The 57,671-nt window shown below is 44.2% G+C and carries 59 protein-coding genes and 1 tRNA gene (2 of these 60 running past the window's edge); 26 read left to right on the top strand and 34 right to left on the bottom strand.

Going from position 1 to position 57,671, the window contains the following annotated elements:
- From BB427_RS12040 to ruvX, 6 genes are all read left to right on the top strand, one after another.
- Window positions 1–250: the 3' end of a DUF350 domain-containing protein gene (locus tag BB427_RS12040; protein WP_069020918.1), read on the top strand. Its footprint begins 644 nt before the window's first position; the window shows 250 of its 894 coding nt (coding positions 645–894); its start codon lies off the left edge, out of view; its stop codon occupies window positions 248–250.
- 11 nt (window positions 251–261) lie between these two features.
- Window positions 262–759: a hypothetical protein gene (locus tag BB427_RS12035; RefSeq protein ID WP_039494456.1), complete on the top strand. Its 498-nt coding sequence runs from the start codon at window positions 262–264 to the stop codon at window positions 757–759.
- A 62-nt stretch (window positions 760–821) separates the two neighbouring features.
- The gene (gene rsmE / locus BB427_RS12030) at window positions 822–1,556 is read left to right on the top strand and encodes a 16S rRNA (uracil(1498)-N(3))-methyltransferase (protein WP_010379040.1); all 735 of its coding nucleotides are present in this window, start codon (window positions 822–824) and stop codon (window positions 1,554–1,556) included.
- A 57-nt stretch (window positions 1,557–1,613) separates the two neighbouring features.
- The gene (gene gshB / locus BB427_RS12025; protein WP_010379037.1) at window positions 1,614–2,573 is read left to right on the top strand and encodes a glutathione synthase; all 960 of its coding nucleotides are present in this window, start codon (window positions 1,614–1,616) and stop codon (window positions 2,571–2,573) included.
- Window positions 2,574–2,592: 19 nt separating this feature from the next.
- Entirely contained in the window at window positions 2,593–3,150 is a 558-nt protein-coding gene (locus tag BB427_RS12020) for a YqgE/AlgH family protein (protein ID WP_010379034.1), read from the top strand.
- A 42-nt stretch (window positions 3,151–3,192) separates the two neighbouring features.
- Entirely contained in the window at window positions 3,193–3,642 is a 450-nt protein-coding gene (gene ruvX / locus BB427_RS12015; RefSeq protein ID WP_017217006.1) for a Holliday junction resolvase RuvX, read from the top strand.
- 304 nt (window positions 3,643–3,946) lie between these two features.
- Here ruvX and BB427_RS12010 read toward each other — a convergent pair whose 3' ends face one another.
- Genes BB427_RS12010 through BB427_RS12000 form a run of 3 tightly spaced genes read right to left on the bottom strand, consistent with a single transcriptional unit; the run spans window position 3,947 to window position 6,991 of the window.
- Window positions 3,947–4,831, bottom strand: a complete 885-nt coding sequence (locus tag BB427_RS12010) for a hypothetical protein (RefSeq protein WP_069020917.1) — start codon at window positions 4,829–4,831, stop codon at window positions 3,947–3,949.
- Window positions 4,809–5,930 carry a PilT/PilU family type 4a pilus ATPase gene (locus BB427_RS12005; protein ID WP_010607713.1) on the bottom strand — a complete coding sequence of 374 codons (1,122 nt, stop codon included), beginning with the start codon at window positions 5,928–5,930 and terminating at the stop codon, window positions 4,809–4,811. The genes BB427_RS12010 and BB427_RS12005 overlap by 23 nt, the downstream gene beginning before the upstream one ends.
- A gap of 14 nt (window positions 5,931–5,944) precedes the next feature.
- A complete protein-coding gene (locus tag BB427_RS12000) occupies window positions 5,945–6,991 on the bottom strand; it encodes a type IV pilus twitching motility protein PilT (RefSeq protein ID WP_069020916.1) in 1,047 nt (348 codons plus the stop codon).
- Window positions 6,992–7,021: 30 nt separating this feature from the next.
- On the opposite strand from BB427_RS12000, the gene BB427_RS11995 reads away from it, so the two are divergent.
- From BB427_RS11995 to BB427_RS11965, 7 genes are all read left to right on the top strand, one after another.
- Entirely contained in the window at window positions 7,022–7,705 is a 684-nt protein-coding gene (locus BB427_RS11995) for a YggS family pyridoxal phosphate-dependent enzyme (RefSeq protein ID WP_045989162.1), read from the top strand.
- Window positions 7,706–7,718: 13 nt separating this feature from the next.
- Window positions 7,719–8,540 carry a pyrroline-5-carboxylate reductase gene (gene proC / locus BB427_RS11990; protein ID WP_039494449.1) on the top strand — a complete coding sequence of 274 codons (822 nt, stop codon included), beginning with the start codon at window positions 7,719–7,721 and terminating at the stop codon, window positions 8,538–8,540.
- Window positions 8,541–8,549: 9 nt separating this feature from the next.
- Window positions 8,550–9,083: a YggT family protein gene (locus BB427_RS11985; RefSeq protein ID WP_069020915.1), complete on the top strand. Its 534-nt coding sequence runs from the start codon at window positions 8,550–8,552 to the stop codon at window positions 9,081–9,083.
- 10 nt (window positions 9,084–9,093) lie between these two features.
- Window positions 9,094–9,528, top strand: coding sequence for a DUF4426 domain-containing protein (locus BB427_RS11980; RefSeq protein WP_069020914.1), 435 nt, complete (start codon window positions 9,094–9,096; stop codon window positions 9,526–9,528).
- 7 nt (window positions 9,529–9,535) lie between these two features.
- On the top strand, window positions 9,536–10,129 hold the full coding sequence (locus tag BB427_RS11975; protein WP_069020913.1) for an XTP/dITP diphosphatase: 594 nt from the start codon (window positions 9,536–9,538) through the stop codon (window positions 10,127–10,129).
- A complete protein-coding gene (hemW, locus tag BB427_RS11970; RefSeq protein ID WP_069020912.1) occupies window positions 10,126–11,262 on the top strand; it encodes a radical SAM family heme chaperone HemW in 1,137 nt (378 codons plus the stop codon). The genes BB427_RS11975 and hemW overlap by 4 nt, the downstream gene beginning before the upstream one ends.
- Window positions 11,263–11,341: 79 nt before the next feature.
- Window positions 11,342–13,174, top strand: a complete 1,833-nt coding sequence (locus tag BB427_RS11965) for a DUF885 domain-containing protein (RefSeq protein ID WP_069020911.1) — start codon at window positions 11,342–11,344, stop codon at window positions 13,172–13,174.
- A gap of 401 nt (window positions 13,175–13,575) precedes the next feature.
- Here the strand turns inward: BB427_RS11965 and BB427_RS11960 are convergent, their stop codons facing one another.
- The 4 genes from BB427_RS11960 to BB427_RS11950 form a co-directional block, all read right to left on the bottom strand.
- Complete coding sequence (locus BB427_RS11960) at window positions 13,576–15,378, bottom strand: sensor histidine kinase (RefSeq protein WP_069020910.1); 1,803 nt, start codon at window positions 15,376–15,378, stop codon at window positions 13,576–13,578.
- A gap of 44 nt (window positions 15,379–15,422) precedes the next feature.
- Window positions 15,423–16,814: a diguanylate cyclase domain-containing protein gene (locus BB427_RS11955; RefSeq protein WP_069020909.1), complete on the bottom strand. Its 1,392-nt coding sequence runs from the start codon at window positions 16,812–16,814 to the stop codon at window positions 15,423–15,425.
- Between the two features lie 313 nt (window positions 16,815–17,127).
- Window positions 17,128–17,259 (bottom strand): hypothetical protein, encoded by a 132-nt coding sequence (locus tag BB427_RS24800; RefSeq protein ID WP_260491979.1) that lies wholly within the window; start codon window positions 17,257–17,259, stop codon window positions 17,128–17,130.
- 37 nt (window positions 17,260–17,296) lie between these two features.
- A tRNA-Leu gene (locus BB427_RS11950) sits at window positions 17,297–17,381 on the bottom strand.
- Window positions 17,382–17,698: 317 nt separating this feature from the next.
- Between BB427_RS11950 and BB427_RS11945 the strand changes: the two genes are divergently transcribed.
- Window positions 17,699–18,196, top strand: coding sequence for an RDD family protein (locus tag BB427_RS11945; protein WP_069020908.1), 498 nt, complete (start codon window positions 17,699–17,701; stop codon window positions 18,194–18,196).
- A gap of 93 nt (window positions 18,197–18,289) precedes the next feature.
- Here the strand turns inward: BB427_RS11945 and lptG are convergent, their stop codons facing one another.
- Window positions 18,290–19,357 (bottom strand): LPS export ABC transporter permease LptG, encoded by a 1,068-nt coding sequence (gene lptG / locus BB427_RS11940; RefSeq protein ID WP_017217017.1) that lies wholly within the window; start codon window positions 19,355–19,357, stop codon window positions 18,290–18,292.
- Window positions 19,354–20,466, bottom strand: a complete 1,113-nt coding sequence (gene lptF, locus BB427_RS11935) for an LPS export ABC transporter permease LptF (protein WP_045988567.1) — start codon at window positions 20,464–20,466, stop codon at window positions 19,354–19,356. Before lptF ends, lptG begins: the two co-directional genes overlap by 4 nt.
- Before the next feature lie 196 nt (window positions 20,467–20,662).
- Between lptF and pepA the strand changes: the two genes are divergently transcribed.
- From pepA to BB427_RS11920, 3 genes are all read left to right on the top strand, one after another.
- Window positions 20,663–22,174 carry a leucyl aminopeptidase gene (gene pepA, locus BB427_RS11930; protein ID WP_010377415.1) on the top strand — a complete coding sequence of 504 codons (1,512 nt, stop codon included), beginning with the start codon at window positions 20,663–20,665 and terminating at the stop codon, window positions 22,172–22,174.
- Window positions 22,175–22,967: 793 nt separating this feature from the next.
- Entirely contained in the window at window positions 22,968–23,414 is a 447-nt protein-coding gene (locus BB427_RS11925; RefSeq protein WP_010377414.1) for a DNA polymerase III subunit chi, read from the top strand.
- A gap of 20 nt (window positions 23,415–23,434) precedes the next feature.
- Entirely contained in the window at window positions 23,435–26,284 is a 2,850-nt protein-coding gene (locus BB427_RS11920; protein ID WP_069020907.1) for a valine--tRNA ligase, read from the top strand.
- Window positions 26,285–26,372: 88 nt separating this feature from the next.
- Here BB427_RS11920 and rpoS read toward each other — a convergent pair whose 3' ends face one another.
- The 10 genes from rpoS to BB427_RS11870 all read right to left on the bottom strand — a co-directional run bounded on the left by rpoS (window position 26,373) and on the right by BB427_RS11870 (window position 33,497).
- Window positions 26,373–27,353 carry an RNA polymerase sigma factor RpoS gene (gene rpoS / locus BB427_RS11915; RefSeq protein WP_017217021.1) on the bottom strand — a complete coding sequence of 327 codons (981 nt, stop codon included), beginning with the start codon at window positions 27,351–27,353 and terminating at the stop codon, window positions 26,373–26,375.
- Between the two features lie 63 nt (window positions 27,354–27,416).
- Window positions 27,417–28,238, bottom strand: coding sequence for a peptidoglycan DD-metalloendopeptidase family protein (locus BB427_RS11910; protein ID WP_069020906.1), 822 nt, complete (start codon window positions 28,236–28,238; stop codon window positions 27,417–27,419).
- A 124-nt stretch (window positions 28,239–28,362) separates the two neighbouring features.
- A complete protein-coding gene (locus BB427_RS11905) occupies window positions 28,363–29,001 on the bottom strand; it encodes a protein-L-isoaspartate(D-aspartate) O-methyltransferase (RefSeq protein ID WP_039494434.1) in 639 nt (212 codons plus the stop codon).
- Window positions 29,002–29,010: 9 nt separating this feature from the next.
- Window positions 29,011–29,751: a 5'/3'-nucleotidase SurE gene (gene surE, locus BB427_RS11900; protein WP_010377409.1), complete on the bottom strand. Its 741-nt coding sequence runs from the start codon at window positions 29,749–29,751 to the stop codon at window positions 29,011–29,013.
- 35 nt (window positions 29,752–29,786) lie between these two features.
- Window positions 29,787–30,824, bottom strand: a complete 1,038-nt coding sequence (truD, locus tag BB427_RS11895; RefSeq protein WP_010377408.1) for a tRNA pseudouridine(13) synthase TruD — start codon at window positions 30,822–30,824, stop codon at window positions 29,787–29,789.
- Window positions 30,821–31,297 (bottom strand): 2-C-methyl-D-erythritol 2,4-cyclodiphosphate synthase, encoded by a 477-nt coding sequence (gene ispF, locus BB427_RS11890; RefSeq protein ID WP_069020905.1) that lies wholly within the window; start codon window positions 31,295–31,297, stop codon window positions 30,821–30,823. Before ispF ends, truD begins: the two co-directional genes overlap by 4 nt.
- On the bottom strand, window positions 31,290–31,988 hold the full coding sequence (ispD, locus tag BB427_RS11885; protein WP_069020904.1) for a 2-C-methyl-D-erythritol 4-phosphate cytidylyltransferase: 699 nt from the start codon (window positions 31,986–31,988) through the stop codon (window positions 31,290–31,292). Before ispD ends, ispF begins: the two co-directional genes overlap by 8 nt.
- A complete protein-coding gene (gene ftsB, locus BB427_RS11880; protein WP_010377404.1) occupies window positions 31,972–32,265 on the bottom strand; it encodes a cell division protein FtsB in 294 nt (97 codons plus the stop codon). The genes ispD and ftsB overlap by 17 nt, the downstream gene beginning before the upstream one ends.
- Window positions 32,266–32,297: 32 nt before the next feature.
- On the bottom strand, window positions 32,298–32,942 hold the full coding sequence (locus tag BB427_RS11875) for a hypothetical protein (RefSeq protein ID WP_175401277.1): 645 nt from the start codon (window positions 32,940–32,942) through the stop codon (window positions 32,298–32,300).
- Between the two features lie 84 nt (window positions 32,943–33,026).
- The gene (locus tag BB427_RS11870) at window positions 33,027–33,497 is read right to left on the bottom strand and encodes a DUF2947 domain-containing protein (RefSeq protein WP_045962078.1); all 471 of its coding nucleotides are present in this window, start codon (window positions 33,495–33,497) and stop codon (window positions 33,027–33,029) included.
- 84 nt (window positions 33,498–33,581) lie between these two features.
- Here BB427_RS11870 and BB427_RS11865 point away from each other — a divergent pair, with 84 nt between their 5' ends.
- Genes BB427_RS11865 through BB427_RS11855 form a run of 3 tightly spaced genes read left to right on the top strand, consistent with a single transcriptional unit; the run spans window position 33,582 to window position 35,885 of the window.
- Window positions 33,582–33,818 (top strand): DUF1653 domain-containing protein, encoded by a 237-nt coding sequence (locus BB427_RS11865; protein ID WP_010377401.1) that lies wholly within the window; start codon window positions 33,582–33,584, stop codon window positions 33,816–33,818.
- 43 nt (window positions 33,819–33,861) lie between these two features.
- Window positions 33,862–34,698, top strand: a complete 837-nt coding sequence (locus BB427_RS11860) for an AAA family ATPase (protein WP_069020903.1) — start codon at window positions 33,862–33,864, stop codon at window positions 34,696–34,698.
- A gap of 2 nt (window positions 34,699–34,700) precedes the next feature.
- A complete protein-coding gene (locus BB427_RS11855) occupies window positions 34,701–35,885 on the top strand; it encodes a vWA domain-containing protein (RefSeq protein ID WP_069020902.1) in 1,185 nt (394 codons plus the stop codon).
- A 47-nt stretch (window positions 35,886–35,932) separates the two neighbouring features.
- On the opposite strand, the gene BB427_RS11850 is transcribed toward BB427_RS11855, so the two are convergent.
- Complete coding sequence (locus tag BB427_RS11850; RefSeq protein WP_010377395.1) at window positions 35,933–36,586, bottom strand: response regulator transcription factor; 654 nt, start codon at window positions 36,584–36,586, stop codon at window positions 35,933–35,935.
- An 86-nt stretch (window positions 36,587–36,672) separates the two neighbouring features.
- Window positions 36,673–38,613, bottom strand: coding sequence for an acetate--CoA ligase (gene acs, locus BB427_RS11845; RefSeq protein WP_017217030.1), 1,941 nt, complete (start codon window positions 38,611–38,613; stop codon window positions 36,673–36,675).
- Window positions 38,614–38,932: 319 nt separating this feature from the next.
- Here acs and BB427_RS11840 point away from each other — a divergent pair, with 319 nt between their 5' ends.
- Complete coding sequence (locus tag BB427_RS11840; RefSeq protein ID WP_069020901.1) at window positions 38,933–40,093, top strand: DcaP family trimeric outer membrane transporter; 1,161 nt, start codon at window positions 38,933–38,935, stop codon at window positions 40,091–40,093.
- A gap of 64 nt (window positions 40,094–40,157) precedes the next feature.
- On the opposite strand, the gene BB427_RS24475 is transcribed toward BB427_RS11840, so the two are convergent.
- The 10 genes from BB427_RS24475 to BB427_RS11795 all read right to left on the bottom strand — a co-directional run bounded on the left by BB427_RS24475 (window position 40,158) and on the right by BB427_RS11795 (window position 50,691).
- Entirely contained in the window at window positions 40,158–40,313 is a 156-nt protein-coding gene (locus BB427_RS24475) for a hypothetical protein (protein ID WP_175401276.1), read from the bottom strand.
- Window positions 40,314–40,728: 415 nt separating this feature from the next.
- Window positions 40,729–41,607, bottom strand: coding sequence for a protease modulator HflC (gene hflC / locus BB427_RS11835; protein ID WP_069020900.1), 879 nt, complete (start codon window positions 41,605–41,607; stop codon window positions 40,729–40,731).
- A 5-nt stretch (window positions 41,608–41,612) separates the two neighbouring features.
- Window positions 41,613–42,788 (bottom strand): FtsH protease activity modulator HflK, encoded by a 1,176-nt coding sequence (gene hflK, locus BB427_RS11830; protein ID WP_039494418.1) that lies wholly within the window; start codon window positions 42,786–42,788, stop codon window positions 41,613–41,615.
- Between the two features lie 92 nt (window positions 42,789–42,880).
- Window positions 42,881–44,170, bottom strand: a complete 1,290-nt coding sequence (gene hflX, locus BB427_RS11825; protein WP_010605651.1) for a ribosome rescue GTPase HflX — start codon at window positions 44,168–44,170, stop codon at window positions 42,881–42,883.
- Between the two features lie 24 nt (window positions 44,171–44,194).
- Complete coding sequence (hfq, locus tag BB427_RS11820; protein WP_010377383.1) at window positions 44,195–44,458, bottom strand: RNA chaperone Hfq; 264 nt, start codon at window positions 44,456–44,458, stop codon at window positions 44,195–44,197.
- A gap of 76 nt (window positions 44,459–44,534) precedes the next feature.
- Complete coding sequence (gene miaA, locus BB427_RS11815; protein ID WP_017217035.1) at window positions 44,535–45,425, bottom strand: tRNA (adenosine(37)-N6)-dimethylallyltransferase MiaA; 891 nt, start codon at window positions 45,423–45,425, stop codon at window positions 44,535–44,537.
- A 106-nt stretch (window positions 45,426–45,531) separates the two neighbouring features.
- Window positions 45,532–47,397 carry a DNA mismatch repair endonuclease MutL gene (gene mutL, locus BB427_RS11810; RefSeq protein WP_254663622.1) on the bottom strand — a complete coding sequence of 622 codons (1,866 nt, stop codon included), beginning with the start codon at window positions 47,395–47,397 and terminating at the stop codon, window positions 45,532–45,534.
- A gap of 3 nt (window positions 47,398–47,400) precedes the next feature.
- Window positions 47,401–48,744, bottom strand: a complete 1,344-nt coding sequence (locus tag BB427_RS11805) for an N-acetylmuramoyl-L-alanine amidase (protein WP_069020898.1) — start codon at window positions 48,742–48,744, stop codon at window positions 47,401–47,403.
- Window positions 48,737–49,210: a tRNA (adenosine(37)-N6)-threonylcarbamoyltransferase complex ATPase subunit type 1 TsaE gene (tsaE, locus tag BB427_RS11800; RefSeq protein WP_069020897.1), complete on the bottom strand. Its 474-nt coding sequence runs from the start codon at window positions 49,208–49,210 to the stop codon at window positions 48,737–48,739. The genes BB427_RS11805 and tsaE overlap by 8 nt, the downstream gene beginning before the upstream one ends.
- Entirely contained in the window at window positions 49,207–50,691 is a 1,485-nt protein-coding gene (locus BB427_RS11795; RefSeq protein WP_069020896.1) for a bifunctional ADP-dependent NAD(P)H-hydrate dehydratase/NAD(P)H-hydrate epimerase, read from the bottom strand. Before BB427_RS11795 ends, tsaE begins: the two co-directional genes overlap by 4 nt.
- Before the next feature lie 11 nt (window positions 50,692–50,702).
- Here BB427_RS11795 and queG point away from each other — a divergent pair, with 11 nt between their 5' ends.
- Window positions 50,703–51,836 (top strand): tRNA epoxyqueuosine(34) reductase QueG, encoded by a 1,134-nt coding sequence (queG, locus tag BB427_RS11790; RefSeq protein WP_069020895.1) that lies wholly within the window; start codon window positions 50,703–50,705, stop codon window positions 51,834–51,836.
- Between the two features lie 143 nt (window positions 51,837–51,979).
- Here queG and BB427_RS11785 read toward each other — a convergent pair whose 3' ends face one another.
- The 3 genes from BB427_RS11785 to BB427_RS11775 form a co-directional block, all read right to left on the bottom strand.
- A complete protein-coding gene (locus tag BB427_RS11785) occupies window positions 51,980–53,113 on the bottom strand; it encodes a response regulator (protein WP_045988582.1) in 1,134 nt (377 codons plus the stop codon).
- 157 nt (window positions 53,114–53,270) lie between these two features.
- Window positions 53,271–55,238, bottom strand: coding sequence for a sensor histidine kinase (locus BB427_RS11780; RefSeq protein WP_069020894.1), 1,968 nt, complete (start codon window positions 55,236–55,238; stop codon window positions 53,271–53,273).
- Window positions 55,239–55,390: 152 nt separating this feature from the next.
- On the bottom strand, window positions 55,391–55,879 hold the full coding sequence (locus tag BB427_RS11775; RefSeq protein ID WP_069020893.1) for a GNAT family N-acetyltransferase: 489 nt from the start codon (window positions 55,877–55,879) through the stop codon (window positions 55,391–55,393).
- Window positions 55,880–55,946: 67 nt separating this feature from the next.
- On the opposite strand from BB427_RS11775, the gene BB427_RS11770 reads away from it, so the two are divergent.
- The 4 genes from BB427_RS11770 to BB427_RS11755 all read left to right on the top strand — a co-directional run.
- A complete protein-coding gene (locus tag BB427_RS11770; protein WP_026000907.1) occupies window positions 55,947–56,498 on the top strand; it encodes a glutathione peroxidase in 552 nt (183 codons plus the stop codon).
- 64 nt (window positions 56,499–56,562) lie between these two features.
- Window positions 56,563–56,844: a peptidylprolyl isomerase gene (locus tag BB427_RS11765; protein ID WP_010377362.1), complete on the top strand. Its 282-nt coding sequence runs from the start codon at window positions 56,563–56,565 to the stop codon at window positions 56,842–56,844.
- A 99-nt stretch (window positions 56,845–56,943) separates the two neighbouring features.
- Window positions 56,944–57,522, top strand: a complete 579-nt coding sequence (locus BB427_RS11760; RefSeq protein ID WP_017217044.1) for a glutathione S-transferase family protein — start codon at window positions 56,944–56,946, stop codon at window positions 57,520–57,522.
- 11 nt (window positions 57,523–57,533) lie between these two features.
- A protein-coding gene (locus BB427_RS11755; protein ID WP_010605663.1) for a DUF2750 domain-containing protein crosses the window boundary here: on the top strand, window positions 57,534–57,671 show its 5' portion. 219 nt of this gene lie beyond the right edge of the window; 138 of the gene's 357 nt are visible here — the first part of the coding sequence; it begins with the start codon at window positions 57,534–57,536; its stop codon lies beyond the right edge, outside the window.

Raw genomic sequence — 57,671 nt, 5'->3', positions numbered from 1 at the left:
GTATGCGGGACTGCACAGCGCTCCCTACCATGGTGCAAAAGTGGTAGAAAACTTGTTTTCGGTTGTCATGCATTGCGGTGTAATGTGGCTTTTTCTTTACATTGGTAGCTACATATTACTGCATTTATCCTTACCTAAGGTCAATATTGGCCTAGAGGTAGACCACCAAGATAACGTTGGTATCGCATGTTTGGAGTTTGCGGTTTTCTGCTCCATAGGCTATTTACTTATTAACTTGTTTTCGGTGTAACGCAATACTGCATGAATGCTTTAAGTGATGGATTTTTACTGGTAGATAGCAATTGGGATTTTAGCCAAGAACTCGTCGAGCATTTGCAAAACGTGCGCTCTAGCCAAGCCAGTAATATTATTATCGCAGGTGACAACACCAAACAAATGCTCAAGATGATGTTTAAAGAGCAAATAAAAGACTACTGTTATTGTGACTTTGACAATGAAATCAGCGTCTCTGAACTTGCCAGCTATTTGCATCGTCACCATAACATTCATGCCGTGCTGCTCTATTCTCTGGACTATCATTTAGCCACCGAAGAGCAGCGCTTTATTTTTGATTCTCTTCACCCCCACCGGTTTTTAATAGAACAATCCCCGCAAGGTTTTCAGATCACTAAACTGCACTCACAAGCATTAATCAATCACTTATCTTGTCATCCGGATACCGCTGGCCTCCCCGACCCTGACTTGATGCTTGCCAAGCTCACCGGGTTACTATGCGGTAAAGCTAAAGTGGCAGGATGATGTAGACTAACCGTGCGCGAGCGCTTACCATTGCCACAAAACAGCAACTGAATAATCGAATTATGCGTATTCCACATATTTATCAAGACTCGCCTTTGGCCATTGGTGTGCCAGTTACTTTGGATGATGACGCCGCAGGACATATAGGCCGAGTGCTTAGAATGACAACCAAAGATAAAGTCAGCCTGTTCAACGGACAAGGCGGCGAGTACCTATGTCAATTAAGTGAAGTTGGGAAAAAGAAAGTTGTTGCTGTACCTGAATCATTTGAAGACAAAAATGTAGAATCTCCACTAGCCATACATCTTGGGCAAGGGATTTCTCGCGGTGATAAAATGGACTTCACAATTCAAAAGTCGGTAGAGCTGGGCGTGAGCGAAATCACCCCTTTGTTTACCACACGCTGCGGCGTTAAATTAAGTGGTGAGCGTCTAGCAAAAAAACACCAGCAATGGCAAAAGATAGCAATTGCCGCGGCCGAGCAATCTGGACGTAATACCATCACTGTTATTCACCCGCCGATGGAGTTGTCTGAGTGGCTTGCACAGCAAAGCGACGAGTTAAAAATCACACTACATCCTCGCGCCGAACATTCAATAAAAACACTGCCATATACCCAGTCTGGGATCCGCTTTTTAGTGGGCCCTGAAGGCGGCTTTACCGATGAAGAGCTAGACGCCACCGCTCAACAACGGTTTGTGGATGTCCGTTTAGGCCCACGTGTACTACGTACAGAAACCGCAGCGCTAACGGTACTGAGCGCACTACAGCTGCAATTTGGCGATTTAGCACTTTAAATACACAGAGCAACCCCCATATCATGGGTAAACTCAGCAAGCGCAATGGGAGCGTCTATGACGATTAAATTAGGGATCATTTCCGATCCAATCAGTGGCTTTAACATTAAAAAAGACACCGGGTTTGCCATGATGCTGGCGGCACAACAGCGCGGCTATGAATTGTATTACATGGAAATGAATGACCTTTTCTTGTACCAAGGCGTTGCCAAAGCGACCGCAGCAAAAGCGCAGGTATTTGACGATACTTCCCATTGGTATGAACTAGCTGAGAAACAAGAAATCGATTTGGGCGACCTTGACGTTATTTTAATGCGTAAAGATCCGCCTTTTGACACTGAATATATTTACGCCACTTATATTCTTGAGCGCGCTGAACTTGCGGGATCGCTTGTGGTAAATAAACCACAAAGCCTGCGCGACGCCAATGAAAAGCTCTTTACTGCGTGGTTTAGCGAACATACTCCAGATACTTTGGTTACGCGTAATCAATCACAAATTCGCGAGTTTTTAGCTAAACATGGCGATATCATTCTCAAGCCTTTAGATGGGATGGGCGGCGCGTCTATTTTTAGAGTAAAACAAGATGATGCAAATATTGGCGTGATCTGCGAAACACTTACCGAGCATGGTTCTCGCTATGCGATGGCGCAAAACTATATCCCAGCCATTAAAGACGGTGATAAGCGCGTGTTAGTGGTAGATGGTGAAGTGATGCCATACTGCTTGGCTCGCATTCCACAAGGCGGGGAAACTCGTGGTAATCTCGCGGCAGGTGGCCGTGGTGAAGCAAGACCTATTAGCGAATCGGACCGGAAAATTGCCGAAGCCATTGCCCCAACGTTGAAGGCAAAGGGCCTGATATTCGTTGGCCTAGATATCATTGGCGATAAACTTACCGAAATCAATGTGACCGCACCAACTTGCGTGAAAGAAATTGAAGCGGCGTATGACATTTCAATTATGGATAAGTTTTATGATGCGATCGAGCGAAAACTCGACCATACTAAAAACTAACCATTAAGGGGGTCTGGTTATGAAATCACTCGCTAATCACTTTTTAGTGGCAATGCCCAGCATGGACGACCCTTTTTTCAATCATACGGTAACCTATCTTTGTGAACACAGCGAAGATGGTGCGATGGGGTTGGTGGTAAACCACCCTATCGATATCACCGTGGGCGAATTGCTTGATCAAATTGATATCGATAACGACAAATCTAGCCAAGCGGCTAAGGTAAATATCTACGCCGGTGGGCCTGTTCACACCGACAGAGGTTTTGTACTACATACGCCAAAGTTTGGTTACGCCTCAAGCCAAGAGCTTAGCTCCGAAATTATGATCACCACATCAAAAGATGTTTTAGCCTCTTTAACGTCATCACACTCTCCCGAAGGTTTTATCATCACCTTGGGCTATGCTGGATGGGTAAGTGGTCAACTAGAGAAAGAACTAAAAGAAAACACTTGGTTAGTCGTCGAGGCAGACCCCGAAATCATATTTAATACGCCACCCGAAAAGCGTTGGGAAAAAGCAGTACAAATGCTTGGTATCGACGTTGCACAATTAAGCTCGCAAGCGGGTCATGCGTAACTAGCCTGTCATTTTGAGCTTAGGTTAATAAACGAAGTATTCATGGAAAACAAAAAAGAGAAAGTGCCTAAAGGTAAACGTAGCGTCATCGGGTTTGACTTTGGCACTAAAAGTATCGGCTTGGCTATCGGCCAAGAAATCACTGCAACCGCATCAAGTTTAGGTGCTGTAAAGGCAAATGATGGTATTCCAAATTGGGATGACATCGCCGTATTTATTAACGAATGGCAACCTGATTTATTAGTGGTTGGTCTACCGCTGAATATGGATGGTACCAATCAAGATTTAACATTCAGGGCAAAAAAGTTTGCCAACCGCCTGCATAACCACTTCCGGTTGCCGGTAGAAACACAAGATGAGCGCTTGACGACAGCTGACGCCAGAGCACGCTTATTTGAACAAGGTGGCTATAAGAACCTCGCAAAAGGTAAGGTAGACGGCATGTCCGCTTGTATTATTCTCGAAAGCTACTTTGAAGCAATGTGGGAATAGCCTGACTAACTCTTGGGCCTGTTGAGCTTTATTTTCCACCAAGTGAATTGATATTTATACACGGCGTAGTCGGTGTAGCGATAACACACTAAAAATATCAATCTAGCGCCGACCTTTAATATCAAAAATTCAGTACTGATATTAAAGGTACGGCTAACTGTAAAAGTCCATCATATTTAACGGACTCTCAACGCTTTCAATCACCAGCAGTAAGGCAACTCTTATTCCTCTAAACACTATGGTGAAATCGCCGTTTTTGTACAGCTAGCAAAGCAACTCTAGCCGCGAGTAGGCGTATAAATGACTAGCGAAGCTCCTGTGCAGGGTTTACGACTTGGTACTTATTCAAATCAGGTATTAACCCTGCTTGCTGATACGCGCTAGTGATCCGGCCTTGCTCACGTAGTATTGCAAGGCCTTTTTGTAATGCAGCAAACGCTCGTTCACCTTCTGGGTGAAGCCGAGACACCGCAAAATGTCTGCTGTCGTTTAACAGCACGACTAGATGCTCATTAGCAATGAGCTCAACATCTTCCAAAACAAAGCGATTATCTAGCTTCGGCATAAGCGGCATCAACATAAAGTCGACCCAACCTTTGCTCACCATACGCGCTTGTGACATCCAATCTGGTTCAGCATGAAGCTGTTTAAGCGGAAGTGACTCCAAGGTTTGCCAATCAGTCTGCCACTTAGGGTTCGATACCGAAGTTAGCTGGGTGAGCCCTTGCTCCGCTTGTAGCTGCTTTACTTTTTGATTATCTATCCCGTGATAAATACCAGCAAAATACTGACCTTTTTGAATAACCGGCTCACTGATAAAAAGCAGCCGACCTTTATTTTCAAGGTCTGCTTTCCAATAACTATCAAAGTGAAGTAGTTGTTCCCCTTTTTCAAGCAAATTGGATTCACGAAAACTGACAAAGCCTGGCGTAAAAATAAATGCTTTGTCGAAGCCACCTTTTTGCAAGGCTTGCTGTGCTATCACCATATCGACAACATCACGGCGTAAATACTGGCCACTAAAATCGGTAATTTTTGTGACGTCGCGTTCACCAACAAAACGTTGATAATCTGCTAGGACATCATCTCTAATAAAAACATTAAGTGCTTCGCTGGCATTAAGTACACCAGCAAAGCTCAGCACAAAAGCGAATAGGTAGCTGCGTTTAGTTCTTCGAATCCAACCCATCTACCGTAACCCCTTGTAGGAAGCCCGCACCTTTTTGTTCATTATTTTGCAGCTTGATCATCAAGCGCAGATCGTTTGGCGAGTCAGCATGATGTAGTGCGTCGGCATAGTTGATCCGCTGCTGCTTATAAAGCTCAAACAACGCTTGATCAAAGGTTTGCATGCCCATGTCTTTCGATTTTGCCATTGCCTCTTTAATCGAGCCAATATCGCCTTTTTTAATAAGCTCGGCAACGAGTGGGGAGTTCAGTAACACTTCAATGGCCGCCTCTCGACCTTCGCCTTTTGAAGAAGGCACTAGTTGTTGCGCCACAATAGCGCGCAAGTTCAGCGCCAAATCGTACTTCAATTTATCGTGCTTTTCTTTGGGGACTAAGTGCATGATACGGTCGATGGCTTGGTTAGCATTATTGGCATGTAAAGTTGCAACGCATAAATGCCCCGTTTCAGCAAAACTCAGTGCATACTCCATGGTTTCTTGCGAGCGAATTTCACCAATTAAAATAACATCTGGCGCTTGGCGTAATGAACTTTTTAAGGCAGATTCAAAACTGTCAGTATCAATGCCCACTTCACGCTGAGTAATGATGCTTTTTTGGTGTTGATGCACAAATTCGATGGGATCTTCAATGGTCAAAATATGGCCACGTTGGTTACGATTGCGATAACCGAGCAGTGCAGCAAGCGAGGTTGACTTACCCGTGCCCGTACCGCCCACAAATAACACCAAGCCACGTTTGGACATGATCACATCGGTCAGTACCGACGGCAAACCTAGCTCATTAACATCTGGAATAGCGGTAACGATACGGCGAATAACCATGCCCGCACAATCCCGTTGCCAAAATGCTGAAACACGAAAACGCCCGATATCATTGGCAATCGCAAAGTTGCACTCTTTAGTGTTAAAGAATTCTTGCTTTTGCTTATCGCTCATAATCGAGGTAACAAGATTCAGTGACTGCTCGGCATCTAAGCTTTCTTCACTTAAGGCTCTAAGTTCGCCATCGATTTTGGCGCTCACCGCAAGCCCAGCCGAAACGAATAAGTCGGATGCTTGCTGATTAGCCATCGTTTGCAAAAACGGTTCTATATTCATCGCTACACCACTACCTAATAGCCGCTATTAAACTGATTTTTATCGTGCGCTTTTGCACGCGCATCTTGCTGTGTGATCAAACCACGGTTTAATAAATTTGTAAGACATTGATCCATGGTCTGCATACCGTGCATTGCACCGGTTTGAATTGCCGAATACATCTGTGCAATCTTATCTTCACGAATAAGGTTACGAATAGCGGGGATCCCGAGCATGATTTCATGCGCTGCTATTCGCCCGCCGCCAACTTTTTTCACCAACGTTTGTGAAATCACCGCTTGTAGCGACTCTGACAGCATAGAACGCACCATGTCTTTTTCTTCACCTGGGAACACGTCCACAATACGGTCGATGGTTTTTGGTGCTGAGGTAGTATGCAAAGTACCAAATACTAAGTGACCTGTTTCCGCGGCAGTTAGCGCTAAACGAATGGTCTCAAGATCACGTAATTCACCAACTAAAATAACGTCAGGATCTTCACGGAGTGCACTTCTCAGCGCCGCGTTAAAGCTGTGCGTGTCTCTATGTACTTCACGTTGGTTAATAAGGCTTTGCTTGTTGTTGTGAACAAATTCTATCGGGTCTTCGATGGTTAAAATATGGTGATGTTTGTTGTTATTAATATAATCCACCATCGCAGCCAGCGTGGTTGATTTACCAGAACCTGTCGGGCCGGTTACCAATACTAAGCCACGTGGGTTGTCGGAAATTTTGGTAAAAATGTCTGGTGCCCCCAAATCATCTAAACTCAGCACTTGATTTGGAATGGTACGGAACACCGCAGCTGGACCACGATTTGAATTAAAGGCGTTAACACGAAAACGCGCCAGATTTGGCACTTCGAACGAGAAATCTACCTCAAGGTTTTGCTCATAGTCACGACGTTGATTATCATTCATAATATCGTAGATGAGGCTGCTGACGTCTTTTACTTCTAACGGCGGAATATTCACCCGACGTACGTCCCCGTCAACGCGGATCATAGGGGAAACACCTGAAGAAAGGTGTAAGTCAGATGCTTTGTGTTGAACACTAAAAGCCAATAATTCTGTAATATCCATTTATAACTCCACAATGAGCACTAGTACTATATGGTTACAATAGCAGAACGCTTAGATAACGCCTACGGCAGGATAGAAAAAGCCAAGCAAAACTGTCAATTCAGCGAAACAGTACAATTACTCGCGGTTTCTAAAACCAAACCTATCGCAGATATTGAGGCTGCGATTGCGGCAGGTCAAACCCAATTCGGTGAATCTTACGTACAAGAAGCGGTTGATAAAGTTACCTATTTTAAGCAAAACAAAGCGCTTGAATGGCACTTTATTGGTCCAATCCAGTCCAATAAATCAAGATTAGTCGCCGAAAACTTCCATTGGGTACAAAGCGTGGATAGAGAGAAAATCGCACGCAGGCTAAATGAGCAAAGACCAACAAACTTAAAGCCACTCAAGGTGCTATTGCAGGTCAATATTAGCGGTGATGACAACAAATCAGGTTGTCATCCCAATGAGGTTGATACGCTGGCGCAGTTTATTAATGACTGTCGTCAATTGGAGCTTCGTGGCTTAATGACTATCACAGAGCAAACCGATGATAAACAAAAGCAATTACAATATTTCCAGCAAATGCGCGCTTGCTTTGATAGACTAAAGGACCAATATCAACAGCTAGATACCTTATCGATGGGAATGAGTGGCGATTTAGACACTGCGATTGCAGCAGGTTCCACTATGGTTCGCATTGGTACTGATATTTTTGGCAAACGACAGTGAGGTGAATAACACAATGTCAAACAAGACAATTGCATTTATTGGAACGGGAAATATGAGCTATGCCATTATCGGTGGCATGATCAAAAGTGGCTTTGACGCGCAGTCTATTATTGCCACCAACCGCAATGCAGAGAAACTTGCCAAAGTCGCAGAGCAATTATCGGTAAGAACAACACAAGATAATCTAGAAGCAGTCGCCGCGGCTGACGTCATTGTCTTGTCTGTAAAACCACAGATGATGGCCGAGCTGTGTCAGACCTTTCAAGATGCAGATATTGATATTAGCAATAAACTGTTTATCTCTGTCGCCGCCGGAATTACCGTTGCACGACTGAGAGAAATGCTCGGCCAACCGGTCAAAATGGTGCGCTGTATGCCTAACACGCCATCGTTGCTCGGACGTGGTGTGTCTGGCTTGTATGGCGTAGATATCAGCGATGAAGAAAAAGACTATGTTGAGCAAGTATTTTCATCCACGGGGATTGCCCTGTGGCTTGATGAAGAGTCGAAAATCAACGACGTTATTGCGGTAACGGGTTCGTCTCCAGCGTATTTCTTCTTATTTATGGAAGCCATTGAAGAAAAGGCCAAAGCCCTAGGTTTCAGTCCTGAGGAAGCCAGAAAGCTTGTGCAGCAAACTGCGCTAGGCGCAGCTGAAATGGCATTATCACAACCAGAAATTAGCATCGCTCAGCTACGCGCTAACGTCACCTCTAAAGGTGGCACAACCCACGCAGCCGTTGAGCACTTAAAAGCACAACAATTACCAAAAACCGTAGCGGACGCGATGGATGCATGTATCGCGCGCGCAGAAGCAATGGAAAAAGAAATCTAAAGGTGACCAATGAATGCCATGCAATTTTTAATCGGGATCGTATTTGATCTATTTTTAATGGTCGTATTACTACGATTCTGGTTGCAGCTTGTCAAAGCGGACTTTTATAACCCGCTAAGTCAAGCGGTTGTTAAAGCAACCTCTTTTGCCGTGAACCCACTGAGAAAAATCATTCCGGGTGTAGGCGGTTTAGATCTTGCCTCTTTGGTGCTGGCATTCATTATTGGTTTTGCCAAAATGGCGACGCTGATGGCGTTATTCGGTGGTTACTTTGACGCTTTAGGCGCGCTGATTGGTGGTGCTATTACCGTAGTTAAAGAAGCATTTAGTCTGGTGTTCTGGATCCTTATTATTCGTGCCATTTTAAGTTGGGTAGCGCAAGGCTACAATCCAGTTGCCGCCGTGTTCGAGCAATTAACAGAGCCGATGCTAAGACCTATTCGTAAGGTTATCCCACCACTAGGCGGACTGGACTTATCTATTTTAGTCCTAATTATCGGCATGCAATTTTTGCAGATCCTAATGATGGATTTACTGAGATAGGAGCATCCAAATGAAATCATTTATTATTGCGTTAATGATGCTGCTTGCACCAATCGCATTCGCTCAAGATGAACAAGGCGGCCAATTTAAAGACTTAGGTCCTTGGGAAGTGCATTATATCGCCTTCCCATCCACCTTTGTTCAGCCCACCATTGCAAAAGCGTATGGCTTAATTCGTAGCGGTAACAAAGCGATTGTAAATATCTCGGTCTTGGCCGACAAGCCAGGAAAGCCCGCAGTTAAGGCACGCGTTGCAGGTAGCGCCAAAAACTTACTTGGTAAAACCGTACAGCTAGAGTTTAAAGAAGTCGTGGAAGGTGAGGCAATATACTATCTTGCCCAATTAGATTACGACGATGAAGATATTTTTCGTTTCGACATTGAGATCAGTGAAGGTAAGCAAAGCCGCAAACTCACGTTCTCACAAAAGTTTTATGTAGAGTAGAGAAAATATGTCAAATAAAGTGGTACTTGCCACGGGCAACCAAGGTAAAGTCAAAGAGCTTAGCGCGATGCTAAATCAGTATGACATTGAGGTATTACCGCAAAGTGATTTCAACGTGTCAGAGGTTGCAGAAACCGGCACGACCTTTGTGGAAAACGCCATTATCAAGGCTCGTCATGCAGCTAAGATTTCTGGCTTGCCTGCCATTGCCGATGACTCAGGCCTTGAGGTAGACGCGTTAAACGGCGCACCTGGAGTATATTCAGCGCGTTATGCTGGCGCAAACGCCGACGACCAAAAAAATATTGATCACTTACTCGCAGCGCTTGGTGAACAAACTGAGCGCAGCGCCCGTTTTTGGTGTGTTCTAGTTTATATGCGCCACGCTGACGACCCAACGCCGATTATTTGTCAGGCAAGTTGGGAAGGTGAAATCACCACAACGCAACAAGGCCGAGAAGGGTTTGGTTACGACCCAATCTTTAAGGTACAAGGTTTAGACTGCACATCAGCAGAGCTAACCAAGGAAGAAAAAAACGCAATCAGCCATAGAGGACAGGCACTTAAACAACTCGTCAGTCACTTTCAAGGCCTCGCGTGAAACTACCTCCATTAAGTCTTTATGTGCACGTACCTTGGTGCGTGCAAAAGTGCCCTTACTGTGATTTCAACAGCCATGGTAAAAAGGGCGATATTCCTGAAACGGAATATATTCAACATTTGCTCCACGATATCAAAGCCGATCTTCACTATGTTCAAGGCCGTAAACTCAGTAGTATTTTTATTGGCGGTGGCACCCCCAGCCTGCTTTCAGGTGAAGCGTACCGCTATTTACTCAGTGAAATTGAGGCGCTAATTGGTTTTGAGGATGACATTGAAGTCACTTTAGAAGCGAATCCAGGCACAGTTGAGACCGATCGTTTTAAACATTATGTCGCGGCTGGCATCAATCGTATTTCGATAGGTGTGCAAAGCTTACAACAGGAAAAGCTTACTCAACTTGGTCGTATTCATGGCGAGCAAGAAGCGCTCAATGCCGCTCAAGAAGCGCATCAAGCAGGATTAAATAGCTTTAATCTTGATTTGATGCATGGTCTTCCCAATCAATCGGTTAGCGATGCCTTAAGTGATTTAGAAAAAGCCATTGCGATGGCACCGCCACACCTTTCTTGGTATCAATTAACCATTGAGCCAAATACGCAGTTTGCCTCTAAGCCTCCGGTTTTACCTGAGGATGAAACACTGTGGGACATCCAAGAACAAGGTCAGGCATTACTTGCAGAGCACGGCTACCAGCAATATGAGATCTCAGGCTATGCCAAAGCGGGATTTCAATGTCGACATAACTTGAATTATTGGCAATTTGGCGATTATCTCGGGATCGGCTGTGGTGCACATGGCAAAATCACTTTGCCTGAGCAGCAACAGATCTTAAGAACCGTAAAGGTAAAACACCCTCGCGGCTATATGGATCTGAGTAAACCCTATTTGTATGAGCAATGGCATGTTGCAAACGATGACAGACCATTTGAGTTTTTTATGAATGTATTCCGTTTAAAAACTGCTGCATCAAAACAACAGTTTATTGACTACACTGGTCTTGAACTTAGCGCTATTGCAACGCAAATTGCTGAGGCCGTAGATAAGGGTTTGATTGAGGAAACCAACGATTCATGGCTAGTTACAAATAAAGGCCACCGATACCTCAACGATCTGCTAGAGTTATTTGTTTAATATAGAAATTATGCGGGTGATATTCACTGCAACCCGCATGAAAACCGCCATTCGGCAACATATAATAAAAGGGTATAAAATGCGTAAATTAACCATTTTAGCAGCAGCGGTAAGCGTCGCGCTTTTTGCTGGCTGTCAACAAACCACACACTCTCCAGCACCTGCTCCAAAAGCTGAACAACAAGTCGTAAAAAGTGAAGTAGAAAAGGCAAACGCACTTTTTGAAGCGTCGTTTACCCGTGGCGTAATGCGTAGCCCAGTTTACCAAACTTATATGGGTATCAAACAAGACTACGACAAGTGGGATGACGGCAGCGAAGCGCGCCAACTTGAAGATCTTGAACTGACGAAACAAGACTTAGCTGCGCTTAATGCAATTGATCGCAGTAAGCTAGATGCCAATACGCAAGTGAGCTACGACTTATTCAAGCAAGGTCTTGAAAACACCATTGCTGATTTTAAATGGCGTTATCACTCATATCCGGTAAATCAGATGTATGGTACACACTCAATGGTGCCTGCATTTTTAATCAACCAGCATCAAATTACCGATGTGAAAGATGCCAAAGCCTATATCTCACGTTTAAACGGTGTACCGGCTGTATTTGATCAGCTCATCATTGACTTAAAAGCGCGTGCGGACAAAGGTATTATTGCACCGAAATTCGTTTTCCCTCACGTCATTGAATCAAGTGAAAATATCATCAAAGGTGCACCATTTGCTGCGGGTGACGACTCAACGTTACTGGCTGACTTCAAACGCAAAGTAGCAACACTTGAAATCAGTGAAGACGAGAAATCAGCGCTGGTAAAAGAAGCAACAGACGCGCTAACAACAGCAGTAAAGCCTGCTTATAACAAGTTGATTGGTTACCTACATAAACTTGAGAAAAAAGCAGACAATCGTGATGGTGCATGGAAGTTCCCTAACGGCGAAAAGTTTTATAATAACGCCCTAGCACGTACGACAACCACAGCATTAAGCGCTGAAGAAATTCACGAAATCGGTTTATCTGAAGTGGCGCGTATTCATGACGAAATGCGAGCAATCAAAGAGAAAGTGGGCTTCAAAGGCGATTTAAAAGCCTTTATGGAGTTCATGAAAACCGACAAACAGTTTTACCTTCCAAATACAGAAGCTGGTAAGGCACAATATTTAGCCGAAGCCAAAGCGATGATCGATAATATGAAGTCACGCTTGGATGAGCTGTTTATCGTTAAGCCAAAAGCGGACATGATAGTAAAACGCGTAGAGGCATTCCGCGAAAAATCAGCCGGTAAAGCTTTCTACCAGCAACCTGCGCCTGATGGCTCACGTCCTGGTGTTTACTATGCCAACCTTTACGACATGGAAGCGATGCCGACTTACCAAATGGAAGCCTTGGCTTATCACGAAGGTATTCCGGGTCACCACATGCAGATAGCGATTGCTCAAGAGCTAGAAGATATGCCTAAATTCCGTAAGTTTGGTGGCTACACTGCATACATCGAAGGTTGGGGTTTATATTCTGAGCTTGTACCAAAAGAAATGGGGTTATACGAAGACCCTTATTCAGATTTTGGTCGCTTAGCGATGGAATTATGGCGTGCGTGCCGCTTAGTGGTAGATACGGGGATCCACGCAATGAAGTGGACACGTCAAGAAGGTATTGATTACTACGTAAATAATACACCTAATGCTAAGTCAGACGCAGTGAAGATGGTAGAGCGCCATATTGTTATGCCTTCACAAGCTACAGCGTATAAAGTGGGGATGTTGAAGATCTTAGAACTTCGTGAAGCCGCTAAGAAAGAACTAGGCGATAAGTTTGATATTCGTGAGTTCCACGACGTCGTACTGAAAAATGGCCCAGTTCCACTAAACGTGCTTGAATCATTTGTTGATGAGTGGGTAGCGAGCAAAAAAGGCTAATACCTACTGCCAATGAACCGAATAAAAGCCAGCATGCTCAGTCACGCTGGCTTTTTTACTTTATTTACCTTACATAAGCTGTATTCAGATAAGCAAATCGGTCTAAGAAATAACGGCCGCTAGAGAGCGAGTTGTTATTCCATGCTGAGATTACTTAACCTGAGGTTTGGATAAGGAATGAGCTAACTAATTGCTTTTAAACTCATATTAAATTATTTCCTTATCTAGCCAGAGAGTTTTGGGGATAACCCCGCTCTCGCGTCCTGCTACCGCCCTGGTACCTACATCCTGTAGGCAAGACGAATTTATGCACCAATAGCTAGCTATTGGAAGTGAATTCAACGCAGTTAGCACAAAAACTGGCTGCTAGAAAGGCGTTAATTATCCGAAGCTCAGGTTACTTACTCTTCTGTAAAATTAAACTCTGTTCCGGTTAAAATAATATGCAAGCAGGCACCACCATGCGCAGGGCTTTGCATTTTGATTTCGCCCTTCAACTTTTGTGTTACTAAGTTATACACAATACTCAAGCCAAGCCCTGTCCCCCCCGAAAAACGCTTTGAAGTGACGAAAGGCTCAAAAATAGCAGGCAATAGCTCTTTATCTATTCCCGCGCCGTCATCTTTAAAATAAAAATGGATATAATCATTAATTAACACGGTAGATACCACAATATTTAGCTTTTGCCCGTCAATCTTGGCGTGCTTGATGCAATTGTTAATACTGTACCCAACAACTTGGCTAAACACCGATGGGTAACTGATTAAAGTTAAGTTTTCGGGGATTTCGAGTTCAATGGCATAGTCTTCTTGGTTTAATTCTGATTGGTAACAATCAAAGACATTTTTAACTAAATGCTTAAGGTTGAACGTGCTCTTTTCTTCAAACTCTCGATTCACTGCCACAAGCTTAAAATCATCTACCAGCGAGGCTGTGCGGTGGAGGTTATTTTCTAATAAATATAGCGCGGCTTCTGCCTCAGTAATTAGTGTCGTCAAGGTTTGCCGCTGTAACTTACCAAGTTCAAGTTGCGATTTTAGTGTCGCGACTTGCTCTTTTAAATGAGATTGGCTGGTAATAGCAACACCAAGCGGCGTATTAAGCTCATGAGCAAAGCCACTCACCATATTTCCTAAACTCGCCATTTTGGCTTCTTCGATTAAGCGTTGCTGCGCTGCGCTTAGGCGCGCAAGCAAGGTCTCAATAAATGCTAATAGGTCATCGAGTTGATGAGCAATTTGTGCAATCTCATCGTTACCGTCAATATTCACCCTTAAACTAAAGTCTTCAAGCTTAGCAACTTTTACGAGTACTTTATTGATAGCCAGTATATGCCGTGTGACTTTGCTATTTTGATAATTCAGTAAGATAAGCACAGCAATATTCATCAGTACAATTAAAATGAGGCCATATAAAATGATACTTTCTTTACGTTCTTGCGTAACGGCTTGGGTACGGATTGATACTAGCTCAAACTGGCTTCTTAATTTTTGCTTCTCGGTGAATAGCTCCGCACGTACGCCTTCACCATCGTGCAAACCTAGCTTTCGCAAAATAGCAACATAGCTTGCAAAACCCGCTTCATAACGTTTAAGCAAATTGCTTATCTCTTCACTTAGCCCACTGTCTTTGATTAGTTGCTCAGCATGCATGACGAGTTGTTCATGCTGCTGCAAATAACTTAAGTCTGCTCTTAACAAAAAGTCTTTTTCTCTACGCCTTAATTCCAATATGGCAATTTCCAACTGAGGTATAGCTTTACCAGAAATTCGATCCTGCAAGGCATGAGCGCTACGTCTGAACTCACCATAAATACCTGCATTTTCGTCGTAGCCGAGTTGTTCATGCAAACGGATAAGTTCATCTAGTTTACCAAAGTAGGCTTTTGACAGTTCATCGAGCTGTAATAGCAAAGGCAGCAAGGCCTCTTCATTGGCCATAAAATTAAGCAAGTTACTAAAGCTATCCTGATAGCTGTACTTTAATTGTGGGATGACAGAAACATCATCTTTTTGTGCTCGAATAAGAATATGCTCTTCTTGATCCATGGTTCGTTGTAGAGCGGTTTGCAGCTGAGTAAGTTGTGCAGTAAGGCGAGCACTACGGCTCACTTCGTAATACAAAAACCAGCTGACGAAAATGATCACAATCGCAGAAGTCAACGCGGCAATTTTGAAAAATAGAACTGACTGCTTTAGCTGCACGGCACATTCTCACTTAATTGATACTCTGTAAGCTTAGTATAGTTCTAGTGGGTTTCCTGATTTGTTTCCAAAACCTCACTTTCTTTTTGCTGTCGTTGCGACATATTTTTATCGTAATACATGCTGTGATCGGCGCGAGCCATGAGTTCTGAAACACTATCTTGATTTGCTGAAGGAAAAGCATAACCAACGCTTACTGTCGTTTGAATAGTGTGCCTATCAATTTGTAGCGGTTGCTTTTCAACCTGCTCCTTAATGTTTTTTATAATTGAGTTAACCAAAGCGTCTTCTGATACTCTGTGTAAAATAATAACAAACTCGTCTCCCCCCAATCGCGCGATAAAATCGTACACACGCACTGAATTCATCAAAATTGACGAGACATGAAGCAACAGCTTATCTCCCACTTCATGACCAAACTTATCGTTTACTTGTTTAAAATTATTTAGATCGAGGTTAAGCAGCACAAATGACGGTTGCTCTGAACGACCAAGTAGCGTATTGAGTTGCCTAATCGCATAGCGACGGTTGGGCAACTTAGTTAAATCATCTTGCAACGAGGCGGTATGTGCTAAGTGATACGAACGATAGAGTACTAATAACGAGAGAAACAATATTGAGGCAACAGCAGTAACCAAAATCTGAGCTTGTTGCCTTGCCTCCGCATAGGTGTTCTCGTCTATTTGATAATCAGCCACAAGCTGCCATTCACCAGATGGTAAATTGATTGGGATGACTAAATCTGGTGTTTCAAACAAGGTAGCAGAGCCATAAAAGACATCCCCCTGTTCACCTAGCCCATCTCGACCTCGAATCGCTAAAGTGGCACTGTCCAATTCGTTAATGCCACTATATTCAAGCAGCTTTTGATAATCTAAAACTACACTAATTGCGCCCCAGTAGTTTTCATTCCTCGGATAATCCGAAAATACAGGAAACCTCGCAATCAAGGCTTCACCGCCTTGCACTAGCTGCAATGGACCTGCGATAAATACTTTTTGAGAGGTTCTTGCAATTTCAACAGTGCGAAATTGTTCAGAGTTAGTGCGAAAATCGAAACCGATAGCCGCTCGGTTCCCTTCAACTGGATAGACATGACTAATAATATTATTGGGTGCAAGCCCCACATGACGAATCAGCGTCGACTTTTCAACGGCTTTAGCAACCACATGAGACCAATGCTCAATTGCAAAGTCAGGATCGATTGTAACAAAGGTCGCTAAACTCTCAGCCAGATAGGTGTCCATAAATATGGCGTTTTCAATTTTAGCGCGGACAAGTGAAATGTTAGACCTTACCGTTTCGGTTCTTTCGCTTACTTCCTGAACCACAATAGAGTGAGAAATAAGATTTACCGCGTAGAAAGTCAAACTCCAGAACACGATGGTAAACAACGATAACAGCACTATGGTTTGCTTTTCTACGGTTACCTTCATCGCCTCTCTTGCCTAATAAAATTTAGCTGCTTAAATCTACAATAAACCAATTTAATTACAAAAGCATAGGCAATCTATCAAAAACTGCCAGTTTTGTGAGGAAGTAACTGTCAGTTTAGAATAATGGGTTGAATCGTGGAGGTGGCTTGATTTGTAGCGACGAATAGCACCTGTGATGTGACGCTTGCTTAAATCAATTCGTCGAGATAAGACCAATTCGTTCGTCGAGATAAATCTCGACCTACAATTGAGGCATAAAAAAACCCTTGCTAAAAAGCAAGGGTTTTAAAAAGTGGTACCAGTGGGCGGACTCTTAACCTGTATTAGCGCCACCCGCGTGGCGCCCAAGTCCAGTTGCACAAGGCTGGTCTGTAGAGAGAAACCAATCCACTGAGCCAATTAATCTAATTCGTCGAGATAAATCTCGACCTACAATTCGAGGCATAAAAAAACCCCAACCAATCGGTTAGGGTTATAAAAAGTGGTACCAGTGGGCGGACTTGAACCGCCACGCCCGAAGGCAACGGATTTTGAATCCGTCATGTCTACCAATTCCATCACACTGGCATAATTTTTCTTTCATCTTCTAAAACAAGAGAAAATAAAGAAAAACCACTTTGAGCTCAGGCTTTTTTTATTTGCCTTCGTCTCTATGCATTGCATTATACAAAGGCGATTAAGAACGGCAAGTAATTTTTTTGCAATAAGGCGTTAACTGCTTGTTATTTGCGCACAATCAGTTAAATATTGCCCTAAAGTCAACTTTATTTCTGCTAAAACGGCAAAGACAAGGCGTTGCTAGTCCATTAGTTAACGTAATTCAGTAAACGTTTTACCGGTTTATGTGTAAAATACTCCGCAACCTTGTAATTATGAGAGTTGTTATGTCACATTTTGCTCCAGCGAATTTCAGCCGTCGCTTGGCTTCACTTATATACGACAGCTTAGTGGTCGTCGCGTTCGCAATGCTGACTACCGTGTTATTTTTACTAACCATCAATGCCTTAATTTCATTTAACCTGCTCGCGCTTGGCAATCATGAAGACGTATCGGCGCTGATCCAAGCGGATCCTATCTTATATACACTTAGAGCCATGTTATTGGTGCTGGTTTCGGTGCTGTTTTTTGCCTATTTTTGGACTAAGAGCGGCCAAACTATCGGCATGCGTGCGTGGCGCTTAAAAGTGCAAACCCCCGACGGAGCACTGTTAACTTGGCCAAAAGCAATCGCTCGTAGCCTATGCGCGCTACTTGGACTGGGTAATCTGATAGTATTGTTAGACTTTAAAAAGAAAAGATCGCTTCAGGATATGCTGTGTGGCACTGAGGTAGTGGTACTGAGCAAAGAGGAAAATAAAAAGGTGTATAACAGCTTAGATTAATCTAAGCTTCAAATAGCAGCCTATTCCATTAGCCATGTCCATAAAAAATATAGGCCTCAATATGAGACCTATATTTTTACCTAACTCAAAACGTTAATTTTGTTTCTTCAGCAGATGGATAGCCAATCCAATAAATAACAAGCTCGGCATTAACGCGCCAACCACCGGTGGAACTTGATATACCATCACGATAGGGCCAAAAATTTCATTACTCAGATGAAAAGCTAAGCCTGTTACCACGCCCATAATAATCCGCGCGCCCATGCTCACCGTCCTCAGTGGCCCGAAGATAAATGACAAAGCCACCAGCAGCATTACCCCAATTGTGAGCGGCTGCATCACCTTACGCCACAGCGCGAGTTCATAGCTACTTGAATCTTGCTCATTTTGCTTTAGATAAGCAAGAAATGACCATAACCCTGTAAAAGACAAAGCATCGGGCTCTATCGACACAACACCTAGCCTGTCTTCACTTAATTCAGACTCGTAAAGCATTGATTTTGAATAATGCGTTGTAATTTGCTGTTGATCGATATGCACTTCTTCCACGTCTTGCAATTGCCAGCCGTTAGAGATGCTTTGCGCCGACTGAGCGCGTACGATTTTTGCCAGTGTTAGTGAGTCATCGAAATAATAAATTGCGATATCTTTAAGCTTACCGTTTTTTTCAACATTACCAATGTTAATAAAATTGCCGCCATCTTTCGCCCAAACACCACGCTGAGCGCTGTAGACTTCACCGCCATAAATTGCTTCGTTTTTTAACCGTTTTGCGGTTTGCTCCGCTTTTGGTGCGCCCCACTCCCCAAGCGCCATCATCAGTAGCGCCAGCACCACTGCCGTTTTCATCACCGACATAATAATTTGAAAACGCGACCACCCAGCCGCTTGCATAACAATTAGTTCACTGCTTGAGGCAAGTGCACCAAGGCCAATCAGACCACCAATCAACGCAGCCATCGGGAAAAATACAACAATATCGCTTGGCATGCTGTAAATGGTATAGAGCATGGCGCCAAGTAAATCATAGCTGCCACGACCAACCGAGCGTAATTGCTCAATAAACTTTATAAGCGTATTGATCCCCACAAAAACTAATAGCGCGAAACCTGTGGTTTGTAAGATGCTACGCCCTAAGTACCAATCTAGCGTCTTCATCATGCCGTCGTCTCCCGTTTCATAAATACCGAGCGAACCCACACACCAAAAGGTCTTCCTTTCGCAATTAAATAAACGCCAATAAAGAGCACACTTAAATGGATCCACCAGAGACCGACTGAGGCTGGTACTTTTTCTTCTGCTAACAGAAACTTGCCTGCATTGAGTAAAATGAAATACCCCAAATATAGCGTAATTGCTGGCACGAGCTTAGCGAACTTGCCTTGTCTTGGGTTAACCACACTCAGTGGTACAGCCAATAGAGTGAGTAACAAAATGGAAATAGGCACCGATAATCGCAACTGAAATTGCGCTTTTGCTTCTGGCGTATCCATTTCAAGTAACTGTAAGCTTGGAATAGCCTCTAATTTGCGGCGCTGGTGTTCAATTTCTTGTTCTTTAATTTGCACTTGGTAAGTACCAAATTCAGTGCGATTAAGTGCTTGGCTGAAGCCATCAGTCTCGTAACGCTTACCTTCATGAAGGAGTAATTGCTGCTCACCACTATCAAGCTCAATCACTTCACCTTTTTGCGCATACACTAAACGAGCGGCTTGATTTGAGTCCTTCTCGGGCAATTGCGCGACAAACACTTTGTCTAATTCGCGGCCTTGTTCGCTAATACCGTGAACAAATACCACCGCTTTTTCATTGCCCGTTTGCTGAAATCTACCGGCTCTGAGAGTAGAAAGCCCCGACTCCGCATCGGCTTGCTCTCTTAATTGGTACTCTTTTTCGCTCGCCCAAGGTGCAATATACATACTCACACAAGCGGCCAGTAATGCAAAAAATACACTAGAGACTAAAGTCACCCTAACCACATACCACTCACTGACCCCGCAGGCGCGCAGTACTGTCATTTCACTGTCGGCGTAGATGCGACTATAGGCTAAAATGATCCCAAGAAAGAGACTAAGCGGTAAAATATAACCGGCCAACTGTGGCAGTTTTAACGCAAGCATAGCAAGTACTAACTTACCCGGTATACTCCCTTCAGACGCTGAGCTCAGAATGAGTACAAACTTTTGTGACAAAAATATTGTCATTAAGGTGAGAAAAACCGCAACCTGAGATTTTAGTACTTCACCCGTTAAATAGCGGAAAATAAGCAATGTTCGTCCCTATAAAACGTCTTGTTTCACTGGAATAGTGGGAAAAATTGAGTAAACTGATTATTTTAGTCACTTTATTATATGTCAATGCGCCGGAATATCCTACCTAAGGTTAAAGCATATTCATGACTTTAATGTAGGAAAGTGTGTTGGCATAAAAAGTTCAAAATGACATGACAAAGACTCAGGAGTCGCAATGGAATTCAGCGTTAAAAGTGGTAGTCCAGAGAAACAGCGTAGTGCATGTATTGTTGTAGGTGTATACGAGCCGCGCCGTCTCTCACCAATTGGTGAACAGCTGGATAAAATAAGCGAAGGCTATATCTCAAATTTACTCAGACGTGGTGATCTTGAAGGCAAACCAGGACAAGTTCTACTTCTTCATCATGTACCAAATGTACTCAGCGAACGCGTTTTGTTAGTGGGTTGTGGTAAGGAAAGAGAGCTCGACGATAAACAATACAAACAAATTATCTCTAAGACCATCAATACGTTAAATGAAACTGGTTCAATGGAAGCGGTATGTTTTCTGACTGAGCAACATGTTAAAGGTCGTGATACTTACTGGAAAGTTCGCCAAGCGGTCGAAACCACGCAAGATTGCCTATATACCTTTAATCAACTAAAAAGCAAAAAGAGTGAGGCTAGACGCCCGCTACGTAAAATCGTCTTTAACGTACCAACGCGCCGTGAATTAACAATCGGTGAAAGCGCGATTGAGCACGGTCTTGCTATCGCCGCTGGTAGTAAGTTGTGTAAAGATGTTGCGAATATGCCACCAAATATCTGCAACCCTCGTTATTTGGGCGAGCAAGCACAACAGTTGGCTGAAGACTTTGATAACGTTACCGTTAACCTTGTTGGTGAACAAGAAATGGAAGAACTAGGTATGCACTCATACCTAGCGGTTGGCCGTGGCAGTCGCAACGAATCAGTGATGTCGGTTATCCACTATAACGGTGGTGACGAAGGCCAAGCACCAATCGTATTCGTGGGTAAAGGCTTAACATTTGACTCGGGTGGTATTTCTATCAAGCCTGGCGAAGCGATGGATGAAATGAAATACGACATGGGCGGAGCCGCAGGCGTACTTGGCTTAATGCGAGCTGTCGTACAAATGCAACTGCCACTTAATGTAATTGGTGTTTTAGCTGGCTGCGAAAATATGCCAGGGGGCGATGCTTACCGTCCGGGCGATATTTTAACCACCATGTCCGGTCAAACCGTTGAAGTACTCAATACGGATGCCGAAGGCCGCTTAGTACTGTGCGATGCGCTAACTTACGTTGAAGCATTCGAGCCAGAAACCGTTGTCGATGTTGCGACATTAACGGGGGCATGTATTGTTGCGCTTGGTAGCCATGCGACAGGTTTATTATCTAACCATAACCCGCTTGCCCATGATTTGCTAAAAGCGTCAGAACAAAGTGGCGACAGAGCGTGGCAACTGCCGCTTTGGGATGATTATCAAGAACAACTTGAAAGCCCATTTGCTGACTTTACGAACTTAGGTGGTCGCGCAGCTGGCACAATTACAGCCGCGTGTTTCTTGTCTAAATTTACGAAAAAGTACAACTGGGCGCATTTAGACATTGCAGGTACTGCATGGCGCAGCGGCAAGAACAAAGGCGCTACAGGTCGTCCTGTGCCTATGCTGATGCAATATTTACTTAACCGCGCCAATATCACGGACGCACAGCAAGACTAATAGTCTAGTCGCGACACTTAACAAGCATAAGTCGCGACATAAAGTCGCTGCTACACAAGGTTAACCCAAACCGTAGCAGCGGGTTTACCCCGCGACATAAAGTCGCAGCTGCAAAAAGTTAATCCAAACCGTAGCAGCGGGTTTACCCCGCGACATAAAGTCGCAGCTACACAAGGTTAATCCAAACCATAGCAGCGGGTTTACCCCGCGACATAAAGTCGCAGCTCACAAGGTTATTCCAAACCGTAGCAGCGGGTTTACCCCGCGACATAAAGTCGCAGCTACACAAGGCAAACCCAAACCGTAGCAGCGGGTTTACCCGCGACATAAAGTCGCAGCTGCAAAAAGTTAATCCAAACCGTAGCAGCGGGTTTACCCCGCGACATAAAGTCGCAGCTCACAAGGTTATTCCAAACCGTAGCAGCGGGTTTACCCCGCGACATAAAGTCGCAGCTACACAAGGTTAATCCAAACCGTAGCAGCGGGTTTACCCCGCGACTATATCCCGCACCAAATTAACACTACAAAGCAACTAAACAACCTCAGCAAGCACTTCCCACCACTTGCCATATTTTATTCTTCTTCTCTTGCTTCTTGATTGATGGTATTGCCTTTATATGGCAGAATACAGGCTTATTTATGTGCATTTAAGTGGCGCTATAATTAGTTTTAAACTAAGCCGCGCATACTGATTTTCTTCGTCTACGCTATCACGGTAAACAAGATTACAGATATTGAGCTGCTGTGGAGCCTGTGGCAAACCTCAGTACTCCTCGCAATTGGTATTATTATCATGACTATCAAAGCGCGCTTTTACGTGTTAAAACAAAACGATGAGCCGGGGATTAGCGTTCCGGCTCATTTTGATCTGGCAGCACAAACTGCGGCGAGCTTATATCAAGCTGGACACCGTATCTTTGTTAACGTCGATAATACTGACGACGCTCATTTATTCGATGAGCACCTTTGGTGTTTTGACGCAGACAGGTTTGTGCCCCACAACTTACAAGGCGAAGGCCCCAAAGGCGGCGCACCGGTGGAAATTGGCACTATGCCTCCTGCTGCTCGTCGCCCCGTGCTTATTAATCTAGCTCGGGTCGTCCCTGACTTTATTCGTCGCTTTGAACAGGTGATAGATTTTGTGCCTGTTGAAGCCAGCGCTAAGCAAGCCGCACGAGAACGCTTTAAGCAACTTCGTGCACTTGGCGCAACAATTTCCACTGAAGACATTGAGAAATAGCATTTTTAGGGTTCTGTGTAATGGATAAAACCTACAATCCACAAGATATTGAACAGTCTTTGTATCAAGACTGGGAGTCAAATGGCTACTTTAAGCCATCAGGCAATGGTGACGCATACTCGATTATGATCCCACCGCCGAATGTCACAGGTAGTCTACACATGGGCCACGCGTTCCAAGACACTATCATGGACACTTTGATCCGCTATCAGCGTATGAAGGGCAAAAACACGCTATGGCAAGTGGGTACTGACCACGCCGGTATCGCCACTCAGATGGTTGTTGAGCGTAAGCTTGCAGCCGAAGAAGGTAAATCACGCCATGATTTAGGCCGTGACGAATTCATCAATAAAATCTGGGAATGGAAAGAGCAATCAGGTGGCACAATCACCAAACAGTTACGTCGTTTAGGTGCGTCTGTAGATTGGGATAGAGAACGTTTTACGATGGATGACGGCCTGTCTGAAGCTGTAAAAGAAGTATTCGTTCGCCTATATCAAGACGACTTAATCTACCGTGGTAAGCGTCTAGTTAACTGGGATCCTAAATTACACACTGCGATTTCTGATTTAGAAGTTGAGAATAAAGACAAGCAGGGCCATATGTGGAATTTGCGCTATCCACTTGCGGATGGCGTAACCACTAAAGATGGTAAAGACTACATTATCGTAGCAACCACTCGTCCAGAAACCATGCTTGGTGACACTGGTGTTGCAGTAAACCCGGATGATGAACGTTACCAAGACTTAATTGGTAAAGAAATTCTACTTCCTATTGTCAACCGTCGCATTCCTATCGTTGCTGATGAACATGCAGATATGGAAAAAGGCACGGGCTGCGTAAAAATCACGCCAGCACACGACTTTAACGATAACGAAGTTGGTAAGCGCCATGAGCTGCCAATGATCAACGTGTTCAACAAAGACGCGGCTGTTCTGAATACGGGTGAGTGCTTTACTTTTGATGGTAAGCCACTTGAAGCGATGGATGCACCAATTCCAGAGCGTTTCCACGGCCTTGACCGTTTCGATGCGCGTAAGCAAATTGTTGACGAGTTTGAGCAGCTTGGTCTACTTGAGAAAATCGACGATCACAGTCTAACCGTTCCTTACGGCGACCGCTCTGGCGTAGTAATCGAGCCACTACTTACCGATCAGTGGTATGTTCGCGTTGCACCTCTTGCAGAGCCTGCTGTAAAGGCGGTAGAAGATGGCGATATTCAATTTGTACCTAAGCAATACGAGAACATGTACTTCTCTTGGATGCGTGATGTTCAAGACTGGTGTATTTCCCGTCAACTTTGGTGGGGCCACAGGATCCCGGCATGGTATGACAACGAAGGTAATGTATATGTTGGTCGTGACGAAGCAGAAGTTCGTCAAAACCATAACCTTGATGCAAATGTGGCGCTGACCCAAGATGAAGACGTACTAGACACTTGGTTCTCTTCTGCACTGTGGACCTTCTCAACGTTAGGTTGGCCTGAAAATACGGAAGATCTAAAGGTATTCCACCCTTCGGATACCTTGGTTACTGGTTTCGACATTATCTTCTTCTGGGTAGCTCGCATGATCATGATGACCATGCATTTCATCAAAGATGAAGATGGTAAACCTCAAGTTCCATTTAAGACCGTTTATGTGACTGGCCTTATTCGCGATGAAAATGGCGATAAGATGTCTAAGTCAAAGGGGAACGTGTTAGATCCACTAGACATGATTGACGGTATCGATCTTGAGAGCCTAGTGACTAAACGTACTGGCAACATGATGCAACCACAGCTTGCGGCAAAAATCGAGAAGAATACGCGCAAAACATTTGTCGATGGTATTGAAGCACACGGTACTGATGCATTGCGTTTCACTCTTGCAGCAATGGCGTCAACGGGACGTGATATCAACTGGGATATGAACCGTCTTGAAGGTTACCGTAACTTCTGTAACAAGCTTTGGAATGCTAGCCGTTATGTATTGATGAACACAGAAGAACAAGACTGTGGCTTCAACGATAACGAAAAAGTGTATTCTCTAGCGGATCGTTGGATTTTAGGCCAATTCCAAAATACAGTTAAGGTGTTCTCTGAGCACTTGGATAACTATCGCTTTGACCTTGCGGCAAACACTATTTATGAGTTCACATGGAACCAATTCTGCGACTGGTATCTAGAGCTAACTAAGCCAATTCTATTTAAAGGCAATGAAGCGCAGCAGCGTGGTACACGCCATACGCTTATCACTGTATTGGAAGGCTTACTTCGTTTGATGCACCCACTAATGCCTTATATTACAGAGACAATTTGGCAACGTGTAGCACCAATCGCAGGTGTCGAAGCGAAGACAATTATGCTTGAAGCGTTCCCAGTATTCGACGAAAGCAAAGTTGATGCGCAAGCGATGGCAGACCTTGAGTGGGTGAAGCAGTTTATTATTGCTATCCGTAACATTCGTGGTGAAATGGACATCAGTCCAAGCAAGCCGCTAAACGTGTTACTTACTGGTGCAAGCGAAGATGACAAACGTCGTCTAGAAGAAAACCAAGCTTTCTTAAGCGCTCTGGCAAAACTGGAAACGGTAGATTTGCTTGCAAGCAAAGACGAAGCACCAGCTTGTGCGACTGCGTTTATCGGCGACCTTGAAATCATGATCCCAATGGCAGGTCTGATTGATGTAGAAGCAGAACTTGCGCGTATTGCTAAGCAGCTTGAAAAAGCAGAAAAAGGTCTTGAGCAGGTTGAAAAGAAACTCGCAAACGAAAAGTTTGTGAGTAACGCACCTGAAGCAGTACTTGCTAAAGAGAAAGCAAAATTAGCTGAGTTTAGCGATGCAAAAACTAAGCTACTTGAACAAAAAGCAAAGATAGAAAGCTTGTAATCGCTTTCTATCTTGACTGGTTTCATACATTTTAAAGAATTAAAAAAGCCGCATATTGCGGCTTTTTTAATGAGTAAATCATACCAATTTACTGTTGCTCAAATAGGCTATCGGTACTTAACCCTTCGTGTTGTAAAATGTCTTTTAAGCGTCTCAACGCCTCAACTTGAATTTGTCTTACTCGCTCTCTCGTTAGCCCGATTTCGCGGCCAACATCCTCAAGCGTAGATGGCTCATAACCAAGCAAACCAAAGCGTCTCGCGAGCACTTCTCGCTGTTTTGGGTTTAACTCTCCAAGCCAATCAACAATGTGTTTGTTAATATCGTTGCTCTGCACTTCGGTTTCTGGACCACCGCCCTTTTCATCCGCGATAATATCGAGCAGTGCTTTGTCATTTTCACCACCGATAGGCGTATCAACCGAAGTGATCCTTTCGTTTAGACGGAGCATCTTACTGACTTCTTCGACGGGTTTGTCGAGACATTCAGCGATTTCTTCTGCGGTAGGTTCATGGTCCAGCTTTTGCGTCAATTCACGTGCTGTACGTAGGTAAACATTGAGCTCTTTGACAACATGAATAGGCAAACGAATGGTACGAGTTTGGTTCATGATCGCACGTTCGATAGTTTGACGGATCCACCAAGTTGCATATGTAGAAAATCTAAATCCACGCTCTGGATCAAACTTTTCCACCGCTCGGATCAAGCCTAAGTTACCTTCTTCAATGAGGTCAAGTAATGCCAAACCACGGTTGTTATAACGACGAGCGATTTTAACCACTAATCTCAAGTTACTCTCTATCATCCGTTTACGTGAGGCTTCGCACCCCTTTAACGCTTTACGCGCAAAGTAAACTTCTTCTTCTGCACTGAGCAGTGGGGAAAATCCAATTTCACCTAAATAGAGTTGAGTAGCATCTAAGTTTTTAACCACTTCTTCTTTGGCAAAAACTTCTTCGTCGTCTTCGAGGTCTTCAAGTAATTCGTCTTTCGGTTCGTCAATATTATCATCTTCGAACTTGTCTAACTCTGGAGTAGATTTTGTAGGTAATTTTGCAGTGTGAGCCATAAGTATTCTCCCCAAGCGAATAAAAGTAAGGGTACTCGAACCAATCGATGTACTCGCATTACTTTATGGCAAGTATTTTGCCGGGTTTACAGCTTGACCTTTAAAACGGATCTCAAACCTAAGCGCCGTCTTAGAAGCATCTGTACTACCCATTTCGGCAATTTTTTCCCCAACTTTAACTTTTTGCTGTTCTCTGACGAGTAACTTAGCGTTGTGGGCATACGCACTTAGATAATCATCCGTATGTTTCAGAATGATTAAATTACCATACCCACGCAACGCACTCCCTGCATATACAACTACACCGCCAGCAGCAGCCTTAACTGAAGTACCTGGTTTATTAGAGATCTCCAATCCCTTATAACCATTCTCTTTAACAGAGAAATGACGAGTCACTTTGCCTTCAGCAGGCCATTTCCATAGTACCTTATTATTATACAAAGCCTTGGTACTACTAGATTTTTGTGTGGCTTGTCTTTGAACATACTCTCGTTGATTTGGCTTATCAAGCTCTTTTTTGGGGGTTTTGTTACTTTTTTGTTTTAAAGACTGAGACTTGTGGTTTACTTTCGTGTATTTTATGTTCTTTTTGTTTTTATTTTTGGGATATTCTAGACGAATGATCTGATTGGGGTAGATCGTGTACGGAGGCTTAATTTTATTGATTTGCGCGAGCGTTCTTACATCTTTGTTAGCGCTAAATGCAATTGCAAATAAAGTATCGCCTTTTTTTACTTTGTAACTGCTTCCGTTAATATTAATTTTATGTGACGGAGTGGTCTTACCAGAGTGCAAAGTTGTGACAGGCGCAGGCGTATGATTCGATGAGCAGGCAACAAGCAGGCCGCTTAAACAAATCGATATGATGACCTGAGACTTGTACATTACTTATATTTTCCAGTGCTACTATCAACGACTATCATATCAATCTAACTTAATTTTGCTTGGTTTTCACATTCTACTGGAAAAAATAGTTATATTTTATGGAGTTGTTTGTAAAGCTACAAAATTAACCGACTTCGCCAGCGACTAAAGGCACAAAGCGTACAGGTGCGAGGGCGTGACGAATAAACTGCTCACCTTGTTTAACAAACAAGGTGAGTGTTTGCGCTTCAACCCCGATGGGAATGACCATAGCACCGCCATCTTCTAGTTGCGCCAATAGCTCATCTGGCACTGATTGTGCTGCGGCAGTAACAATGATCCCTGCAAAAGGCGCTTTTGAAGCCCAGCCTTTCCAACCGTCTCCATGTTTCATCGTCACATTATATAAATCCAGCAAATGCAGCCTTCTGCGCGCTTGCCACTGCAGTGACTTGATCCGTTCAATGCTAAAGACCTGTTCAAACACTTGCGCGAGTACTGCGGTCTGATAACCAGAGCCCGTCCCCACTTCCAAAATACGCCCTTTAACACCTACTTGTTTTAACACTTCGGTCATTTTTGCAACGATAAAAGGTTGCGATATTGTTTGTCCTTGTCCGATAGGAAGAGCTGTATTTTCATATGACTTATGTTTAAGCACTTCATCGACAAACATATGTCTAGGCGTGTTAGCGATGGCGTTAAGTACCACTTCATCCTCTACGCCTTGCTGTTTTAGCAGTTCCACTAGCGCATTAGCGCTGCCCTGATAATTACTCAGCACATACGCCTCTTAAGATAACCAGCTCGCCACAGCATCTAAGCTCTCGTAAGCCGTCATATCCACCTTGAGTGGTGTGATAGCGGCATAACCGTTGTTTACAGCATGAAAATCCGTGCCTTCACCAGCGTCACTTTCATGACCTAAGGTGCCATACCAGTACACACTTCGGCCCCATGGGTCGATTTGTTCAGTCATGGTATCCGCTTTATGACGTGAGCCTAGTCGAGTGACTTTAATCCCTTTTAAGTCACTTAATGGAATATCAGGGACGTTGATATTAATGATTTGGTCTTTTGGTAGCGGATGGTTTGCAAGCTTTTTAATGATCTCTACCGTGACATGTGCTGCAGTTTCATAATGGGCTTCATTTTTAGAGCAAAGAGAAACGGCAATCGCAGGTAAGCCCACATGTCGACCTTCAGTGGCCGCCGCAACAGTGCCGGAGTACAGCGTATCATCGCCAAGGTTAGCGCCATTGTTGATCCCTGCAACGACTAAATCCGGCAATTCATCCATCAGTTTGTTCACTCCAAGGTGAACACAGTCGGTTGGCGTGCCATTCACGGAGATAAAACCATTATCTAGCGTAGTTGCTCTGAGCGGGTTTAATAAGGTTAACGAGTTACTCGCACCGCTACAGTTTCTATCTGGACCAATAACGGTTACGTCTGCGATTTGTGATAACGCTTGATACAAGATAGCAATGCCCTTGGCGTGAACACCATCGTCATTACTCAATAGGATCTTCATATTTCACCTCTTTTTCTTGTTAGACAATGAGTATCTCACTGCTGTATCGACTCTTCATGTTTATTAAACTTTTTACTGGCATCTTTATGATTAACAAGCTCTCTGAGCAGCGCCGTGGCAAAAGTTCCTTTTGGTAAACTAAATTCAAGGGTGAGCGTACTGTCGTCAGCCATACTCACCTTAAGCGCTTCGGGTATTAATCTAAGCGCTCTACGCTCATTTTTCATCCCAAATTCAGCCAATCCTTCGTGCCATTTAGCGAAAGGAGCCAACCATTCACGCTCTTGCGGCAATAAGCCCTTTTCACCTTTACCAACCAATGGCGCCGAAAGCAGAATGTCGCCATTCAGTAACCGCTCGATGAGCTCGCAATCAATCTCTGAGTCAAAAAAGGCGTTACTACCGCTCAGTAAAAAGATTTCACGGTGCCAAGTCGTTGCCAAACCATGCTCTGCCACGCGGCGACTGACGACTTCGTTGAACAGATGAGAGCGAGCGGCTGAAAGCACTAGCCCTCGGAGCTTTTTATCGCGGATCTTTTCACCGTCAAATAACCTATCTGCCATGGCTAAGTTGTGGCCATCATGACCAAAACGTTGTTCTCCAAAATAATTAGGAACCCCTTGGCGTACGGCATTAATACGCGAAAGAATATCAAGTGGAGCAGTCACGTTTCTGAGGGTAATGGCAAAGCGATTGCCCTTGTGACAACCTGTTTTTAACTTTCGATTGTGCCGTATTTGCTGCACCACAAAAATAGAGTCACTATTTAATGCACTAAAGTCTACCGACTTTTTAATTGGCACCGGCACGCTAAACCACTGCGTACATACGCCGTGTCTGTCTTTAATTCCTGCATAGCTGACATCTCGCGGTGAAATTTGGGCAAATTCTGCAAGCTTTTTAGCGACAAATGCAGTGTTTTCTCCCTTTTTTATGATCTGCAAGCAAACGTGCTCACCTTCGCCAGTAAAAGGAATATCTAAAATTTCTTCGACTCTAAAGTCTTCTGGTTGTGACTTATAATCGCCGTCAGATAACGGTTTGCCATAAAGATAGTTGAGTGTCTTCATGCTTTTACCAATAGCACCACAGCATGGCTTGAGATCCCTTCCTTACGTCCCTCAAAACCCAGTTTTTCAGTGGTAGTCGCTTTAACATTAACTTGGTCTAGCTGCGCTTCACAGTCCGCAGCAAGGTTAGTGCGCATCGCATCAATATGTGGTCGCATCTTTGGTGCTTGTGCGACAATCGTGACGTCGATATTGCCTATTTGATAGCCAAGCGTTTTCACTTGTTCCATCACGCGGCGTAATAAAATACGACTGTCGATATTTTCAAATTCACTCGCGGTATCAGGAAAGTACTTACCAATATCTCCCAACGCAAGCGCTCCCAACAAGGCATCACACAAAGCATGGATTGCCACATCACCATCAGAGTGAGCAATAAAGCCCTGTTTGTAAGGAATTTTTTCCCCACAAATAGTCAATGGGCCAGCTCCACCAAATTTATGAACATCAAATCCGTGGCCAATTCTAATCATGCTGTTTACCTTGTTGTTGAATTATAAACTCCGCTAGAGGTAAATCCTCCGGCGTCGTGATCTTAATGTTATCCGTACGCGCGGCAATGAGTTGGACTGGCTGATTTTGTAATTCCATCGCTGATGCTTCATCTGTGATATTTGCACCTTGAGAAAGTCCAAGCTCCAATGCCGCCAATAACTCTTCATACCTAAACATTTGAGGCGTAAAAGCCAGCCATAACGACGCTCTAGGTACGGTCTCCTGTACCAACTCCGCACCGCGTTTGATGGTATCTTTAACCTTGGCAGCCAGTATGCCACCTTGCTGTTGATTAATACATTGTGAAATCAGCTGATGAATATCGTCCAGCGCAACTAAAGGTCGAGCTGCATCATGAACTAACACCCAGTCAGGGCGACTTGGTGCCAATGCTTTTAGCGCCAATAAAACGGAGTCGGCACGTTCTTGTCCACCTTCGCAGTGGCTAAAACGACTATCAGGCAGCAACGCCGATGAAAAATATCCATCTTCTTTGGAAACGGCGACCATAAATTGACTGACGCACTCAAGTCCGGCTAGTTTTTCTAGTGTGTGTACTAAAATTGGTTTACCTAATAGTGGAATATATTGTTTAGGCATCTGCGCCTGCATACGACTGCCAACCCCAGCTGCGGGGATGACGACTGCAAGTTTATCGTTTCTTTTCATGAGGTACTTTCGGTAATACACGGATAAAAGTTTCGCCAGGCTTAATCATGCCGAGCTCATGACGAGCACGCTCCTCAACCCCTTCAAGGCCGAGCTTTAAATCGTCGATATCCGCTTTTAATAATTTATTTCGTTTACTGAGATTGGCATTGGTTTCTTGGTGCGATTTAACCACGGATTTTATCCGAGTGTAGTCCTCCACGCCGTTGTGGCCGAACCAAAGTCTGTACTGAATAAATAGCGCTAAAACCAACAGCGCTAACTGAAAAAATCGCATTGCTTAATCCAAACTTCTGTTTTTTGAGTCGATTAGGATCGTTGACTCGTTTTTGTTTTTTGTACTTGTGGCCAATTAATTGAACTGGCAAGTAACATTTCTCTTAGCGTCAGCCTTCTCGGTACTACCGCTTTGCCAAAATACCAAGTATGGCCACAACAAGCCGCTGTCATTAACACTTTTGTTGGTTTTAGCAATTGTACACGCGCTTCGTCGCTTGCTTGTAAGCTATTGCCATTAACACTAAACCAGCCAAATTGGTTGCAGTGCAATTTGTCAGCCTCACCCACTTGGTCAACACTGTCGAGCCTCACGGTTGTCCCCGTCGAGTCTGCATATAGCACAGGAACCACCAGCCCCACTTTCACCTTAGTGGTAAAAAATGCTGCGTTGGCAGCGTCATCACATTTAGGCTGTGATTTTTGCTTTGCTAACCAACAACCATTGAAACTATCTAGCTCAAGCGGGACGTCACCATGAATAATATGTGTGGCCGCGCGCTCAACATAATACGGCAGGCTGTTTAACAAACGCTGAAGGCGAGTATGATCTGAGAGTTCAGCAAGTTTCGGCAACTCTCTGGCATAAAATACGTTTACAAGCTCGGCAAATACAAGGCGAGATGCTTCGTCATACCAGATTGTATTTTGCTGTTGCTCCAAAACGCCTCCCGTCAATGCAATCTACTTTAGTAGACTGGTGTACATCCTTTATACACTAGCCATGTTTCAAATCAAAGCAAACTGCTCAGTTGTACTTGCTTACGGCTTGGTTCCTAATTTTGCTTGCCCCTCAGCCATAAATTGTACTACCGAACTGCGTTTTTTTCCTATTAAGAAACTACCGTCAGTCAAAAACATAAAGTTCTGCCAACATCGCTTAAACACGTCAAAACGGGTTTCGATCACATCATCTCGAGAGAGACAAAAATACACGGTGGTATTAGCTTGCCAATCAAGAAATTGCTCGATAGTTTCAGGAAACGCTTCTCCTGCTTCCCACGGCTGCTCCCAATTGAGGGTTTCTTGCCATGAGTCCGCTTTACCAACCCAATCTGTTTTATCAAAAAAATCAGGGTGATCTTTTTCGTTGCTTACCATAGTGCTCCAAAGCACCGCAGCGCGCGCCGCTGACATTGGTTTTATCAATGCCAGGTCGGATTCTTCGATTGGAAGATCTTTATGTTTGAAAACCCAAGCTTTCTTATAATCGTCCAGCGCAATATAATTCATCTTTAAACACCTTCAGTCTTAATGGCACGGATTATAACATTTCAGTCCGTCACGTACGGCTTTTATTTTTTGGAGCTTGAATTAGTGGATATCACACCTGGAATTTACCGCCACTACAAAGGAAAATTATATCGAGTGCACGCCTTGGCAACGCACAGTGAAACGCAAGAGAAGCAAGTGGTTTATCAAACCCTATATGGAGATATGAGCTTTTGGGTTCGACCACTTGAAATGTTTTTAGAAGACGTTATGGTCGAAGGCGAAGCGGTGCCTCGCTTCACCTTAATCGAAACCGAAGCAGGGTTGGCAGCGAAAAGCTGATTGTGGCAAGATGAGCCTATCTCATCTGACCACAAGAAGTTGAATTATGTTTAAAGGTACTGATCAATATATTGCTACCTCTGCTCTACAACAGGCCGTGAATGCGGCCATCGTTTTAGAAAAACCACTCCTGATTAAAGGTGAGCCAGGCACAGGCAAGACCTTACTCGCCGAAGAACTGGCAAAAAGTTTAGATACCGAACTAATCCAATGGCATATAAAGTCAACAACCAAAGCCCAGCAAGGCCTGTACGAATACGATGCGGTCTCGCGTTTACGCGATAGTCAACTTGGCGATCCTCGCGTTAATGACGTTGGCAATTACATCATCAAAGGTAAGCTGTGGCAGGCATTTACCGCCACAAAGCGCCCCGTTCTGCTGATTGATGAAATCGACAAAGCCGATATTGAGTTTCCCAATGATCTACTGTTAGAACTCGATAAAATGGAGTTTCATGTCTACGAAACTAATGAGCAAGTAAAGGCAAAGGTGCGCCCCATCGTTATTATCACTTCAAACAATGAAAAAGAGCTACCAGATGCCTTTTTACGCCGCTGCTTTTTCCACTACATCGACTTTCCGAGCAAAGAAGAGATGCAGCAGATTGTAGACGTGCATTTTCCACATATTAAAGCAAATTTAGTACAACGAGCACTCGAAAGCTTTTTCCAATTACGCGACGCACCAAACCTAAAGAAAAAGCCAAGCACGAGTGAATTACTCGACTGGCTAAAACTATTATTAGCGGAAGATATTTCCCCTGAGGCGTTGCATGACAAATCTAACCAAGGTGGCCTAATGCCGTTATTTGGTGCACTACTTAAAAACGAGCAAGATGTTTCTTTGGTTGAGAAGCTCGCCTTTATGAGCCGCCGCTGATCATGCTCATCGATTTTGTACTCACCCTTAGACGTTACGGTATCAAAGCGAGCCTGCGCGAATTACTAGATTGTTTAGAGGCGCTGGATAAAGAAGTTTGCTTTGCCGATCTGGACGGCTTTTACTTTTTGGCAAAAACTATCTTCGTGAAAGATGAAACCTTGTTTGATAAATTCGACCGTGCGTTTGCTGATTATTTTGAGGGGATAGAATCAATAGACCTCTTCTCACAACTTCAACAGCAGCAATTACCAGAGGATTGGTTGCGTAAAGAGTTTGAGAAGTCGTTGTCTGAAGAAGAAAAAGCCAAACTTAACGCCATGGGTGGACTCGATAAGCTCCTTGAAACGTTAAAAGCACGCTTAGCAGAGCAACAAAAACGTCACGCAGGCGGTAATAAATGGGTTGGTACAGGTGGCACTTCGCCTTTTGGCGCTTACGGCTATAATCCTGAAGGGATCCGCATTGGCCAAGATGGAAACCGTCATCGCCGAGCAGTAAAGGTCTGGGATAAAAGGCAATACCGTAATCTCGATAGCAATACTGACATCAGCAGCCGCAATATAAAGCTTGCACTCAAGCAATTGCGTAAATTTGCGCGCAGTGGAGCAAGCGATCAGCTCGACCTTAATGAAACCATTCGCGCTACCGCAAGACAAGGCGGCATGCTGGATGTGAAAATGGCTCCTGAGCGACATAACTCAGTGAAGGTATTGATGCTGTTTGATATTGGCGGCTCTATGGATGACCATATCCAGCTTTGTGAACAACTCTTCAGTGCCGCACACTGTGAATTTAAGCACCTTGAGTTTTTTTACTTTCATAATTGTGTGTACGAACATGTTTGGCACGATAATGACCGTCGTGACAGCGAATTGCTTGATACTTATCAGCTAATTAACCGATACGGCTCAGACTATCGACTAATATTTGTTGGTGACGCGACAATGGGCCCCTATGAAATCATCTATCCCGGCGGTAGTGTAGAGCATTGGAATCAAGAAGCAGGAGCTACTTGGCTGAATCGTTTAACCAATCACTTTAGTAAGGTGGCTTGGCTTAACCCTCAGCCGCAAAGCTATTGGTCTTATTACCATTCGATAGAGCTAATAAATCAATTAATGCAAGACAGAATGTATCCGCTAACAATAGAGGGATTAAGTCAGGCGTTTAAAGAGTTAAGCTAAAGCAGTGCTGCTTGCAAGGTAAGCACCTTGCAAGCAATGATGCGAAGTTAGTCATTCGCTTCGATAGGTTCTAGTTGTAGTTTTGAAGCAATCAATACGGCTTGAGTACGGTTATAGACACCCAACTTTCTGAAGATAGCGGTGATATGTGCTTTCACCGTTGCCTCTGAAATATTTAGCTCGTAGGCAATTTGCTTATTCAGCAAGCCTTCGTGTAAATATTGCAGCACTTTATATTGCTGCGGCGTGAGCGAGGCCACTTGTTGGGCAAGCTCTTTGTCTTCCCCTTCAAGTTCAGCCACTTTGTCTTTCATGCCTTCAGGCAACCACGTGTCACCTTCGAGCACTTGCTCTATGGCTTCGGTAATTTGTTCTACTGACGCCGCTTTTGGGATAAAACCCATCGCGCCGTATCCCATCACTTTAGAAATGATAGAAAGGTCTTCGCTTCCCGAAACCACAACAACTGGAAGACTTGGGTGATCCTCACGGATCCGAATTAGTCCATATAAATCACCATTGCCCGGCATATGTAAATCGAGCAGGAGTAGGTCTAGTTCTTCTTGTTGTTGTAAGACCGAGAGCGTAGTGTCAAAGTTTTCAGATTCGAATACCTCTAATCCTTCAAACTGCGCTTTTAGAGCCCCCTTAAGCGCCTCTCGAAATAGAGGATGATCATCCGCGATTAAAAACTGATACATGCTATGCTCCTAAAAAATCGGCTGTTATCGTAAAGATAACAGCCGTTATAGTATGTTTATATTAGGTCGCAATTCAAGTTATTCAGTTAACGATTCAATCTATTCTCGATTAATTCATCAACCACACTTGGATCGGCAAGTGTAGAAGTATCCCCTAACTGTTGATACTCGTTGGCTGCAATCTTACGCAAAATACGGCGCATGATTTTACCAGAACGGGTTTTAGGTAAACCTGGAGACCATTGGATCATGTCAGGGGTTGCAATCGGGCTTAGCTCTTTACGCACCCAATTTCTCACCTCTTTAGTTAACTCGTCAGATACCGTTACCCCTTCATTTGGCGTGATATAGACATAGATCCCTTGGCCTTTAATGTCGTGCGGATAGCCTACCACAGCCGCTTCAGCAACCGCTTCGTGAGCGACTAACGCACTTTCGATTTCAGCAGTACCGAGGCGGTGACCTGAAACGTTAAGTACATCATCCACGCGACCGGTGATCCAGTAGTAACCGTCTTCATCACGGCGACAACCATCGCCCGTGAAATATACGCCCGGATAAGCCGAGAAGTACGTTTGTTCAAAGCGCTCATGGTCGCCATAAACCGTACGGGCTTGTGAAGGCCAACTATCCAAAATCACCAGATTACCTTCGGTCGCGCCTGTCAGCGTATTACCTTCCGCGTCAAATAGTGCAGGAGCAATACCAAAGAATGGACGGGTCGCAGAACCCGGCTTAAGTGCAGTAGCGCCAGGTAGTGGCGTGATCATGATGCCGCCCGTTTCGGTTTGCCACCAAGTATCTACGATAGGACAGTCACTATTCCCAATTTGCTCATAATACCAAGACCAAGCCTCTGGATTAATTGGCTCACCGACCGAACCCAAAATACGTAAACTGTCACGCTTAGAACTTGCTGTCGGCTCGTCACCTTTTGCCATCAAAGCACGGATCGCGGTAGGTGCAGTATAGAGAATAGTAACACCATGTTTATCAACGATTTCACCCATGCGACCAGACGTCGGATAGGTCGGCACGCCTTCGAATACAACTTGAGTACAACCATTTACTAGTGGACCATAAGCAATATAACTGTGACCCGTGATCCAGCCCACATCCGCGCTACACCAGTAAATATCATCTTCTTGAAGGTCGAATACATACTCATGGGTCATTGATGCATACACTAGGTATCCACCCGTAGTATGCACTACCCCTTTCGGCTGACCGGTAGAGCCCGAGGTATAAAGAATAAAGAGCGGATCTTCCGCATTCATCATTTCAGGTTCACATTCGGCAGGTTTATCAGCAACTAATTCATGCCACCAGACATCGTGAGCATTCCATTCAACATCGCCTCCTGTTAATTGGTGTACAACCACATGCTCGATAGTGGTGACGCCAGCTTGCGCTACCGCTTCATCAACATTTGCCTTAAGCGGCACACAATTACCACCGCGACGACCTTCATCTGAGGTGATGACAACTTTGGCGCCAGAATCTTTAATGCGATCTGCAATCGCTGAAGGTGAAAAGCCCCCAAACACAACGGAATGGATAGCACCGATTCTTGCACAGGCCTGCATGGCATAAATTGCTTGTGGAGTCATCGGCATGTAGATAGCGACGCGGTCACCCTTTGCAACTCCTAGGCTCTTGAGGCCATTGGCAAGCTTTGCGACTTCATCGTGTAGTTGTTGGTAGGTAATATTTTCTGTTTGTTCTGGGTTATCACCTTCCCAAATCAATGCAACCTTATCGGCGCGCTTTTCAAGGTGTCTATCGATACAGTTGTAAGAGGCATTTAGTACGCCGTCTTCATACCATTTAATATTGATATGGCCTTTGTCGAATGAGGTATTTTTAACTTTACTGTAGGGTTTGAACCAATCTAAACGTTGACCGTGCTCTTTCCAAAACTCTGCGGGGTCATCAACCGACTTTTGATATAATTCTTGATATTGCTCGTCGTTGATTAATGCTGCGTTCTTGATTTTTTCAGGAACTGGATAAATGCTCTGTGACATAGTCATCTCCATTATATTTAGAGGTCTAGGTCTGCTAGACACGCTTTTCCTAAGGATCACCCAGCCTTGGGTGTTTAAGTATTAGACCTTAGTTGTAGAACACCTGCAAACGTAAAAGTTTCATACAACTTACCGATTGTACCTAATTTAATACAAACGTTATGATCGCCTTATCTTCTACTCATTTACCGTATGCCACCTTAGTCTAATAGACCAATAGGTAATTGAGTAAAAACCAACCTTAAACAACAGTTAGTGATGATTAAAATGAATGTCAGCTGCTGCCAACTGCAAAGCACAGCTATTGAGGAACTGGATTATGACAACGAATAACATTAATAAAAAACTGCTCGCAGTTGCTATCAGTAGTCTCTGCGCTCTCCCTGCCACTGCGGCAGAGATTGGCGATACCAAAGTTAACTATGGTGGTTATATCAAGCTCGATGCCATTTGGAGTGACTTTTCTGACGGCGCGTTGGGTGCACAAAATATAGGTCGAGATTTTTACGTTCCTGGTACGACTCCTGTCGGGGTTAACTCAGATAGCGACGCTGTATTTGATATGCACGCTCGTCAATCTCGTTTTAGCTTCGGGACCGATACTAAGCTTGATGATGGCAGCAGTATCAAAACTAAAATCGAGCTAGACTTTATTTCTACATCTGGAGGAAATGAGCGTGTTAGTAACTCCTACTCACCTCGTATTCGCCAAGCCTTTGTGAGCTACAAGGGCTTCTTGTTCGGTCAAGCTTGGTCAAACTTCCAAAATGTTAGTGCGCTACCAGAGACTTTAGACTTCGTCGGCCCAGCTGAAGGCACCGTTTTCGTACGCCAAGCCATGGCTAAATACACCACTGGAAACTGGTCTTTCTCTATTGAAAACCCAGAAAGCACAGTTACCACTGCAGATAGTGGCCGTGTCGTCACTGATGACGCTAGCATGCCTGATTTCACTGCACGTTACACACACAATGCTGATTGGGGTCATATTGCGGTAGCGGCACTTGCGCGCCAAATTACCTATAAAGTCGGTGGAGCTGATGAGTCTGAAAGCTCATTTGGGGTCAGTGCGTCTGGTCGTGTTAATTTTGGTGACAATAACTTGAAATTTATGCTGACCCAAGGTCAAGGGCTTGGTCGTTACGTAGGCCTAAACGTTGCTAATGGCGCGGTATACGACGGTAACTCGTTACATGCAATTGACTCGACGTCGGGCTTTATCGCTTATCAACATAGCTGGAATGAACAATTCCGTTCAACATTCTTATACTCTTTCTTTAATGCTGATAACGAAAGCGATTTGCTGGCGGTGACTGGCGATCCGACAAAATCAAGTATGAGTTACAGCGCAAACCTACTTTATTCACCCGTGAAAAAGCTTACCTTTGGTGCTGAATATAAGATGGGTACTCGGGAAACAGAAAGTGGCTTTGAAGGTGATTTAGACAGACTACAACTTTCAGTGAAGTACGTGTTTTAAGGTTTTGTTATTTTAATAGACTACTACCAATTCACTTCCTAACTGCGGCCTATTGGCCGCTTTTTTATTGTTGGTCGCGACATAAAGTCGCTGCTACGGTGTGTTTATTCGCGACATCAAGTCCACTGCAACGGTAGGCTTTTTCGCGACATAAAGTCGCTGCTACGATGTGTTTTTCCGCTACATAAAATCCGCTGCTACAGTGTATTTTTCGCGGCATAAAGTCGCTGCTAATGTGTGCTTTTTCGCGACATGAAGTCGTAGCTACAATGTGCTTTTTCGCGATATGAAGTCGTAGCTACAATGTGCTTTTTCGCGACATCAAGTCGCTGCTACGGTGTGCTTTTTCGCGACATGAAGTCGCTGCTACGGTGTGTTTTTTCGCGGTATAAAGGCTCTGTTATAGTGTGTTTCTTCGCGACAAAAAGTCGCAGCTATGGCGTGTTTTTTGCGGCATAAAGTCGCTGCTACGGTGTGCTTTTTCGCGACATAACGTCGCAGCTATGGTGTGTTTTTTGCGGCATGAAAGATCGCGGCTACTCATGGGGTTTCATCGTCTAACGTTGTGACCATATCGCGCCAATAAAAAACCCCGCTGGCTGGCGGGGTTTTACAATCATCTCAAAAGCATCATCTTATTGTGCTTTTGCATCCTTCATATAATCAAAGAACTTGCTGTCCGGTGATAACACCATAACGTCATTCTTATCTTTAAAGGTATTTTTATATGCTTCAAGCGAACGAACAAACCCGAAAAACTCTGGGTCTTTGTTATACGCGTTTGCATAGATGTTTGCAGCCGTTGCGTCACCTTGGCCGCGAACTGCGCGAGCATTACGCTCAGCATCCGCAAGCATTACGGTAACACGACGGTCAACATCAGCGCGAATTTTCTCAGCTTCTTCTTGACCTTCTGAACGGTGCTCTTTTGCCACAGCTTGGCGCTCAGCACGCATACGTTGGTAGATTGAGCTGCTTACTTCGTTAGGCAAGTTAATCTGCTTAACACGGACATCCAGCACTTCAATCCCAAGCTCACTCGCGCTTTCCGACGCTTGAACTAACGCTTCTTCCATTAGCTCGCTACGTTCACCAGATACTATTTCTTTAATAGTACGCGAACCGAAGTTTGTTCTTAGGCCGTTGTTCACCTTTTGCTTAAGTAGCGTTTCCGCATACTGCTTATCACCACGCGCACGTAGGTAATAAGCACTAAAATCATTCACGCGCCACTTCACGTAAGAATCCACGATTAGATCTTTCTTCTCACTGGTTACAAAGCGATCAGGTTGACCATCTAGGGTTTGGATACGTGCGTCTAATTTACGTACTTGGCTAAAGAAAGGCACTTTCAGGTGAAGACCAGGTTCATACACCAAAGCATCGCCATTCGCGTCTTTTTGTACCTTACTAAATAGCAGTACAATTGCTCTTTGACCTTCGTTTACTACAAAGATACCAGAAAACGACATGATCACGGCAGTGACTAATAGAAGTAGACTAAAATTCTTCATATTGATTATCTCCCGTTACCAAATCTGTCGCGATTAAATCTATCGCCGCCTGAATTGACAGAACTATTTTGCTGTTGAGTACCTTCAATCGTTCTACGAAGCTGCTCAATATCGCTCTGATTTGGCAAACGTACTGGTGACGAAGCGTTGTTATGGGATTGCATAATCTTATCAAGTGGTAGATACAACATGTTATTACCACCTTCAACATCAACCAATACCTTTGAGCTACGGCCCAAAATCTGCTCCATTGCATCAATATATAAACGTTTACGCGTTACTTCTTTTGCTGCTTGGTACTCAGGAAGTAGCTTTTCAAAGCGCTCTACTTCACCTCGAGATTCAAGGATAATACGTTCGCGATAAGCTTCTGCTTCTTGCGTCATACGAGTCACTTGACCACGCGCACGCGGTTCAATTTCCCTTGCATAAGCTTCTGCTTCACGAATGAAACGCTCTTCGTCTTCTTGTGCAGCAATCGCATCATCAAATGCGTCTTTTACTTCTGCTGGTGGACGAGAATCTTTAAAGTTAACGTCCGTAACAATCAAACCAAGGTTGTATGGTTCGATAATACTATTTAGCTCTTCCCAAGTGCGTTGGCGAACCACTTCACGACCCGTAGTTAACACTTGGTCCATGCGAGCATGACCCACAACATAACGCAGAGCACTGTCTAGCGCTTGTTGTAAGCTGTGGTCAGCATCGGTCACACTGAAACGATAAAGTGTTGGATCAACAACACGATATTGCACTTCAAACTCAACGCTTACTACGTTTTCGTCTTCCGTAAGCATAAAGCCTGAAGCCGACAATGAACGTACCGCTTCAATATCTACAGGAATAACACGCTCAATGAACGTGGCTTTCCAACGCAGACCCGGCTCAGCAATACGGTCAAATTTACCAAATTGCAGCACGATACCGCGCTCAGCTTCTTTTACCGTGTAAATACCACTTAGTGCCCATACGATGGCTGCGATAATAAGTATAAAGACGAAACCAGCACCGCCTAATCCGCCATTACCACCTTTCCCCGGCTTACCGCCGAAAATACCGCCGAATTTATTACCAAATTTACGGAATACTTCATCTAGATCAGGTGGGCCTTGATCCCGCCCCCCGCGGTTTTTCCACGGATCGTTATCATTGCCATTATTACCCGGTTCGTTCCAGGCCATAGCTATACTCCATTGTTATTTAAATGAATTAGGTTAAATCTAACAAAATTCGAGCGACTCTCATATAAAAATACGCTCGAAATTGACGATTTTTAACTACCAACAACCAAATCATTGAGATTTCGCCCGAATTCCTTATTGAGCTTTTCCCATTCGATTTTTGGCATTCTTACCGAAACAAGCCAGTTGCCTTGCTCGTCGTAGCCTTTTTCATCCACGGCATTGAGCTCAAATAGCGCACCTCGTAAACGCCCAAGCGCAGGAGGGACAGCAAGCTCAGCTGTGAAAACGGTTTTTGCCAACAACTCTTTAACGGCGTCGAATAACAACGAAATCCCTTCTCCAGAGTGGGCACTTAACCACACTCTGATCGGTTTTCCTTCATCGTCTCTATCTATTCTAGGCGCAACTTCGTCCATTAGATCAATTTTGTTGTAGACTAAAAGTTGAGGAATGTCATTGGCTTCAATTTCCTCTAGAACCAATTGTACCTGTTCTATATTTTCTTTTCTTCTCGGATCTGCAACATCGATGACATGAAGCTGTAAATCTGCCTCACGAGTCTCTGTTAAAGTCGCCTTAAATGCTGCTACCAGGTCATGAGGTAAATGACGAATAAAACCTACTGTATCTGCTAAGATAACGGGGCCAACATCATCGATTTCTATCTTTCTTAGCGTAGGATCAAGCGTTGCGAACAATTGGTCCGCAGCATATACATCCGCATCCGTAATTTTGTTAAACAGCGTCGATTTACCCGCATTGGTGTAACCTACCAGAGAAACGGTTGGGATCTCGTTACGACTGCGCGCTCGACGCCCTTGCTCACGCACAACGGCTACCTTGTCTAATCGTTTACGAATACTCTTAATTCGCTCTCTTAGTAACCGTCTATCGGTTTCTAATTGGGTTTCACCAGGACCACGTAAGCCGATCCCCCCTTTTTGCCTTTCTAAGTGCGTCCATCCTCGAATTAAGCGCGTAGAGATATGCCTTAGCTGAGCAAGCTCAACCTGCAATTTACCTTCGTGGGTACGGGCTCTTTGCGCGAAAATATCTAAGATCAGCGTTGTCCTATCTAACACTCGGCACTTACAAACGCGTTCTAAATTGCGCTCTTGTGAGGGACTGAGTTGGTGGTTAAATATGATGACATCTGCGTTGTGGATGTTGACAATCTCGGCAATTTCTTCAGCTTTACCCGTTCCGACAAACAACTTTGCATGTGGTGCTTGACGGCTGCCTTGCACAACCGCCACACTACTAACACCAGCAGAAGAAACTAGCATTTCCAATTCACGTAGATCTTCGCGATCTCCTTCGTGAGGAAATTCTATATGAACCAAGACTGCCTGTTCGCCGGCTTCATAACGGTCAAACAAGCATTAAGCTCCTACTAATAAGAATTAATAATTACCTTCTTCACCTTGGTCGCCCGCTTCACTTCCGGTTGCATTTTGGAAGTTAACCGCACGAGCTGGAACCACAGTGGAGATGGCGTGTTTGTAAACCATTTGGTTTACTGTGTTTTCAAGCAAAATCACAAATTGGTCAAATGACTGGATCTTGCCCTGTAATTTAATGCCATTCACTAAAAAAATTGAGACAGGAATGCGCTCACGACGCAAGACATTCAAAAATGGGTCTTGTAAAGATTGGCCTTTTGCCATTTTCTTATCCTTCGTTTTAGGTGTTATTATGTCAGGTCGTTGATTTAATCAGAACACGCTGATTTAACAACTACTATTAGCTTAGCGAAGTTAGAACACGTTGCAAGTTTTCTTGACTATCGGTGTCAAGCCAAGTCACATCTTGCCACCCCCTCAGCCAAGTTAATTGCCGCTTCGCCAGTTGTCTGGTCGCTGCGACGCCTTTGAAAACCATTTCGTTATAATCGCACTCGCCAGCTAAATACTCCCACATTTGCCGATATCCGACACAGCGAATAGAAGGCAAATCAGGGTGTAAATCTTTACGTTGATATAAGGCCAAAACTTCATTTTTAAAGCCTTCATCCAACATTATTTTAAATCTTTTCTCTATACGCTCATGTAAGACTTTTCGGTCATTTGGCGCAATCGCAAATTGATGAAACTGATATGGCAATGCATCCTGTTTGCTTTGCTGCAATTGAGTCATCGTTTTACCACTAATGCGATAAACTTCCAAAGCGCGGTTGATGCGTTGCGAATCGTTTTCGCTGATTTTAGCCGCAGCTTCTGAGTCAATCTCTTTTAACTGTTGATGCAGCGCAGGCCAACCCTTTTGTTCGGCTTCGCGCTCCAATACCGCTCTGATTTCAGCATCAGCCTCTGGTAATGGCGACAGGCCTTCAATCAAGCCTTTAAAGTACATCATCGTGCCACCGACTAAAATTGGCACCTTGCCACGCTGATGAAAATCATCAATTAGTTTAATAGCATCAGCACGAAACTCAGCAACCGAATAGCTTTGTGCCGGATCAATAATATCAATTAGGTGATGTGGTGCCTGTGCTTGCTCTTGTGCGCTCGGCTTTGCCGTGCCGATATCCATCCCTTTGTACACTAACGCCGAGTCTACACTGATGATTTCGGTATTTAACGCTTGGCATAACTCTATGGCCAATGCGGTTTTGCCCGCTGCTGTCGGTCCCATTAGGGTAATGACAGGTAACTTGTTCACATCTAACCTACTAATAAACTGCACTAATCTCGTATTATAGCTGATAGTACATGGTAATTAATACCTACTTAGGCACGAATTACTGCGAACTTAAAAAACTGACTAACTTCTGGGCATCAATTGTAACCGCACTTTTATGAATACGAGCCAAACATGAGGCTTTTGAAAGTAATTTTTCTTTAACTAAATCAAAATGCTGGCTATCGAAATAGCTACTGGGTGTTGAGACTTCTAGCCACTGTAACCAATCTTGGAGTTCAGCATCTGAGCTTGGTTCCATCATTTGCTTAGAAATTTCACCAACATCTATGCTATAGAGCGACACTGGCAACTTTTTAACTAAAATATGGCCATCAAAAATTTCAATCGCAAACCCTAAAATTGCCAACCAAGTTTCACGTTGCTGCAATGCTTCCAGTGCGGCTTTATCTAACTTGATGCGCACGGGTAACAGCAGCGCTTTGCCTTGCAATGTGCCATCTTGCTCAATTTGCATTTGCCAATATGGCATCAGCCCTTGCCTACAATCACCAAACAACAACTGATTGTCTTGCTCAAGCATGACTTTGCCTTGCGGCAACAACATCCAGCTAGATTTACTGGCGGATATCGGGACGCTACTTACTTCAATTGACGGTAATTCAGCTTCTTCAATTTGATCGAAGTGCTGCATCTGTTGATGTGATAGTCCTTGATAGAGCTGGTTTACATTCACCTGCTTTTTGCCACCACCTGTTGCACCGCCATAGTTACTTCGACCGCCACCTGAGGCTGCTCTTGAAGCCTCAGTGTGTTCGCCGAAGGTACTTGGAGCCGAATAGGCCTGTGCTTGCGTTTCGGGCTGTAAGGTTGAACGGTAACTTTGATGATAGGCTTCATCTACCTGTTCTTGAGGCGTAAATAATGGCGATGCGGTATCAGGTGCTTGAGTCTCGGTCTCGCTTGCACAAGGTAAATCAATTTGCTCCGTCGCGACCTGCTTTATTGCTTGTACAATAAAGTCGTGAACCAAGCGCGCTTGATGGAAGCGAACTTCGTGTTTCGCGGGATGGACATTAACGTCAACTTGTCTCGGATCTAATTCAAGATATATGACAAAACCGGGAAGCTCTTCATGCCCGATTGATTCATCAAATGCTTGGCGAATCGCATGCAAGATGAGCTTATCTCGCATCATACGACCATTTACGTAGGTATATTGTGTGCCGTTGTTCACCCCCGCAGGTAACACCCAACCGAATAATCTTAGTCCCTCATGACCTGAGTCGATAAAGCTTGCTTGCTGTAAGAATGCTTTACCACCAACTTGCGCAACTCGCTCAACACCTTTTTCAATAGTGCGAGGGCGATATTGGCGAACCACCTTTTGGTTATGAGTGAGCGTGATGGCAACATCAAAACGACTCAATGCAATGCGCTTAACCAGTTCATCGATATGGCTAAACTCGGTTTTTTCGGTACGTAAAAATTTCCTGCGCGCTGGCGTGTTGAAAAACAGATCTTTGACTTCAATGGTGGTACCGTCTGGGTGCGCGGTTGGCTGAACCTGCACAGCCATATCTCGCCCTTCGGCGAAAGCTTGCCAAGCAGTTTCTTGCGCTTGAGGTTTAGAGCTCAGAGTCAGTCGCGATACTGAACTGATGGATGCCAGCGCCTCACCTCGAAAGCCAAGTGAAGCAATACACTCCAGATCATCTAAACTTTTCAGTTTACTTGTCGCGTGGCGAGACAGTGCCAACATCAACTCGTCTTTAACAATACCGATACCGTTATCACGGATCCGAATAAGCTTGTGTCCTCCACGCTCAATATCTATTTGAATGCGCGTCGCACCAGCATCAATACTGTTTTCCACCAGCTCTTTCACGACGGATGCTGGCCGCTCCACCACCTCACCGGCAGCGATTTGGTTGGCCAACCGAGCTGGAAGTATTTCTATCGTCATCATTTACGCTTTTGGAATAGTTAAGACTTGCCCAATAAACAAGGTATTGTTTTTCAGGTTATTTGCTTTTTTCAATTCACTGACCGTAATGCCATAACGGCTAGCCAGCACACTCAATGACTCTCCACTTTTTACTTTATGCGTCACCGGCTTGTTGGATTGCATACGCGCAAATAGCGAGTTATCCGGTGGATTTTTTTCATAATAGCCCTTTATCGAACTAAAAATAGCCCGAGCTAAACGCTCTTGATAATGCGGAGACATTAATAGTTTTTCTTCTTGAGGGTTTGAAATAAAGCCTGTTTCCACCAGGATCGAAGGTATATCTGGTGATTTTAGTACCCCAAAGTTTGCAGCTTGCGGTCTGCTTTTGTGCATTTTTGCTACTTTTTTCAGCTCTTTGACGACTTCTTCTGCGACCTGAAACCCGGTTTTCATCGAATGTTCCATCGACATATCAAGTAGCGCCTTGGCTAAATATTTTTCGTTGGCCGTATCTTTAATTAAATCGGCTGCACCACCTAATAGCTGTGAGTGTTTTTCTTTGTCTTCTAGCCACTTACCTATTTCAGAATTTGCTCTGCGCAGTGATAACACCCAGACCGACGCCCCGCGTGGTTGAGGGCTGGTGAAGGCATCTGCGTGAATAGATACAAAGAAATCCGCTTTCCTTTCGCGCGCTCTTGCGGTTCTCGTATTCAACTTGAGGTAATAATCGCCAGTACGAATAAGCTTTGCGCTCATCCCCGGCTGGCTATCTACTAAGCGCGCTAAACGCTTCGCAATTTGAATGGTTACGAGCTTCTCATAAGTACCTGAAGGTCCAATAGAACCTGGATCTTCACCGCCGTGACCGGCATCGATGGCGATGACAATATCTCTGTCTTGCGCGAGTGTTTTTCGTGGTATGGCAGTTTTTGTATCGTCATAAGCACTCATCTGCTTACCATACAAATCAACAACTAGTCGGTTTTTATATGGACCAGTTGGTGCTAACGCAAAGATTTTTGGCGTAGCGCTACGACTTAGCTCCACAACAATCCGTGCAGAATTGCTGTTTTTTGGTTTGCTGTGGCGCACCTTGTTTACAACTCGATGTTCGTCAGGAACACTCGGAAAGTCTTTTCGTTGCTTGGTGTTTTCAAGGTCGATCACCAAGCGCAGTGGATTTTTCAGCACAAAATAGCTGTAATCCGGCTTATCGCTCATATCAAAAACAATACGAGTGCTTTCTGGGGAGGGCCAAACACGCACACTTTCGATGGCGTTTTGGGCGATGCTGTGCATGCTCGTTAAGAGCATGCAGATAAAAATGAAAATATAACTAATAGTCGGCTGATTACGCATAATCTTGTAATTGTTTTAATAGTGCCTCGCCGCGGCTAGACTTGGCCTCAAGTGTAATTTGACGGCCATCACCAGCATACTGCATTGTGACGTCTATATCTGGGTTTGGAATAAAGCCTTCACCTTTTTCAGGCCACTCAACAACACAGATAGCATTACTTGCAAAGTAATCCCGGATCCCCATGTATTCGAGCTCTTCAGGCGAACCTAATCGATATAAATCAAAATGATATATTGAGACATCATCCAGTTCATAAGGTTCAACTAAGGTATAAGTTGGACTTTTTACCTTACCTGAATGGCCAAGGCTTTGCACGATCCCGCGAGTGAGCGTGGTTTTACCTGCGCCTAAATCACCGTGTAAAAATAGTACCGCACCTTGACGAATAACATTGGCAATTTTATTACCCATGGCAACTGTTGCTGGCTCATCAGCCAAATCGAATCTCATATGACCTGTCGTCACCCTAAAATACCTCGAATATGTTCGAATAAATCCCCGGCCAACATACCTTTTTCGCCATCATGGGCGGCCTGCTCGGCAGCTAAACCATGAATATACACGGCTAGGTTTGTTGCAGCAAATGCTTCCATCCCTTGGGCAATTAAACCGCCTATGATACCAGATAAAACATCGCCCATCCCAGCACTCGCCATTCCTGCACAGCCTGAACGATTAATATTTATCCGCTCGCCTTCAGATATCAAACTGCCTGGCCCTTTTAGTACCGTGACGGCGTCATATTCATGGCTAATTTTTTTAGCCACCGCGAAGCGGTCATGTTCATTTAGCGGTGTCTCTAAGTGGTTCAATAACCGTCTAGCTTCACCTAGGTGAGGCGTTAACACCCAGTTTGATTTTTGCCTCGGTACATGCGCTAAACAATTGAGCCCATCAGCATCCATAACCATCGGCAATTCAGCTGCCACCGCACAGTTAAAAAGTGATTTTGCCCAAGCGTCTTGACCAAGCCCGGGACCAAGCACTATCACACTGGCTTTTTTCATCAGTGGCGATAACTCATTCGCACTCTCAACACCATGCACCATTAATTCAAAGCGCCCCTGTAAGACGCTTGCAATATTATCGGGATGAGTAGCGACCGATACAAGGCCAGCTCCTGCTCGCAGAGCGGCTTCTGCTGCCAATCGAATTGCCCCAGCCATGCCACGATTTCCGCCAATAAGTAACACATGACCATGGGCATTTTTATAGCTATCTAGTGCTCGCTGCGGCCTTGCTGCCATGAAGGTTTCATGATTTAAATAATTAGATGTTGGCGTTACTAGGGTTTTGAATGCTTCACCAACATCCAAATCGGCTAACAATAACTTTCCCACAAAACGCTTTGCTGAGCCGCTAAGTAAGCCCTGTTTTAACGCGATAAAGGTGATGGTTTTGGTAGCTAAAAATGCACTGGCCGCAACTTCTCCTGTTGTGGCATTTAAACCGCTCGGTACATCAAGTGCCAACCTAGTAACCGGCAGTTTATTTATTTTGTCAAAACAAAGGCAAACATGGTCAGGCAGCTCACCTCTAAAACCGGTGCCGAACACACCATCAACCACCACCGTAAACTGGCTTAACTCTACCTCGTTCAACGAAAAAACCAATGCGCCTTGATATTGAGAAAATGCCTGCTGCGCATCGCCCGTTAAGCTTTCAGGTGCAAATAACGCGAATACGGTGACGGAAAATCCGGCCTGCTGACATAATTGAGCTACGACAAAACCGTCTCCCGCGTTATTACCTTTACCTGTGATAACTAAGATATGGCTGGATTTTGGCTGGCTGTTTTCAATAAAGCGAAATGCAGCAGTCCCAGCTCGCTGCATTAAAGTACTTAGATCTGTGCCTGATAACTTTGCGGCTTTTGCTTCATATTGCTGCACTTGTTGGGCTGAATAAGCAAATTGTGGTAAATTGTCCGTGTATTCATTAGCCATTATTTCTTCCCGTGACGACCGATAATATCAATTATAGTGAACTTGCAGCACAAATTAAGCAATGGGGCCAAGAACTTGGCTTTGCAGAAGTCGGTATAACCGACATTGATTTACGCGAGCATGAAGCGCAACTTCAGCGCTGGTTAGACGCAGGCTATCATGGTGAAATGGCTTACATGGCGGCGCATGGAATGAAGCGTGCCCGCCCCGCAGAACTGGTTCCTGGCACTCAACGTATTATTTCGGTGAAAATGAACTACCTGCCACCCGATGCCAGCTTTGCCAGAGCGCTTGGTAATAAAACCACAGCCTACATCTCTCGTTATGCATTAGGTCGAGACTATCATAAGGTAATGCGCAACAAGCTAAAGCAGCTCGGACAAAAGATTGAGCAAGAAGTCGGCACGTTAGGGTTTCGCCCTTTTGTCGACTCAGCCCCTGTACTAGAGCGACAAATTGCAGAAAAGGCAGGACTTGGCTGGCGTGGAAAAAACAGTCTAGTGATTAATAAGCAGGCGGGCTCTTGGTTTTTCTTGGGTGAGCTGTTTGTTGATATTCCTCTTCCCATTGATAAACCAAACCAAGAAGAAAGTTGCGGCCGTTGTACCGCTTGCCTAACTTTATGCCCTACCGGCGCAATCGTTGAACCTTATGTCGTTGATGCGAGACGCTGTATTTCTTATCTCACCATAGAGCTTCAAGGCGCTATTCCAGAGGAATTTAGGGCAAAAATGGGCAATCGGATATACGGTTGTGATGATTGCCAGTTAGTCTGCCCATGGAATCGCTATGGTCAAATAACGGAAGAAGCCGACTTTTTGCCGCGAACTCAACTTAAAGATCAGCAATTGTTGAGCTTATTTGCTTGGGATGAAGCAACATTTTTGAAAAACACCGAAGGTAGCCCCATTCGTCGGATTGGACATGAACGTTGGCTACGAAACTTAGCCGTTGGCCTTGGCAATGCACAATACGATGAAGCCATCGTTATAGCACTGGAAGATAAGCGTCAAAGTGCCACTCCCCTTGTGATCGAGCATATCGACTGGGCGTTGGAGCAACAAAGACAAAAGTCAGACCAACATGAACGCAAAAAAGCAAGGCTGATCCGCATTATTGAAAAGGGCTTGCCACGGGACGCTTAGCGGATTTGTCGCGCTAAAGAAGTCGCGCTAAAGCACGACCTACGGTTAAATAAGTTGAGAGAATCACGATAAAAAAGCTGCGCTATAAAAACTAAAGAAGTCGCGCTAAAGCGCGACCTACGGCGGTATTGGAAGTAGGATTGCTATTCTGAGCGTCGCGAGAGTAGTTTTAAGTCTTCTTCAATATCATGGAAAGCGGTTTTCACTTCTCGCACACTTTCTTCCCGTGCGACTGAGCTTTGAATCGCTTTATCGACGTTTTGATAGATAAACATCTCCTGATCTTCGTCTAGGCCCATTGTCGGAATACGCTCTTCAAATAATTCTTGTAATGAGCGGAACACTTTTTCGTTTTCTTGACGATTTTTATCAAGCAGCGACACCATGCTATTAAACTTACCTTGCACCATTTTTATCGCTTCTTCTAGGTCCTCGTGTTGCTGTACCAGCTTGCGTTTAGTGGAAATGGCAATTAACTGTTGCTCCGTTACACTGGCAATAAAGCAAATATGATCCCGCAATCTACCGTGTTTATCTGGATCGTCTCCCGGCATATTGAGGATCAAAATACTCAAAAATGGATAGTTAACCAATATACGGTTAGTAAATTCATGTAATCGCCCTTTGGTGTGTAAGATCTCAAATAACTCAATGACGATGGGTGAGCAAATTCCCGTAGTTGCAAAGTGATGCTTTTGTCCCTCAAGCCGAACTTCAACATTACAATTAAGTCCCAGTCCCTTTAAACACTGACATAAAGCTTCCGCCAGTCGCGGGATTGTTTCTATCTCTCCGATTTGCTCGATGTAGGTAACGATTTGCCCCATTTCACTGCTATTAGCCATGGCGCTAAATGCTGTGGAGGTTGCATCTTCAATTTGCTGAGCCAGAATATCTTTTTCTAGTAGCATTTGATTCAAGTGCGTGAGCTTGGCTTTTAGTTCACCTTGGCCAAACGGCTTAACAATATAATCTTCAGCCCCCACTGAGTAGCCTTCCATGCGCTCTTCAACAGAGCCCCTTGCCGACACAAACATAACGATAATATGCTGTGTGTTTGGATTGGCTTTAATCGCCTTACATACCTCATAACCGCTCATTTTTGGCATGCTCACATCAAGTAAAATTACTTGAGGGTCAAAGTCTTCGACTACAGCTAGACATTCATGACCGCTTTCAACGGTTTTTAACTCAAAGTCTAAGTCTTCTAAAATCTCTTCAATGATTTCTAGATTAAATGGTTCGTCGTCAACTGCTAAGATTCTGCGTAAAGCCATAAATGAATATCCTTCGTCGGTTCACAATGGGAAAGGCACTGTGGGGAAAATACGGTAACTTAAGACCAGTGCTTCAACAGCTCCCAATCAGATTGTATTAGTACAAGCTCTATTATTATTTATAGACGCTTACTCAACGCCTTTCCAATTACAACCATTACACTTCATTACTCTCAAGATGCTCTGTTAACGGCAGACTCACATTGATACATGCACCACCCTCGGGATTATTCTCGGCGTAAATCTGCCCTTTATGCAGTAAAATAAATTCCTTACATATAGCAAGACCTAAACCCGTGCCGCCAGCACCACTGTCTGTTTTACTGCTTTGCACAAACTTGGCAAAAATCTGTTCCAATTCGTCATCCGGAATACCAACCCCTTGATCGGCAATCTTGATATGAATATCTTGATCTTTACAGCTTAACAGTACACTCACCTCACTCCCTTCAGGGCTAAACTTGAGCGCGTTGCCCAATAGGTTTCTGATCACTTGATTCATTTGCTCCGGATCGCAAAAGGTCATCACGCCTTGAGCTGGCTTTTCAAAGCGAATCTTTATCTTTTTCTCAAGCGCAGTCCCCGATACATCTTCAATACCGCTTTGGATCACATTCACCAGGTTGTGAAAGCTTGGATTAAATGGAAAACGACCTGCGTCTAACTTTGATAAATCAAGTAGATTGTTAAGCAGTACCAATAGACGTTCTCCACTGGTTTCGATACGAGATAAATACTTTTTGAGCTTGTCCGTCGGTACTTCAGGAGCCGTTAGCTTATCTAAACCGAAACGTGCAAAACTTAATATAGAGTGCATTGGCGTGCGCAACTCATGAGACATATTGGCTAAGAATTCAGATTTGGATAGGTTGGCCGCTTCCGCCACTTCTTTGGCTTTTTGTAACTGTGCCGTTCGAGCTTGCACTTCAAACTCTAGTAACTCTTTGGTTTCTTCTAGTACTTCTTGCTGCTCTTTAAACTGTGACACATTTTTAAAAATGACTGCAAATGCCATATCGCCGTGATGATCGATTTCGTTAAAGGTTCCCATTAAAGGAATGCTGCGTTCACCCGCTTTTGGCAAACTCAGCTCACAGTTAAAGTGCTTTAACATACCAACATGCTTCATCAAATCGCGTAATTGCGACACGGATATTTCATCAAATAGCTCAAAAATAGAGAGTGGCTGTAGTTCTTCTTCCGTCAGCTCAAATAATTCGCAACACGCGTCATTTGCTTCAATAATATGACCTTGACGGTTGAACAGCATAATCGGATCCGGGGTATGTTTATAAATCACGCGCAGCAGACTGTCGCGTTCAATCAAGGCATCGACCGTATCCTGGAGGCGCTCAACCAACTCTTGGTTATGACGTCTTAAGAGCTCTGTTTGCCATAATTTATGTAGGCTTTGTAACAAATCGCTCTCATCAAACGGTTTAATCAGAATGTCTTCTACCCCTTGACGCACGGCTTCTAACATATCCACTTGATTAACCCGAGAAGTCATCAATAAGCAGCGGCAATTGTGGTGCACTTGACGAACTTTATTAAACACATCTAAGCCAGTGTCTTTTTCTAGATTAAAGTCACAAATAAGGAGATCAACAGGGTGTCGCTCGGCAACTTGCATCGCTTCATCAAGCGTCGTCGCGGTCGTCACCGCAAGCTGTGCTCCGCGTAGGCCGTTAGCTAAGGTCTCTAGGCGAGGCGTATGATGGTCAACCAGCAACACTTTGGGCAGCACTAAGGTATTAGTAGAACCAATTTCCAGTAGGCGTTCAAGTAAGCCAGTAATATCTTTATTAGCAAAGAAGGGGTAGATCACAATGCCATTTGGCAAGGCGCGGTTGATTTCACTGAAAGATTTTAAGTGCTCGGCATTATCGGGTTTAGGTGCCAGCAACACTAACTTATCATGATTCCTCAGTTGATATAACGCTTGGAGCTTACTGGCGGGTACCCCATGAGCAATAACAACAACATCAAACTTATCAAAATCGAGATTTGCTTCCAGACTCCGGTAATGCACATGCTCTACCTCACCACCGAGTAACTCAAATAATACCTTTACTCGCATCGCTTGCACACTGCTGCTGTCAATAATCAGCACTCGATTCGTCATAACCAGATCCTTTACCGATAATTCTGAGATCCAGTTTAGTAGAAGAATCACAAGACGCTAAAAAATAGCACTATTTTGATATGTTTGACGCCGTAGTCTAATTCACGCTGCGAAACAAAAATTCAAACAGCAAAGGCCAACGGCGTATAAAATTATGCGAGAGCCTTGCCCAAAATCGTCAAGCTATAGTGATTACCATCCATGACCGCGACGTTGGGTAATTCTCCCCACTTTTTATAACCGTGCTTTTCAAACAAGCGTATACTGGGGAGATTATGAGAAAAAATAAAGCCAAGTAACGTTGTAATAAACAGGGTCGGCGCTTGCTGCTCTGCAAAATCCATGAGTTTACTACCCAACCCTTGGCCTTGGGCCGCTTTTGCAAGATAGATACTCACCTCAGCCGTACCATCGTAGGCAGGACGTCCATAAAAGCTGCTAAAGCTTATCCATGCAATCACCTCATCCGCCTGCTCTACCACATAAATTGGGCGATTTTGCGTATGTGCGGCGAACCAACTTTGCTTTTGTGCTACGCTTACGGGCTCCGTATCCGCAGTGACTTGGCGGCTTGGTATCGTTTCGTTGTAAATGGCGACTATGGCGCAAAGGTCATGCGGTTTAGCGAGTCTAATATTCATGAAAGCTGATCAAGGTAACGAATATTTTCGTATCATAAGAGATAACATAAATAAAAGGAAAGCACTGATGATAAAAAGTCTTTCGATTCTGAGCTTAGCGCTCGGTTTCCTAATCTCGAGTAACGCGTATGCAAAGACATCCAGCTGTGATGATTTTACCAATGTTGAGCTGCGAAAACTGCGTTCTGATGACTCACTTAATCTATGTGAATTTAAAGACAAACCGCTTCTCATCGTAAATACAGCCAGTAACTGTGGATTTACAGGTCAGTTTGAAGGGCTTGAGCAACTACATCAAAAATATCAAGATAAAGGCCTTGTTGTACTTGGTTTTCCCTCAGATGACTTTTTCCAAGAAGAAGACGACGAAAAGGAAACTGCAAAAGTATGCTTTATCAACTACGGTGTAACCTTCAATATGTTTGCGACATCGGAAGTTCGAGGCTCGGATGCCAACCCCATTTTCCAACATTTGAATGAAGTAACAAGCTCTCCAAATTGGAATTTTTACAAATACTTAGTGTCAGCTGATCGGAAAACAATTAAGCGCTTTAACAGCCGCACTAAACCTATGTCTGACGAACTCACTAGCGAAATTGAAAAACTCTTGCCTAGATAAGCTGATTTTTTAACGTACCTAGATTAGAATAAAGTATGAATAATAAATAATCATCGGAGAAATTATGGCAATCGCTAGTGCAAGACACATCCTAGTAGATAGTGAAGCGCAATGCATGGAGCTCAAAGAACGCATTGCAGCAGGGGAAGATTTCGCAGAAATCGCAAAGCAGTACTCCAATTGCCCGTCGGGCCAAGATGGTGGTGCGCTAGGTGAGTTCGGACCAGGCATGATGGTGCCTGAATTCGATAAAGTGGTTTTTTCAGCCCCAATCAATCAAGTACAAGGGCCAGTGCAAACGCAGTTTGGTTTTCACTTGCTTGAGGTAACCAGTCGTAGCGATTAATTCGCTTGCGAAAAGTTAATCACTTCGCCATCATTCCTTAATACCAACTCGCTACATTTACAGAATGAGCGAAAGTTACTTAGTTGAAGGAATGATGGCATGAAACTTATCGGTTCGAACACCAGTCCATACGCCCGTCGAATTAGAATGTGGGCCGCGGCTAAACAGCTCCCAATGAGCTACCAGCATATAGATATATTTTCTGAAGCAGGCCATGACGAGCTTATTCGCCATAATCCTGCCCGTAAAATCCCATTTTTAATAGACGATGCACAACTTATTTGTGATTCAAATCTGATTGTTCGCTATCTCCGTGAAAAACATCAACTTCCATTTCCCAGTTGGGATCAAGAAAATTGGCTGATCCTTATCAATGCCTGTAATGATTCTTTGGTGGAACTGTTACTTAGTAAGCGCTCTGGTTTTGATATTGAACAAGATAAACTATTTTTTAATCTACAGCGGGAACGAATTGGCCATACCCTGCACTATCTCAATGAAGAGTGTGTGACAGAAGAGTTTTTACACTGTGATTATCTCCAAATCAGTTTATACTGCCTTATTGATTGGGTTCTATTTAGAGAGCTCGTCGACCTGAGCGATTACACTAACCTGATGGCATTTCATGACCGTTGGCAAAGCCAAGCAATCGCCCAGCAAACTGATCCACGAAATTGAGAACACCTATGATGAATGAAGAAGAAATTGGCTCAGAAGTCAGTGAGTTTATTGAGCAAGTAAAAAATACTGAAAGCGTTTGGGCACTTAGCTCTGATGACGGCGGTATGGTTGTGGTTGACTCAAACCAGTTTGACGAGACTGATGTG

The sequence above is a fragment of the Pseudoalteromonas sp. BMB genome, assembly GCF_001709235.1.
Classification (GTDB): domain Bacteria; phylum Pseudomonadota; class Gammaproteobacteria; order Enterobacterales; family Alteromonadaceae; genus Pseudoalteromonas; species Pseudoalteromonas maricaloris.
This window is presented reverse-complemented; position numbering and strand designations above follow the sequence as displayed.

Coding starts and splice junctions, on each gene's coding strand:
- hflK (WP_039494418.1), bottom strand. CDS start 42,788: ATGGCCTGGAACGAACCGGGTAATAATGGCAATGATAACGATCCGTGG.
- BB427_RS11850 (WP_010377395.1), bottom strand. CDS start 36,586: ATGTATCAGTTTTTAATCGCGGATGATCATCCTCTATTTCGAGAGGCG.
- BB427_RS11985 (WP_069020915.1), top strand. CDS start 8,550: ATGAATGCCATGCAATTTTTAATCGGGATCGTATTTGATCTATTTTTA.
- hflC (WP_069020900.1), bottom strand. CDS start 41,607: ATGAAGAATTTTAGTCTACTTCTATTAGTCACTGCCGTGATCATGTCG.
- BB427_RS11760 (WP_017217044.1), top strand. CDS start 56,944: ATGAAACTTATCGGTTCGAACACCAGTCCATACGCCCGTCGAATTAGA.
- BB427_RS11995 (WP_045989162.1), top strand. CDS start 7,022: ATGGTTACAATAGCAGAACGCTTAGATAACGCCTACGGCAGGATAGAA.
- BB427_RS11795 (WP_069020896.1), bottom strand. CDS start 50,691: ATGGCTAATGAATACACGGACAATTTACCACAATTTGCTTATTCAGCC.
- BB427_RS11780 (WP_069020894.1), bottom strand. CDS start 55,238: ATGACGAATCGAGTGCTGATTATTGACAGCAGCAGTGTGCAAGCGATG.
- BB427_RS12035 (WP_039494456.1), top strand. CDS start 262: ATGAATGCTTTAAGTGATGGATTTTTACTGGTAGATAGCAATTGGGAT.
- BB427_RS24475 (WP_175401276.1), bottom strand. CDS start 40,313: ATGCCGCGAAAAATACACTGTAGCAGCGGATTTTATGTAGCGGAAAAA.
- BB427_RS11785 (WP_045988582.1), bottom strand. CDS start 53,113: ATGGCTTTACGCAGAATCTTAGCAGTTGACGACGAACCATTTAATCTA.
- BB427_RS11870 (WP_045962078.1), bottom strand. CDS start 33,497: ATGAATTATATTGCGCTGGACGATTATAAGAAAGCTTGGGTTTTCAAA.
- BB427_RS12020 (WP_010379034.1), top strand. CDS start 2,593: ATGAAATCACTCGCTAATCACTTTTTAGTGGCAATGCCCAGCATGGAC.
- BB427_RS11980 (WP_069020914.1), top strand. CDS start 9,094: ATGAAATCATTTATTATTGCGTTAATGATGCTGCTTGCACCAATCGCA.
- rpoS (WP_017217021.1), bottom strand. CDS start 27,353: ATGGCTCACACTGCAAAATTACCTACAAAATCTACTCCAGAGTTAGAC.
- rsmE (WP_010379040.1), top strand. CDS start 822: ATGCGTATTCCACATATTTATCAAGACTCGCCTTTGGCCATTGGTGTG.
- BB427_RS11840 (WP_069020901.1), top strand. CDS start 38,933: ATGACAACGAATAACATTAATAAAAAACTGCTCGCAGTTGCTATCAGT.
- miaA (WP_017217035.1), bottom strand. CDS start 45,425: ATGGGACCGACAGCAGCGGGCAAAACCGCATTGGCCATAGAGTTATGC.
- BB427_RS24800 (WP_260491979.1), bottom strand. CDS start 17,259: ATGCCTCGAATTGTAGGTCGAGATTTATCTCGACGAATTAGATTAATT.
- BB427_RS11775 (WP_069020893.1), bottom strand. CDS start 55,879: ATGAATATTAGACTCGCTAAACCGCATGACCTTTGCGCCATAGTCGCC.
- lptG (WP_017217017.1), bottom strand. CDS start 19,357: ATGATGAAGACGCTAGATTGGTACTTAGGGCGTAGCATCTTACAAACC.
- BB427_RS11770 (WP_026000907.1), top strand. CDS start 55,947: ATGATAAAAAGTCTTTCGATTCTGAGCTTAGCGCTCGGTTTCCTAATC.
- mutL (WP_254663622.1), bottom strand. CDS start 47,397: ATGACGATAGAAATACTTCCAGCTCGGTTGGCCAACCAAATCGCTGCC.
- surE (WP_010377409.1), bottom strand. CDS start 29,751: ATGAAGATCCTATTGAGTAATGACGATGGTGTTCACGCCAAGGGCATT.
- BB427_RS11855 (WP_069020902.1), top strand. CDS start 34,701: ATGCTCATCGATTTTGTACTCACCCTTAGACGTTACGGTATCAAAGCG.
- BB427_RS11955 (WP_069020909.1), bottom strand. CDS start 16,814: ATGAAGGTAACCGTAGAAAAGCAAACCATAGTGCTGTTATCGTTGTTT.
- ftsB (WP_010377404.1), bottom strand. CDS start 32,265: ATGCGATTTTTTCAGTTAGCGCTGTTGGTTTTAGCGCTATTTATTCAG.
- BB427_RS11945 (WP_069020908.1), top strand. CDS start 17,699: ATGTCACATTTTGCTCCAGCGAATTTCAGCCGTCGCTTGGCTTCACTT.
- BB427_RS11805 (WP_069020898.1), bottom strand. CDS start 48,744: ATGCGTAATCAGCCGACTATTAGTTATATTTTCATTTTTATCTGCATG.
- ispD (WP_069020904.1), bottom strand. CDS start 31,988: ATGAAAAGAAACGATAAACTTGCAGTCGTCATCCCCGCAGCTGGGGTT.
- BB427_RS11975 (WP_069020913.1), top strand. CDS start 9,536: ATGTCAAATAAAGTGGTACTTGCCACGGGCAACCAAGGTAAAGTCAAA.
- BB427_RS11965 (WP_069020911.1), top strand. CDS start 11,342: ATGCGTAAATTAACCATTTTAGCAGCAGCGGTAAGCGTCGCGCTTTTT.
- BB427_RS11765 (WP_010377362.1), top strand. CDS start 56,563: ATGGCAATCGCTAGTGCAAGACACATCCTAGTAGATAGTGAAGCGCAA.
- acs (WP_017217030.1), bottom strand. CDS start 38,613: ATGTCACAGAGCATTTATCCAGTTCCTGAAAAAATCAAGAACGCAGCA.
- BB427_RS12005 (WP_010607713.1), bottom strand. CDS start 5,930: ATGAATATAGAACCGTTTTTGCAAACGATGGCTAATCAGCAAGCATCC.
- hfq (WP_010377383.1), bottom strand. CDS start 44,458: ATGGCAAAAGGCCAATCTTTACAAGACCCATTTTTGAATGTCTTGCGT.
- BB427_RS11925 (WP_010377414.1), top strand. CDS start 22,968: ATGACTATCAAAGCGCGCTTTTACGTGTTAAAACAAAACGATGAGCCG.
- gshB (WP_010379037.1), top strand. CDS start 1,614: ATGACGATTAAATTAGGGATCATTTCCGATCCAATCAGTGGCTTTAAC.
- proC (WP_039494449.1), top strand. CDS start 7,719: ATGTCAAACAAGACAATTGCATTTATTGGAACGGGAAATATGAGCTAT.
- pepA (WP_010377415.1), top strand. CDS start 20,663: ATGGAATTCAGCGTTAAAAGTGGTAGTCCAGAGAAACAGCGTAGTGCA.
- ruvX (WP_017217006.1), top strand. CDS start 3,193: ATGGAAAACAAAAAAGAGAAAGTGCCTAAAGGTAAACGTAGCGTCATC.
- ispF (WP_069020905.1), bottom strand. CDS start 31,297: ATGATTAGAATTGGCCACGGATTTGATGTTCATAAATTTGGTGGAGCT.
- BB427_RS12010 (WP_069020917.1), bottom strand. CDS start 4,831: ATGGGTTGGATTCGAAGAACTAAACGCAGCTACCTATTCGCTTTTGTG.
- truD (WP_010377408.1), bottom strand. CDS start 30,824: ATGAAGACACTCAACTATCTTTATGGCAAACCGTTATCTGACGGCGAT.
- BB427_RS11920 (WP_069020907.1), top strand. CDS start 23,435: ATGGATAAAACCTACAATCCACAAGATATTGAACAGTCTTTGTATCAA.
- BB427_RS12000 (WP_069020916.1), bottom strand. CDS start 6,991: ATGGATATTACAGAATTATTGGCTTTTAGTGTTCAACACAAAGCATCT.
- BB427_RS11910 (WP_069020906.1), bottom strand. CDS start 28,238: ATGTACAAGTCTCAGGTCATCATATCGATTTGTTTAAGCGGCCTGCTT.